General features: G+C 64.5%; 57 protein-coding genes and 1 pseudogene (1 of these 58 running past the window's edge). 27 read left to right on the top strand and 31 right to left on the bottom strand.

The window, feature by feature from the left end:
- A partial coding sequence (locus tag Q7U29_RS26715; RefSeq protein ID WP_304746472.1) for an ABC transporter substrate-binding protein occupies positions 1 to 1,430 on the bottom strand: 1,430 nt, incomplete at its 3' end.
- A 308-nt stretch (positions 1,431 to 1,738) separates the two neighbouring features.
- Here Q7U29_RS26715 and Q7U29_RS26720 point away from each other — a divergent pair.
- The 8 genes from Q7U29_RS26720 to Q7U29_RS26755 all read left to right on the top strand — a co-directional run bounded on the left by Q7U29_RS26720 (position 1,739) and on the right by Q7U29_RS26755 (position 12,194).
- Complete coding sequence (locus tag Q7U29_RS26720) at positions 1,739 to 2,869, top strand: M20/M25/M40 family metallo-hydrolase (protein ID WP_304746474.1); 1,131 nt, start codon at positions 1,739 to 1,741, stop codon at positions 2,867 to 2,869.
- 270 nt (positions 2,870 to 3,139) lie between these two features.
- Positions 3,140 to 4,081, top strand: coding sequence for an ABC transporter permease (locus tag Q7U29_RS26725; RefSeq protein ID WP_304746476.1), 942 nt, complete (start codon positions 3,140 to 3,142; stop codon positions 4,079 to 4,081).
- Positions 4,081 to 4,971: an ABC transporter permease gene (locus tag Q7U29_RS26730; protein ID WP_304746478.1), complete on the top strand. Its 891-nt coding sequence runs from the start codon at positions 4,081 to 4,083 to the stop codon at positions 4,969 to 4,971. The genes Q7U29_RS26725 and Q7U29_RS26730 overlap by 1 nt, the downstream gene beginning before the upstream one ends.
- A gap of 166 nt (positions 4,972 to 5,137) precedes the next feature.
- Positions 5,138 to 6,787, top strand: coding sequence for an ABC transporter ATP-binding protein (locus Q7U29_RS26735; protein WP_304746480.1), 1,650 nt, complete (start codon positions 5,138 to 5,140; stop codon positions 6,785 to 6,787).
- Between the two features lie 237 nt (positions 6,788 to 7,024).
- A complete protein-coding gene (locus Q7U29_RS26740) occupies positions 7,025 to 8,530 on the top strand; it encodes a M81 family metallopeptidase (protein ID WP_304746482.1) in 1,506 nt (501 codons plus the stop codon).
- 32 nt (positions 8,531 to 8,562) lie between these two features.
- On the top strand, positions 8,563 to 9,738 hold the full coding sequence (locus Q7U29_RS26745) for a M20 aminoacylase family protein (protein WP_304746484.1): 1,176 nt from the start codon (positions 8,563 to 8,565) through the stop codon (positions 9,736 to 9,738).
- Positions 9,731 to 11,152: an amidase gene (locus tag Q7U29_RS26750; RefSeq protein ID WP_304746486.1), complete on the top strand. Its 1,422-nt coding sequence runs from the start codon at positions 9,731 to 9,733 to the stop codon at positions 11,150 to 11,152. The genes Q7U29_RS26745 and Q7U29_RS26750 overlap by 8 nt, the downstream gene beginning before the upstream one ends.
- A gap of 151 nt (positions 11,153 to 11,303) precedes the next feature.
- Entirely contained in the window at positions 11,304 to 12,194 is an 891-nt protein-coding gene (locus Q7U29_RS26755) for a crotonase/enoyl-CoA hydratase family protein (RefSeq protein ID WP_304746488.1), read from the top strand.
- 126 nt (positions 12,195 to 12,320) lie between these two features.
- Here the strand turns inward: Q7U29_RS26755 and Q7U29_RS26760 are convergent, their stop codons facing one another.
- The 3 genes from Q7U29_RS26760 to Q7U29_RS26770 all read right to left on the bottom strand — a co-directional run bounded on the left by Q7U29_RS26760 (position 12,321) and on the right by Q7U29_RS26770 (position 14,761).
- Positions 12,321 to 13,295: an NADPH:quinone oxidoreductase family protein gene (locus Q7U29_RS26760; RefSeq protein WP_304746489.1), complete on the bottom strand. Its 975-nt coding sequence runs from the start codon at positions 13,293 to 13,295 to the stop codon at positions 12,321 to 12,323.
- Complete coding sequence (locus Q7U29_RS26765; RefSeq protein ID WP_304746492.1) at positions 13,295 to 13,903, bottom strand: 2-hydroxychromene-2-carboxylate isomerase; 609 nt, start codon at positions 13,901 to 13,903, stop codon at positions 13,295 to 13,297. The genes Q7U29_RS26760 and Q7U29_RS26765 overlap by 1 nt, the downstream gene beginning before the upstream one ends.
- 153 nt (positions 13,904 to 14,056) lie before the next feature.
- Positions 14,057 to 14,761, bottom strand: coding sequence for a glutathione binding-like protein (locus Q7U29_RS26770; RefSeq protein ID WP_304746494.1), 705 nt, complete (start codon positions 14,759 to 14,761; stop codon positions 14,057 to 14,059).
- Positions 14,762 to 14,894: 133 nt separating this feature from the next.
- On the opposite strand from Q7U29_RS26770, the gene Q7U29_RS26775 reads away from it, so the two are divergent.
- Entirely contained in the window at positions 14,895 to 15,917 is a 1,023-nt protein-coding gene (locus Q7U29_RS26775; RefSeq protein WP_304746496.1) for a methionine synthase, read from the top strand.
- A gap of 135 nt (positions 15,918 to 16,052) precedes the next feature.
- On the opposite strand, the gene Q7U29_RS26780 is transcribed toward Q7U29_RS26775, so the two are convergent.
- The 3 genes from Q7U29_RS26780 to Q7U29_RS26790 all read right to left on the bottom strand — a co-directional run bounded on the left by Q7U29_RS26780 (position 16,053) and on the right by Q7U29_RS26790 (position 18,078).
- Complete coding sequence (locus Q7U29_RS26780; protein WP_304746498.1) at positions 16,053 to 16,676, bottom strand: hypothetical protein; 624 nt, start codon at positions 16,674 to 16,676, stop codon at positions 16,053 to 16,055.
- A 105-nt stretch (positions 16,677 to 16,781) separates the two neighbouring features.
- A complete protein-coding gene (gene gpt, locus Q7U29_RS26785) occupies positions 16,782 to 17,309 on the bottom strand; it encodes a xanthine phosphoribosyltransferase (RefSeq protein WP_304746500.1) in 528 nt (175 codons plus the stop codon).
- A 28-nt stretch (positions 17,310 to 17,337) separates the two neighbouring features.
- Positions 17,338 to 18,078 carry a molybdopterin-binding protein gene (locus Q7U29_RS26790; protein ID WP_304746502.1) on the bottom strand — a complete coding sequence of 247 codons (741 nt, stop codon included), beginning with the start codon at positions 18,076 to 18,078 and terminating at the stop codon, positions 17,338 to 17,340.
- A 256-nt stretch (positions 18,079 to 18,334) separates the two neighbouring features.
- Between Q7U29_RS26790 and Q7U29_RS26795 the strand changes: the two genes are divergently transcribed.
- The 8 genes from Q7U29_RS26795 to Q7U29_RS26830 all read left to right on the top strand — a co-directional run bounded on the left by Q7U29_RS26795 (position 18,335) and on the right by Q7U29_RS26830 (position 26,627).
- Positions 18,335 to 19,753, top strand: a complete 1,419-nt coding sequence (locus Q7U29_RS26795) for a circularly permuted type 2 ATP-grasp protein (RefSeq protein WP_304746504.1) — start codon at positions 18,335 to 18,337, stop codon at positions 19,751 to 19,753.
- 42 nt (positions 19,754 to 19,795) lie between these two features.
- On the top strand, positions 19,796 to 20,740 hold the full coding sequence (locus tag Q7U29_RS26800) for an alpha-E domain-containing protein (protein ID WP_304746506.1): 945 nt from the start codon (positions 19,796 to 19,798) through the stop codon (positions 20,738 to 20,740).
- 171 nt (positions 20,741 to 20,911) lie between these two features.
- Positions 20,912 to 21,751 (top strand): transglutaminase family protein, encoded by an 840-nt coding sequence (locus Q7U29_RS26805; protein ID WP_304746508.1) that lies wholly within the window; start codon positions 20,912 to 20,914, stop codon positions 21,749 to 21,751.
- A 188-nt stretch (positions 21,752 to 21,939) separates the two neighbouring features.
- Entirely contained in the window at positions 21,940 to 23,247 is a 1,308-nt protein-coding gene (locus tag Q7U29_RS26810; RefSeq protein ID WP_304746510.1) for an ABC transporter substrate-binding protein, read from the top strand.
- A gap of 63 nt (positions 23,248 to 23,310) precedes the next feature.
- Positions 23,311 to 24,066 (top strand): ABC transporter ATP-binding protein, encoded by a 756-nt coding sequence (locus Q7U29_RS26815; protein WP_304746512.1) that lies wholly within the window; start codon positions 23,311 to 23,313, stop codon positions 24,064 to 24,066.
- 12 nt (positions 24,067 to 24,078) lie between these two features.
- The gene (locus Q7U29_RS26820; protein ID WP_304746514.1) at positions 24,079 to 24,783 is read left to right on the top strand and encodes an ABC transporter ATP-binding protein; all 705 of its coding nucleotides are present in this window, start codon (positions 24,079 to 24,081) and stop codon (positions 24,781 to 24,783) included.
- A gap of 9 nt (positions 24,784 to 24,792) precedes the next feature.
- A complete protein-coding gene (locus tag Q7U29_RS26825) occupies positions 24,793 to 25,665 on the top strand; it encodes a branched-chain amino acid ABC transporter permease (RefSeq protein WP_304746516.1) in 873 nt (290 codons plus the stop codon).
- Positions 25,662 to 26,627, top strand: a complete 966-nt coding sequence (locus Q7U29_RS26830) for a branched-chain amino acid ABC transporter permease (RefSeq protein ID WP_304746518.1) — start codon at positions 25,662 to 25,664, stop codon at positions 26,625 to 26,627. Before Q7U29_RS26825 ends, Q7U29_RS26830 begins: the two co-directional genes overlap by 4 nt.
- A gap of 181 nt (positions 26,628 to 26,808) precedes the next feature.
- Here Q7U29_RS26830 and Q7U29_RS26835 read toward each other — a convergent pair whose 3' ends face one another.
- Entirely contained in the window at positions 26,809 to 27,663 is an 855-nt protein-coding gene (locus Q7U29_RS26835) for a VOC family protein (RefSeq protein ID WP_304746519.1), read from the bottom strand.
- 69 nt (positions 27,664 to 27,732) lie between these two features.
- Here Q7U29_RS26835 and Q7U29_RS26840 point away from each other — a divergent pair, with 69 nt between their 5' ends.
- A complete protein-coding gene (locus Q7U29_RS26840; protein WP_304746521.1) occupies positions 27,733 to 29,037 on the top strand; it encodes an FAD-binding oxidoreductase in 1,305 nt (434 codons plus the stop codon).
- 232 nt (positions 29,038 to 29,269) lie between these two features.
- On the opposite strand, the gene Q7U29_RS26845 is transcribed toward Q7U29_RS26840, so the two are convergent.
- Positions 29,270 to 29,662: a hypothetical protein gene (locus Q7U29_RS26845; RefSeq protein ID WP_304746523.1), complete on the bottom strand. Its 393-nt coding sequence runs from the start codon at positions 29,660 to 29,662 to the stop codon at positions 29,270 to 29,272.
- Positions 29,663 to 29,805: 143 nt separating this feature from the next.
- Between Q7U29_RS26845 and Q7U29_RS26850 the strand changes: the two genes are divergently transcribed.
- The 3 genes from Q7U29_RS26850 (at position 29,806) to Q7U29_RS26860 (ending at position 32,867) form a co-directional block, all read left to right on the top strand.
- Positions 29,806 to 30,564 carry a proteasome-type protease gene (locus Q7U29_RS26850; RefSeq protein ID WP_304746524.1) on the top strand — a complete coding sequence of 253 codons (759 nt, stop codon included), beginning with the start codon at positions 29,806 to 29,808 and terminating at the stop codon, positions 30,562 to 30,564.
- 16 nt (positions 30,565 to 30,580) lie between these two features.
- Positions 30,581 to 31,345: an SDR family oxidoreductase gene (locus tag Q7U29_RS26855; protein ID WP_304746525.1), complete on the top strand. Its 765-nt coding sequence runs from the start codon at positions 30,581 to 30,583 to the stop codon at positions 31,343 to 31,345.
- A 217-nt stretch (positions 31,346 to 31,562) separates the two neighbouring features.
- Positions 31,563 to 32,867, top strand: coding sequence for a NupC/NupG family nucleoside CNT transporter (locus Q7U29_RS26860; protein WP_304746526.1), 1,305 nt, complete (start codon positions 31,563 to 31,565; stop codon positions 32,865 to 32,867).
- 114 nt (positions 32,868 to 32,981) lie between these two features.
- On the opposite strand, the gene Q7U29_RS26865 is transcribed toward Q7U29_RS26860, so the two are convergent.
- On the bottom strand, positions 32,982 to 33,524 hold the full coding sequence (locus tag Q7U29_RS26865) for a cupin domain-containing protein (RefSeq protein ID WP_304746528.1): 543 nt from the start codon (positions 33,522 to 33,524) through the stop codon (positions 32,982 to 32,984).
- A 177-nt stretch (positions 33,525 to 33,701) separates the two neighbouring features.
- On the bottom strand, positions 33,702 to 33,986 hold the full coding sequence (locus tag Q7U29_RS26870) for an usg protein (protein WP_291860270.1): 285 nt from the start codon (positions 33,984 to 33,986) through the stop codon (positions 33,702 to 33,704).
- 379 nt (positions 33,987 to 34,365) lie between these two features.
- On the opposite strand from Q7U29_RS26870, the gene Q7U29_RS26875 reads away from it, so the two are divergent.
- The 4 genes from Q7U29_RS26875 to Q7U29_RS26890 are packed head-to-tail and all read left to right on the top strand — an operon-like array spanning position 34,366 to position 36,945.
- Positions 34,366 to 34,683 (top strand): co-chaperone GroES, encoded by a 318-nt coding sequence (locus tag Q7U29_RS26875; protein ID WP_291860267.1) that lies wholly within the window; start codon positions 34,366 to 34,368, stop codon positions 34,681 to 34,683.
- Between the two features lie 40 nt (positions 34,684 to 34,723).
- Positions 34,724 to 36,367: a chaperonin GroEL gene (groL, locus tag Q7U29_RS26880; protein WP_304746530.1), complete on the top strand. Its 1,644-nt coding sequence runs from the start codon at positions 34,724 to 34,726 to the stop codon at positions 36,365 to 36,367.
- A gap of 28 nt (positions 36,368 to 36,395) precedes the next feature.
- Complete coding sequence (locus Q7U29_RS26885) at positions 36,396 to 36,650, top strand: type II toxin-antitoxin system RelE/ParE family toxin (protein ID WP_304746532.1); 255 nt, start codon at positions 36,396 to 36,398, stop codon at positions 36,648 to 36,650.
- Between the two features lie 10 nt (positions 36,651 to 36,660).
- Positions 36,661 to 36,945 (top strand): HigA family addiction module antitoxin, encoded by a 285-nt coding sequence (locus Q7U29_RS26890; protein WP_304746534.1) that lies wholly within the window; start codon positions 36,661 to 36,663, stop codon positions 36,943 to 36,945.
- Between the two features lie 15 nt (positions 36,946 to 36,960).
- On the opposite strand, the gene Q7U29_RS26895 is transcribed toward Q7U29_RS26890, so the two are convergent.
- From Q7U29_RS26895 to Q7U29_RS26920, 7 genes and pseudogenes are all read right to left on the bottom strand, one after another.
- A complete protein-coding gene (locus Q7U29_RS26895; protein WP_304746536.1) occupies positions 36,961 to 38,100 on the bottom strand; it encodes a tlde1 domain-containing protein in 1,140 nt (379 codons plus the stop codon).
- A 211-nt stretch (positions 38,101 to 38,311) separates the two neighbouring features.
- Positions 38,312 to 38,512: pseudogene (locus tag Q7U29_RS27750) on the bottom strand (DUF899 family protein); the annotation flags it as partial.
- A complete protein-coding gene (locus Q7U29_RS27755; RefSeq protein WP_370691839.1) occupies positions 38,437 to 38,664 on the bottom strand; it encodes a hypothetical protein in 228 nt (75 codons plus the stop codon). The gene Q7U29_RS27755 and the pseudogene Q7U29_RS27750, both read right to left, overlap by 76 nt.
- 240 nt (positions 38,665 to 38,904) lie before the next feature.
- The gene (locus tag Q7U29_RS26905) at positions 38,905 to 40,410 is read right to left on the bottom strand and encodes a glycosyltransferase family 39 protein (protein ID WP_304746538.1); all 1,506 of its coding nucleotides are present in this window, start codon (positions 40,408 to 40,410) and stop codon (positions 38,905 to 38,907) included.
- Between the two features lie 7 nt (positions 40,411 to 40,417).
- Entirely contained in the window at positions 40,418 to 41,551 is a 1,134-nt protein-coding gene (locus Q7U29_RS26910; protein WP_304746540.1) for a glycosyltransferase family 2 protein, read from the bottom strand.
- Between the two features lie 265 nt (positions 41,552 to 41,816).
- Positions 41,817 to 42,011, bottom strand: a complete 195-nt coding sequence (locus Q7U29_RS26915; protein WP_304746542.1) for a hypothetical protein — start codon at positions 42,009 to 42,011, stop codon at positions 41,817 to 41,819.
- A 73-nt stretch (positions 42,012 to 42,084) separates the two neighbouring features.
- Positions 42,085 to 42,252 (bottom strand): hypothetical protein, encoded by a 168-nt coding sequence (locus tag Q7U29_RS26920; protein WP_304746544.1) that lies wholly within the window; start codon positions 42,250 to 42,252, stop codon positions 42,085 to 42,087.
- Between the two features lie 120 nt (positions 42,253 to 42,372).
- On the opposite strand from Q7U29_RS26920, the gene Q7U29_RS26925 reads away from it, so the two are divergent.
- Positions 42,373 to 43,197, top strand: coding sequence for a DUF72 domain-containing protein (locus Q7U29_RS26925; RefSeq protein WP_304746546.1), 825 nt, complete (start codon positions 42,373 to 42,375; stop codon positions 43,195 to 43,197).
- Positions 43,198 to 43,210: 13 nt separating this feature from the next.
- Positions 43,211 to 43,672 (top strand): DUF488 family protein, encoded by a 462-nt coding sequence (locus Q7U29_RS26930; RefSeq protein WP_304746548.1) that lies wholly within the window; start codon positions 43,211 to 43,213, stop codon positions 43,670 to 43,672.
- Positions 43,673 to 43,870: 198 nt separating this feature from the next.
- Here the strand turns inward: Q7U29_RS26930 and Q7U29_RS26935 are convergent, their stop codons facing one another.
- From Q7U29_RS26935 to Q7U29_RS26995, 13 genes are all read right to left on the bottom strand, one after another.
- On the bottom strand, positions 43,871 to 45,190 hold the full coding sequence (locus Q7U29_RS26935) for an adenylate/guanylate cyclase domain-containing protein (RefSeq protein ID WP_304746550.1): 1,320 nt from the start codon (positions 45,188 to 45,190) through the stop codon (positions 43,871 to 43,873).
- A 63-nt stretch (positions 45,191 to 45,253) separates the two neighbouring features.
- Complete coding sequence (locus Q7U29_RS26940) at positions 45,254 to 46,342, bottom strand: ABC transporter permease (RefSeq protein WP_370691841.1); 1,089 nt, start codon at positions 46,340 to 46,342, stop codon at positions 45,254 to 45,256.
- A gap of 68 nt (positions 46,343 to 46,410) precedes the next feature.
- Entirely contained in the window at positions 46,411 to 47,367 is a 957-nt protein-coding gene (locus Q7U29_RS26945; protein WP_304746554.1) for an ABC transporter ATP-binding protein, read from the bottom strand.
- Entirely contained in the window at positions 47,364 to 48,152 is a 789-nt protein-coding gene (locus tag Q7U29_RS26950; RefSeq protein ID WP_304746556.1) for an HlyD family secretion protein, read from the bottom strand. Before Q7U29_RS26950 ends, Q7U29_RS26945 begins: the two co-directional genes overlap by 4 nt.
- A complete protein-coding gene (locus Q7U29_RS26955; RefSeq protein ID WP_304746558.1) occupies positions 48,149 to 48,859 on the bottom strand; it encodes a TetR/AcrR family transcriptional regulator in 711 nt (236 codons plus the stop codon). Before Q7U29_RS26955 ends, Q7U29_RS26950 begins: the two co-directional genes overlap by 4 nt.
- 117 nt (positions 48,860 to 48,976) lie before the next feature.
- Entirely contained in the window at positions 48,977 to 50,257 is a 1,281-nt protein-coding gene (locus Q7U29_RS26960; RefSeq protein WP_304746560.1) for an alpha-glucosidase/alpha-galactosidase, read from the bottom strand.
- 90 nt (positions 50,258 to 50,347) lie between these two features.
- On the bottom strand, positions 50,348 to 50,758 hold the full coding sequence (locus tag Q7U29_RS26965; RefSeq protein WP_304746561.1) for a DUF2000 domain-containing protein: 411 nt from the start codon (positions 50,756 to 50,758) through the stop codon (positions 50,348 to 50,350).
- Positions 50,759 to 50,886: 128 nt separating this feature from the next.
- Positions 50,887 to 51,276, bottom strand: coding sequence for a DUF4189 domain-containing protein (locus tag Q7U29_RS26970; RefSeq protein ID WP_304746671.1), 390 nt, complete (start codon positions 51,274 to 51,276; stop codon positions 50,887 to 50,889).
- Between the two features lie 208 nt (positions 51,277 to 51,484).
- Positions 51,485 to 53,089 (bottom strand): molybdopterin-binding/glycosyltransferase family 2 protein, encoded by a 1,605-nt coding sequence (locus Q7U29_RS26975; RefSeq protein ID WP_304746563.1) that lies wholly within the window; start codon positions 53,087 to 53,089, stop codon positions 51,485 to 51,487.
- Positions 53,086 to 53,787, bottom strand: coding sequence for an XdhC family protein (locus Q7U29_RS26980; protein ID WP_304746565.1), 702 nt, complete (start codon positions 53,785 to 53,787; stop codon positions 53,086 to 53,088). The genes Q7U29_RS26975 and Q7U29_RS26980 overlap by 4 nt, the downstream gene beginning before the upstream one ends.
- Positions 53,784 to 54,113, bottom strand: coding sequence for an XdhC family protein (locus Q7U29_RS26985; protein ID WP_079571460.1), 330 nt, complete (start codon positions 54,111 to 54,113; stop codon positions 53,784 to 53,786). Before Q7U29_RS26985 ends, Q7U29_RS26980 begins: the two co-directional genes overlap by 4 nt.
- 11 nt (positions 54,114 to 54,124) lie before the next feature.
- Entirely contained in the window at positions 54,125 to 55,324 is a 1,200-nt protein-coding gene (locus Q7U29_RS26990) for a VWA domain-containing protein (protein WP_304746567.1), read from the bottom strand.
- A 219-nt stretch (positions 55,325 to 55,543) separates the two neighbouring features.
- Positions 55,544 to 55,814, bottom strand: partial view of a MoxR family ATPase gene (locus tag Q7U29_RS26995; RefSeq protein WP_304746568.1) — the final stretch only. The gene runs 638 nt beyond the window's last position; 271 of the gene's 909 nt are visible here — the last part of the coding sequence; its start codon lies off the right edge, out of view — the gene reads right to left on this strand; it ends in the stop codon at positions 55,544 to 55,546.

Genomic DNA, 55,814 nt, shown 5'->3' on the forward strand with positions numbered 1-55,814 from the left:
CGCGCATAGGCATCGCGCAGCTGCTCGACCTTGGCGTCCTCGGCCCAGCCGAACCAGCCGCCCTTGGTGCCGCGACCGCCGATCGAGACGTTGACGACGGGATTGGCGACGTCGGCGGCGACCCAGTTGGTGAAGAACATGTTCCAGCCGCCCTCCTTCACGGGCTTCTGGCTGGCGCGGCGGGTCACCACGGTCTGCCAGTCGGTGGCCTGCACGTCGACCTTGAAGCCGGCTTCGCGCAGCAACTGCGCCGCCACGATCGGCTGCGCCTTCAGCGTCACCACGTCGCCGGGCGCCATGATCACGATCGGCGTGCCGTCATAGCCGGATTCGGCAAGCGCCTTCTTGGCTTCCGCCATGCCGTTACCCTTCATCAGCGTCTCCGCGCCGACGTCGGTGGCGAGCGGCGTGTCGCAGATGAACACGGCGCCGCAGATCTTGTAGTATTTCGGATTGCCGACCAGCGCGTCGAGCACCGGCTTCTGGCTCATGGCCAGGAACGCGGCGCGGCGCACCTTGGGATTGTCGAATGGCGGAAGAATGAAGTTCATCCGCCCGAGCGTCTGGAAGCCGAACTTGTTGAGCACTTCGACCTTGAAGTCCTTGTTGCCCTCCAGCAGCGGCAGCAAGTCGAACGCCAGGTTTTCCATGAAGTCGATGTCGCCGGATTGCAGCGCGTTCATCGCGGTCTGCGCGTCGGGCATCGTAAGCCATTCGACGCGGTCGACCTTCACCACCTTGCCGCCGGCGGTCCAACTCGCCGGCTCCTTGCGCGGCACGTAGTCCTTGTTCTTCTCGTAGGCCACTTTCACCCCGGGCTGGAATTCGGCCTGGATGAATTTGAACGGGCCGGAGCCGACCTGCTCGGCGATCGCCTTGCCCGGTTCGGTTTCGGCCAGCCGCTTCGGCATCATGAACGGCACCAGCGAAGACGGCTTGCCGAGCGACTCCAGCACCAGGCCGTAGGGCTCCTTCAATTTCAGCACGATGGTCTTGTCGTCGGCGGCGGTGAGGCTGGCGGTGAAGTCCATCAGCTTCTGGCCCATGCCGTCGTTCTTGCCCCAGCGCTTCAGCGAGGCGACGCAGTCTTCCGCGGTGACCGGCTTGCCGTCATGCCACTTCAGGCCGTCGCGCAACGTGAAAGTGTAGGTCAGCTTGTCATCGCTGATTTTCCAGTCCGCCATCTGCGGCTGGACCTTGAAACTGGAATCAGTGGCCACCAGCGTGTCGTAGACCATGTAGCCGTGATCGCGGGTGATGTAGGCGGTGGTCAGACCCGGGTCGATCACGCGCAAATCCGAATGCATCACCGCTGTGATGGTCTTGCCGGCTGCGAATGCCTGCGGCGTCACGGCGGACGAAAGGGCAAGGACCGACAGCGCGACACCGGACGCTATCGTGGGCCATTTCCAACGCGAGATGTGGAACATTCAAACTCTCCTGACGTGAAACTGATCAAAACCCGATGATAAGTTATGCATGCGGTACGTTATTTAGGCGCAACTAACACGCTGTAACTCCGAGGGTATTTGAGACTTGCACCAAGCGCGTTGCGCGTCAATCCGGTTTTGGATCATGGATGCGCGGCGAATGGGCCGGAGCAAACCGGCAAGTTTCACTTTACAAATTCGCCGCCGGTCACTTTCGTAAGGATCCTGTTCGTGAGGATCTTGCTCGCAAGCCTCTCGCCGGGATCAGCCCGTCAGCAAGACATCCGTTCCAGAACAAAGAGAAGCCGATGAACCCCGCCAACCTACCTTTCGATTCCGAGGCCATGCTGCAGGGACTGCGCGGCTGGGTGGAATGCGAAAGCCCGACCTTCGATGTATCAGCCGTCGAGCGCATGCTCGACCTCGCCGCCCGCGACATGGCGATCATGGGGGCCTCGATCGAACGCATCGCCGGCCGGCAGGGTTTTGCCGGCTGCGTCCGCGCCCGCTTCCCGCATCCGAAGGCCGGTGAGCCCGGCATCCTGATCGCGGGACATCTCGACACCGTGCATCCGGTCGGCACGCTGGAAAAGCTGCCGTGGCGCCGCGAGGGCAACAAGTGCTTCGGCCCCGGCATCTTCGACATGAAGGGCGGCAATTACCTCTCCCTGGAAGCGATCCGGCAACTGGCGCGCGCGTCTTTCACGACGCCGCTGCCGATCACCGTGCTGTTCACGCCGGACGAGGAAGTCGGCACGCCCTCGACCCGCGACATCATCGAGGCGGAAGCCGCGCGCAACAAATATGTGCTGGTGCCGGAGCCGGGCCGCCCGGACAATGGCGTCGTCACCGGGCGTTACGCCATCGCGCGCTTCAATCTCGAATCCATCGGCAAGCCGAGCCATGCCGGCGCTACTCTATCTTCGGGCCGCTCGGCGATCCGCGAGATGGCACGGCAGATTCTCGCGATCGACGCCATGACCACGGCGGACTGCACCTTCTCGGTCGGCATCGTGCATGGCGGGCAATGGGTCAATTGCGTCGCCACCACCTGCACCGGCGAGGCGTTGAGCATGGCGAAACGCCAGGCCGATCTCGACCACGGCGTCGAACGGATGCTGGCGCTGTCCGGCAGCGCCAATGACGTCACCTTTAAAGTGACGCGCGGCGTCACCCGGCCGGTATGGGAGCCCGACGCCGGCACCCTGGCGCTGTATGAAAAGGCGCGCGGCCTTGCGAAAGCGATGGGCAAGGAGCTGCCCCACGCCAGCGCCGGCGGCGGTTCCGACGGCAATTTTACCGGCGCGATGGGTATCCCCACCCTCGACGGCCTGGGCGTGCGCGGCGCCGACGCGCACACGCTGAACGAACATATCGAAGTCGACAGCCTCGCCGAGCGCGGCCGCCTGATGGCGGGGCTGCTGGCGACGCTGGAGTGAGCCAGGACGAACAACATCAATCCGTCATGGCCGAGCTTGACCCGGCCATCCACGCCTTCCTTCTTTGATCGACAACAAGGAAAGACGTGGATGCCCGGGTCAAGCCCGGGCATGACGAGGTGAGAGGTGCCGGCGCTTTCGCGGACTACCTGCGTCGGCAAAAACGACGTTCCCGATGGCACCGAATTTGCTTAACTGATACATACGGGCGGGAACCAAAAAAAATCCGCGGCAACCGGGTGGCGGTTGGCGCATAATTGATGGACAACGATGCTCGGATATCTGCTTCGCCGTGTTCTGGCCGCCATTCCCGTGATGGGCGTGGTGGCGCTGTTCGTGTTCCTGCTGCTGCGGCTGACGCCGGGCGATCCCGCCGCGATCCTGGCCGGCGACAACGCGTCGCCCGAACAGCTCGAGCGCATTCGCACCTCGCTCGGGCTGAACGAGCCGCTCTACACCCAGTTCTTCACCTGGATCGGCAGACTGCTGCAGGGCGATCTCGGCGTATCGCTGATCTCGAACGTGCCTGTCATGAAAATGATCAGCCAGCGCGTCGAGCCCTCGATCTCGATCGCGCTGTCGACCATCATTCTCGCCATCGTGGTCGCGGTGCCGCTCGGCGTCATCGCGGCCTGGAAACACGGCACCTGGATCGACCGCTTTGTCATGGGACTATCGGTGATCGGGTTCTCGGTCCCGGTATTCGTGATCGGATATGTGCTGATCCAGGTGTTCGCCATCGAGCTGCGCTGGCTGCCGGTGCAGGGTTTCAGAAGCATCACCCAGGGTTTCGGGCCGTTCTTCGAGCGCATTATCCTGCCGACCTGCACATTGTCCTTTATCTATGTGGCGCTGATCGCGCGGATGACGCGGGCGGCGATGCTCGACGTGCTCGGCGAGGATTATGTGCGCACCGCCCGCGCCAAGGGCATCAACGAGACCGCCGTGCTGATGCGCCACGCACTGCGCAACGCCGCGGTGCCCGTCATCACCGTGATCGGAACAGGCTTCGCCCTGCTGATTTCAGGCGTGGTCGTCACCGAGAGCGTGTTCAATCTGCCCGGCATCGGGCGCCTCACCGTCGATGCCGTGCTGGCGCGCGATTATCCCGTCATCCAGGCGATGATCCTTCTGACATCGCTCATCTATGTCACCGTCAATCTCCTGATCGACGTTGCCTATACAATGCTTGACCCAAGGATCCGGTACTGATGGCGATCGAAACCCTTCCCGAGCCGTCAATTCCGATCACCACGCCGTTCCGGTCGGGGCTCGGATTTCTGACGGCGACGCCGATCATCGCGGTGGCGAGCGTCTGCCTCGCGCTGGTGATCCTGTCGGCTATTTTCGCGCCACTGCTGTCGTCGCACGATCCGCAGCTGCTGGCGCCGGCACTGCGCCTGAGACCGGCGAGCGCCGAATTCTGGCTCGGCACCGACGCCTATGGCCGCGACGTGCTGGCGCGGATTCTCTATGGCGGACGGATTTCGCTGCTGATCGGGCTCGGCGCCGCCGTGTTCTCGATCGGCATCGGCCTCGTCATCGGGCTCGTCTCCGGCTTCTTCAAATGGGTCGATGCCGTGATGATGCGGGTGATGGACGGCCTGATGGCGATCCCGAGCATCCTGCTGGCGATCGCCGTGGTGTCGCTGTCGGGCGCCAGCCTGATGACGGTGCTGGTCGCCATCACCATTCCGGAGATCCCGCGGGTGGCGCGGCTGGTGCGCTCGGTGGTGCTGTCCGCGCGCGAGGAGCCCTATGTCGAGGCCGCGATCTCGGTCGGCTCCAGCCTGCCCAAGATCATGTGGCGGCACCTGATGCCCAACACGGTGGCGCCGCTGATCGTGCAAGGCACCTATGTGGCGGCTTCCGCGATCCTCACCGAAGCGATCCTGTCATTCCTCGGCGCCGGCATCAGCCCGGAGACGCCGACCTGGGGCAACATCATGGCCGAAGGCCGCGCCTATTTTCAGATCAAGCCGTCGCTGATCTTCTGGCCCGGTCTGATGCTGTCGGTCGCGATCCTCAGCGTCAATCTGATCGGCGACGCCGCGCGCGACGCGCTCGATCCCCGCATGAAGCAGCGCGAGGGCGGCAAGTGAAAAACATACACTCCGGCGTGCCCCGGACGCAGCGCAGCGCGCCGCCCTTCGCGGCGTGGTGCGCTGCAGAGCCGGGGCCCATGCGGGCACTGAGTTACATGGAGAGATGGGTCCCGGCTCTGCGGTGCACCGCAAGAGCGCTGCACCGCGTCCGGGACACGAGCACATGAAAAACATCGTCCTCGATATCGACAATCTCGTGGTCGGCCTCGGCGAGAATCCCGCCAACCAGCGCGTGATCGACGGCGTCTCGCTGCAGGTCCGCGCAGGCGAGACGCTGTGCCTGGTCGGCGAAAGCGGCTCGGGCAAATCCGTGACATCGCTGACGGTGATGGGCCTGCTGCAGAAGGGCTCGCTGGTCCCGTCGGGCGGAACCGTAAAGCTGGTCGGCGAGGACATCCTCACCGCCAGTGATCGCCGGCTGCGGCAGCTGCGCGCCACCACCATGGCGATGATCTTTCAGGAGCCGATGACGGCGCTCAGTCCGGTGGTGCCGGTCGGCCGCCAGATCGACGAGGTGCTGCGCGCCCACACCGATCTCGACGCCCGCGCGCGCAAGAAGCGCATCCTCGACATGATGGAGCAGGTCCGGCTGCCCGAGGTCGAGCGCATCTTCGCCTCCTACCCGCACCGGCTTTCCGGCGGCCAGCGCCAGCGCATCATGATCGCGATGGCGCTGGTGCTGGAACCGAAACTGCTGATCGCGGACGAACCCACCACCGCGCTCGACGTCACCACGCAAAAGCAGATCCTGACGCTGATCCGCGACCTGCAGCGCGACCACGGCACCGCGGTGCTGTTCATCACACACGACATGGGCGTGGTGGCCGAGATCGCCGACCGCGTCGCCGTCATGCGCTATGGCAAGCTGGTCGAGACCGGCTCGCTGCAGTCCATCCTGCGCACGCCCGCCATGGAATACACCCGCAACCTGCTTTCGGCGGTGCCGAGCCTGATCCCGCGGGCGCCCCGCGCGGATTCCACCGAACCGGTCGTGCTGGAGGCCAACGAACTCGGCAAGGTCTACCGCGAGCGCTCCTTCTTCGGCGCCGTGCGCGAAGTGGCGGCCGCGAAGGATGTCACCCTCACCTTGCGCAAGGGCCGCACGCTCGGCATCGTCGGCGAAAGCGGCTCCGGCAAGTCCACCGTGGCGCGCTGCATCGTGCGGCTGATCGATCCGACCTCCGGTGGCATTCGCCTGGTGGGCCGCGAAATCTCCGATCTATCGCGGCGGCTGCTGCAACCGCACAGGAAGCGCATCCAGATCATCTTCCAGGACCCCTATCGTTCGCTCAATCCGCGCATCACGGTCGGCGAGACCATCGCCGAGGGACCGATCAATTACGGCATGCCGCATGCGGAAGCGCTGGCCAAGGCGCGCGATCTGCTGGAACTGGTCGACCTGCCGGCTGATGCGATCTCGCGCTATCCGCACCAGTTCTCCGGCGGCCAGCGCCAGCGCATCGCGATTGCGCGCGCGCTGGCGCTCGACCCCGACGTGCTGGTGGCGGACGAGGCGGTCTCGGCGCTCGACGTCTCGGTGCAGGCGCAGGTGCTGGAACTGCTCGACGAAATCCAGACCAGGCTCGGCATCGCGCTGCTGTTCATCACCCACGATCTGCGCGTCGCGGCGCAGATCTGCGACGACGTCGCGGTGATGCAGCATGGCCGCATCGTCGAACAGGGCCCGGCCGCGCAGGTCCTGACCCATCCGCAACAGGCCTATACAAGGGCGCTGCTCGAGGCGGCTCCGGGGCGTGGCTGGGATTTCGCGAATTTCCGGCCGGTGGCCGAGGGCGCGGTGGCGGGGGCGTAATTCGGCTCTCTCCACGTCATTGCGAGCGCAGCGAAGCAATCCATTCTTTCTCGAAGCGGCAAGAAAGATGGATTGCTTCGTCGCAAGGGCTCCTCGCAATGACGTGGAGAAGGCGGCGCTCGTTCCGCTCCCCCGCATTGACGGGATGCGGCATGCAAAACGGGATTGCTTCGTCGCTTGCGCTGGTCGCAATGACGAGTCTAACGTCGCGCCACAAATCAGACCGAGACCCATTGAATGACCCGTATCGCCGTTGGCGGCTTCCTGCACGAGACCAACACCTTCGCGCCGACCAAGGCGACCTATGCCGATTTCGTCCATGGCGGCGGCTGGCCGGCGATGTCGCGGGGCGCCGGCGTGCTCGAGACCATGCGCGACATCAATGTCGGGCTGGCCGGGTTCATCCAGGCGGCAGAGGTCAATGGCTGGGAGCTGGTCCCTACCGTCGCGGCAGCCGCCACCCCCTGCGCCCATGTGACCAGGGATGCCTATGAGCGCATCGCCAAAGAGATGATCGACGGCATCGCGTCCGCGGGTCCGCTCGACGCGGTTTATCTCGATTTGCACGGCGCGATGGTGGCGGAGCATTTCGACGATGGCGAAGGCGAAATCCTGCGCCGCGTGCGCGAAGTGATCGGCAAGGATTTGCCGCTGGTGGTCAGCCTCGATCTGCACGCCAATGTGACGCCTGACATGGTTGAATATGCCGACGCGCTGATAGCCTACCGCACCTATCCGCATGTCGACATGGCCGACACCGGCCGCGCCGCCGCGGAACATCTGGCGCTGTTGCTGCAATCGGGACGAAAATTCGCAAAAGCGTTCCGGCAATTGCCGTTCCTGATTCCGATCAGCTGGCAGTGCACCAACGACCAGCCGACCAAGGGCATCTACCAGAAGCTGGCGGCGCTGCAGGACGATGCGGTGCCGACGCTGTCGTTTGCACCGGGCTTTCCGGCCGCCGATTTTGCCCATTGCGGGCCGAGCGTGTTCGCCTATGGCGTGACCCAGGCCGATGCCGACGCCGCGGCCGATACCATTGCGAAGGTCATTGTCGGTCACGAGGATGATTTCGACGGCCGCATCTTTACGCCCGATGAAGGCGTGCTGCATGCGATGCAGCTGGCGAAGACCGCGAGCAAGCCGATCGTGATCGCCGACACCCAGGACAATCCTGGCGCCGGCGGCGATTCCGACACCACGGGCATGCTGCGCGCGCTGGTGCGCAACAACGCCCAGCGCGCCGCCACCGGCGTGATCTACGATCCCGCCTCGGCGCAGGCCGCCCATGAAGCGGGTATTGGCGCGACCGTCACGCTGGCGCTCGGCGGCAAATCCGGCATTCCGGGCGACGCGCCCTACCAGGAAACGTTTGTCGTCGAACAATTGTCCGACGGCAAGTTCGTGGCGCCCGGTCCCTATTACGGCGGCCGCGACATGGAGATGGGTCCTTCGGCGTGCCTTCGCATCGGCGGCGTCCGGGTGGTGGTCTCCTCGCACAAGGCGCAACTCGCGGACCAGGCGATGTACCGCTATGTCGGCATCGAGCCGACCGAACAGGCGATCCTGGTCAACAAGAGCTCGGTGCATTTTCGCGCCGATTTCGAACCGATCGCCGAGAAGCTCCTGATCTGCGCCGCGCCCGGCGCGATGCCGGCCGACACCGCCACTTTGCCCTGGACCCGGCTGCGCGAGGGCATCCGCATCAAGCCGAACGGCACCGCCTTCGTCCCCGCCACCTAGCACTCATCGTCTTCTGCAACCGGATAACCACCATGCCCAACATCGAACGCATTGAAGACTTTGCCGACGAACTCACCGCGATCCGCCGGGATCTGCACGCGCATCCCGAGATCGGTTTCGAGGAAGTCCGCACCTCCGGCATCGTCGCCGACAAGCTGACGCAATGGGGCATCGAGGTGCATCGCGGCCTCGGCGGCACCGGCGTGGTCGGCGTCCTCAAGGGCAACAAGGGGACGAGCAGCAAGCGGATCGGGCTGCGCGCCGACATGGACGCGCTGCCGATGGAAGAGAACACCAATCTGCGCTGGCGCTCGACCATTCCCGGCCGCTTCCACGGCTGCGGCCACGACGCTCACACCACCATGCTGCTCGGCACCGCGCGCTACCTGGCGGAAACCCGGAATTTCGACGGCACCGTGCATTTCATCTTCCAGCCGGCCGAGGAAGGCCTCGGCGGCGCGCGCGCCATGATCAAGGACGGGCTGTTCGAGAAATTTCCCTGCGACGAGATCTACGGGCTGCACAATGCGCCGGACCTGAACCATGGCGAGATCGCGATCCTGCCGGGACCGGCGATGGCCGGCGCCGACTTCTTCGACATCGTCATCAACGGCTACGGCGCGCATGGCGCGATGCCGAATCTGTCGAAAGATCCCGTCATCGTCGCGATGACGCTCGGCCAGGCGCTGCAGAGCATCGTCAGCCGCAACGTCGATCCGCACGAGCCCGCGGTGCTGTCGATCACCCAGATCCACGCCGGCTCCGCCTACAACGTGATACCCGGCGAGGCGAAACTGTGCGGTACCGTGCGGGCCTTTTCCGACGAGGTCCGCGTGCTGATCCGCGAGCGGATGCGCGCGCTCTGCGCCGGCATCGCCGCCTCCTTCCAGGTCGAGATATCGGTCGACATCCGCGACGGCTTCAGCGTGCTGATCAACGAGGAAGAGCAGTCCGCCGTCGTCGCCGAAGTGGCGCGCACGGTGGTCGACGCCGACAAGGTGATCACCCGGTCGAAGCCCAAGATGGGCAGCGAGGATTTTGCCGACATGATGCAGGTGGTGCCCGGGGCGTATTTCTGGGTCGGACATGAAGGCTCGGTGCCGGTGCACAATCCCGGCTACGTCCTCGACGACAAGATCCTCCCCATTGGCGCCAGCATGTTCGCGCGCATCATCGAAACCCGTCTTCCGGCGGGTGCCCATGCATAAACCAGACCCCAGGGAAGCCGTCACGTCGCTGCACGACCTCAGCGCCGTCGATCTGATCGAGGGTTTCAAGGCCGGCCAGTTCTCGCCGTCGGAAGTGCTGGAGGACGTGCTGACGCATGTCGCGGCGTGGGAGCCGCACATCAAGGCGCTGTACGCCTTCGATCCGGACGGCGCGCGGGCGGTTGCCCGAACATCGACCGAACGCTGGCAGAAGGGCGAGCCGATGGGCCTGCTCGACGGCGTGCCTGTTACCATCAAGGAAAACATCGCCACCAAGGGCGTGCCGGTGCCGCTGGGTGCCGCCAGCGTCAAACTGGTCGCGGCGGAGCGGGATGCGCCGCCCGCGGCGCGCCTGCGCGAAGCCGGCGCGGTGATCTTTTCAAAAACCACCATGCCGGATTACGGCATGCTGTCGTCGGGGCTTTCGAGCTTCCATCCCCTCACCCGCAATCCCTGGGACCTCGGCAAGAACCCCGGCGGCTCCAGTTCCGGCGCAGGTGCCGCGGCTGCCGCGGGTTACGGCCCGTTGCATCTCGGCACCGATATCGGCGGCTCGGTGCGCTTGCCCGCCTGCTGGTGCGGCCTGGTCGCGTTGAAGCCCAGCCTGGGGCGAATTCCGGTCGACCCGCCCTATGTCGGCCGCGTCGCCGGACCGATGACGCGCATCGTCGATGACGCCGCGCTGATGATGAGCGTGCTGTCGAAGCCCGATCGCCGCGACGGCATGAGCCTGCCGCCCAACGACATCAACTGGAGGGCGCTGGAAAAATCGCCGCGCAAATTGCGCATCGGGCTGATGCTCGATGCCGGCACTGGCCAGGCGCTGGAGAAGGACGTGCGCGAAGTCGCCGTGAAGGCTGCGAAGGCGTTCGAATCCGCCGGCGCCGTTATCACCGAAGTCGATGGCGTGATGACGCGCGAGATCCTCGACGGGCTCGACAATTTCTGGCGCGCCCGGATGTGGGACGATCTGTCGAAACTGCCGCCGGCCGAGCGCGCCAAGGCGCTGCCCTATATCCTCAAATGGGCGGAGACCGGCGCCAAACTCTCGGGTGTCGACGTCATCAGGGGCTTCAACGCCACCATGGCGATCCGGGCGGCGGCCGCAAAGCTGTTCTGCGAGATCGACTATGTGATTTCGCCGGTGTCGCCGGTGGTGAATTTCGCCGCCGAGCTCGCCGCTCCGATCAACGATCCCGACAAGCCATTCGAGCACATCGCCTATACCGTGCCGTGGAACATGGCGGAAAACCCGGCCGTCTCGATCAATGGCGGCTTCGACAAGAAGGGTTTTCCGATCGGCGTCCAGATCGTCGGCCGCCGCTTCGACGACATCGGCGTGCTCGGCATGGCCAAGGCGTTCGAGGGCTTGCGCGGGCCGCAGAAGCCGTGGCCGAGCCCGCCGAAGAAGTGACCCAAAGTCGTCATGGCCGGGCTTGGCCCGGCCATCCACGTCTTCGCTTCATCCGCAAGAAAGGAAGACGTGAATGCCCGGGTCAAGCCCGGGCATGACGATGTTGAATGATCGCGGTCCAACAACACAGAATAAGCAGGAAGGAAAACCCATGGCCTACGAGACCATCAAATACGAGGTCGACGAGCAGATTCTCACCATCACGCTGAACCGGCCCGACAAGCTCAACGCCTTCAACGGCACCATGCAGGCGGAATTGATCGCGGCGTTCGATGCGGCCGACAAGGACGACAATGTCCGTGCCATCATCGTCACCGGCGCGGGGCGCGGGTTCTGCGCCGGCGCCGACCTCTCCTCCGGCGCCGACACCTTCGATCGCGACGCGCGGCGCGGGCCCGTCAAACGGCTGGCCGACGGCAAGGTCGATTACAGCGATCCCCAGGTGCGCGACGGCGGCGGCCAGGTCACCTTGCGGATCTTCAAATGCCTGAAACCCGTGATCGCGGCGATCAACGGCCCGGCGGTCGGCATCGGCGCCACCATGCTGCTGCCGATGGATATCCGCATTGCCTCGGAAAACGCCCGGATCGGATTCGTGTTCTCGCAGCGCGGCATCGTGCCGGAGGCGGCGTCGAGCTGGTTCCTGCCGCGCCTCGTCGGCATCTCCCAGGCGCTGGAGTGGTGCTACACCGGAAAAGTATTTCCGGCGCAGGAAGCACTCGCCGGCCGCCTCGTCAGCAAGGTCGTGCCACCCGATGACCTGCTGCCAACCGCGCGCGCCATGGCCAGGGAGTTCGCCGCGAAGACCGCGCCGGTGTCGGTGGCACTGATCCGCCAGATGATGTGGCGCATGCTCGGCGCCGACGATCCGATGGAAGCCCACAAGGTCGACAGCCGCGGCATTTACGCGCGCGGCCGTTCCGAGGATGTGAAGGAAGGCGTTGTGTCGTTCCTGGAAAAGCGTCCGGCAGTGTTCAAGAACAAGGTGTCGACGGACATGCCCGACTATTTCCCGTGGTGGGACGAGCGGGAGTATAGGTAGAAGTCGTCATTGCGAGGAGCGAAGCGACGAAGCAATCCATTCTTCCTATCCTTGGCGAGATGGATTGCTTCGCGGAGCCTGTCATCGGGCGGCATTCGCGCGACCCGTTGGCTCGCAATGACGGCCCTACCGCATCATCAACGCCACGCGTCCGATCGCCTTGCGTTCGATCAGCAGCCGCATCGCCTGCGCATAATCCTGCAGCGGCAGCCGGTGCGAGACGTTGGGTCGGATTTTTCCGGCCTCCGCCCATTGCAGGAGCGCCTGAAGACGCACCTCCCCCAACGCCGGACTTCGCCGCACCGCTTCGCCGGCGCGGACGCCGAGCACGCTGGCGCCCTTGATCAGCAACAAGTTGGTGCGGGCAAGACCGATGCCGCCCGTAAAACCGATTACCAGCAGCCGGGCGCCCCAGGCGATGCAGCGCACGCTGTTTTCAAAAGTCTCGCCGCCGACGGGATCGAACACCACGTCGACGCCGCGGCCGTCGGTGATGCGCTTGACGGCATCGCGGAACGGCTCGCGGCCGTAGAGCACCAGATGATCGGCGCCGCGCGCCTGCGCCACTGCGAGTTTTTCCTCGCTCGAAGCCGCCGCTATCACGGTGGCGCCCAGCATCTTGCCCATCTCGACCGCGGCCAGCCCAACGCCGCCGCCAGCGCCATGCACCAGCAGCACTTCGCCCGGCTGAATCCGGCCGCGATCGATCAGCGCGTGATAGGCGGTGCCGTGGCCGGCCAGAAAGGTCGCGCCCTCGGCGTAGTCGAAGGTCGATGGCAGCGGCGTCAATTGTGACGGCGTGACGACAGCCTCGTCGGCCCAGGCGCCGTGCCGCATCTTGACGATTACGCGGTCGCCGACCGCGACGCCAGCGGCGCCGTTGACCTCGATCACCTCGCCGGCGGCTTCCACCCCCGGCGTGAACGGCAGCGGCGGCTTGAGCTGGTACTCGCCGGCCGCCATCAGCACGTCGGGAAAATTGATCCCGGCGGCATGCACCGCGACGCGAACCTCGCCGGGCGCCAGCGGCACCGAGGCGAAGCTTTCCAGACGCATTCTCTCGGGCGGGCCGAGTTCGCGGCAGACCACTTTCCGCGGCATCAGGCCGCCCGCGCCTTCAGGCGCGCCAGCGCCTCGCGGATCAGCGGCATGCGGTCGTTGCCGAAATACATGTCGGTCTTGTCGAGAAAGATGGTCGGCGACCCGAACCCGCCGCGCGCCATCACCTCGTCGGTATTGGTCTTGAGCTGGTCCTTGATCGCCTGGTCGCCGATGCCGGCAAAGAATTTGGCGGGATCGACGCCGACGCTGCTGCAGATTTCGGCCAGCACCTCGTCCTTCGAAATGTCCTTGTCGGCGCCCCAATAGGCCTCGAATACCGCGCGGGCGAACGGCACCATGTCGTTACCGAGGAAGATGCAGCCGCGCATCGCCTTGACGCTGTTCACCGGAAATACCGTCGGCGGCATCTTGATCGCGAGGCCGGCGGAGCGCGCCCAGTCGGCGAGATCCTTCTTCTGGTAACGCGCCTTCAGCGGCACCGGCGCCTCGCGCGAGGCATAGACGCTGGGATTGATGGAATTGAAGATGCCGCCGACCAGGATCGGCCGCCACGAAATCCCGGCGCCGAACTCCTTTGCGACGGGCTGGATGTTGTGGAAGGCGAGATAGGTCCAGGGGCTGGAGCAGTCGAAGAAGAATTCGATCATGGTGGCGTTTCCTTTTTGTTTCGATTTCTCGATCCTCATCCTGAGGAGCGCGCTCTTCGCGCGCGTCTCGAAGGATGAGTGGCACCGTCTGTGGCCTCATGGTTCGAGACGGCTCAAGGGCGCCTCCTCACCATGAGGAATTGGCACCCGTGATTACGTCTTTCCCGCCATCTCCTTCGCCTTCTGGCCGAACATGTTCCTGCGCGCCTCCTCGTCGAACGGTTCCTTGACGAACTTGCCGATCGCCAGCCCGGCCTGCACCTGCGGCCTGGCGCGGACCGCGGCATACCAGCGTTTGACGTTCGGATAGTCGTCGAGGGAAAAGCCCTGCGCCTTGTGGGTCATGGTCCAGGGAAAACAGGCGATGTCGGCGATCGAATAGTCGTCGCCTGCGACATAAGCTGCGGTCTTGTCGAGTTGCCGGTCGAGCACGCCATACAATCTCGCCGCCTCGTCGCGGTAGCGCTCGATGGCGTAGGGAATCTTTTCCGCGGCATAGAGCGCAAAGTGGCCGTGCTGGCCGAGCATCGGTCCGAGCCCGCTCATCTGCCACATCACCCACTGCACCACTTTGGAACGGCCGCGCGCGTCGCCGGGGAGAAAGCGGCCGGTCTTTTCCGCCAGATAAATCAGGATGGCGCCGGTCTCGAACACCGAAAACGGCTCGCCGCCATCTGATGGCGCGTGGTCGACAACAGCGGGTATCCGGTTGTTCGGGCTGATGGCGAGAAATTCCGGCCGGAACTGTTCGCCCGAGCGGATGTTGACGGGAATCACGGTGTAGGGAAGCCCGAGCTCCTCCAGCATGATCGAGATTTTCCAGCCGTTCGGCGTCGGCGCGTAGTGCAGGTCGATCATGGATTCACCCTGAGGGAAGCTGCCCACATCCTAGCCCGCGGGCTCACGCCCTTCCAGTCATCAAGGCGGTCTTGTGGGGCGACTGCCGAACATGGCACACAGGCGCAAACGATAACCCTCCGGGAGGCCCACCATGCTGTTTCCAACCACGATCGCAGGCTCCTTGCCGAAGCCGGAATGGCTGGCCGAGCCCAACACGCTGTGGGCGCCGTGGAAGTCGAAAGGCGAGGAACTGGCGCGGGCCAAGCGCGACGCCACCATGCTGGCCATCAAACTGCAGGAAGATGCCGGCATCGACATCGTCACCGAGGGCGAGCAGGCGCGGCAGCATTTCGTCCATGGCTTCATGGAGAAGATCGAGGGCATCGATTTCGCCCACAAGGTCGAGATGGGAATCCGGAAAGACCGCTACAAGGCGATGGTGCCGCAGGTGGTGGCGCCGCTCAGGCTGAAGGGCCGCGTCCATGCCGACGAGGCCCGGGTAGCCCGCACCCACACCACGCGAAAACTGAAATTCACCCTGCCCGGCCCGATGACCATCATCGATACCGTCGCCGACGGCTATTATGGCGATCGCGTCAAGATGGCGTTCGCCTTTGCCGAACTGCTCAACGAGGAAGCCAGGGCCTTGCAGGCCGACGGCGTCGACATGATCCAGTTCGACGAACCCGCCTTCAACGTCTTCATGGACGAGGTTTCGGACTGGGGCATCAAGGCGCTGGAGCGCGCCGCCGAGGGCCTGACCTGCGCCACCGCCGTGCACATCTGCTACGGCTACGGCATCAAGGCCAATACCGACTGGAAGGAAACGCTGGGCGCCGAATGGCGGCAGTACGAGGATATCTTTCCGGCAATCGCCAAGAGCCCGATCCAGCAGGTCGCGATCGAGTGCCGCAATTCGAAGGTGCCGCTCGACCTGCTGGCGCTGCTCACCGGCAAGATCGTGCAGGCCGGCGTGATCGATGTCGCCAGCGACACCGTCGAGACCGCGGAGGACGTGGTCAAGGTGATCGAGGCCGTCTCAAAGTTCGTGCCGAAGAGCAACATCATCGCGACCACCAATTGCGGCATGGCGCCGATGCGCCGCGATATCGCGGAAGCGAAGCTGATGGCGCTGGGCGCGGGCGCGAAGCTGGCAAGGCAGAGGTTGGGGTGAGGTTTTCCGTCATTGCGAGCCAACGGGTCGCGCGAATGCGCGCCCGATGACAGGCTCCGCGAAGCAATCCAGCTTGCTGCGCAAAGAAAGAAGCTGGATTGCTTCGTCGCTTCGCTCCTCGCAATGACGGGATAATTACGCCATCATCCCCACCGCGCTCGGATGCAGCACGGGAACATATCCAGCGCCCAGCGCGCGCAGCGTCGAGGGTGGGGTCAGCAACATGGGTCCCCAGATCGCATCAGCCGCGGCGCCATAACCGGCCGGCGACCATTTCAGCGGCCGGCCCTGCACGACCAGGTAGCTCTCCGCGCCTTCCTGCAGCATCGCGCCGTCGGGCAATTCGCGCAGCGGCAACGCCAGCGGATAGGCCCGTTTCTTGCCGCGATCGAGCCGCTCGCGGTGAAGCACGGCATCGATGTCGCGCGCGAGGACCCGGCTGACGCCATTGCCCTGTTCCCAGCAGCTGCGAAACCGGTCGGCATCGTCGCGGCGGCAATAGAAGCAGGGGCGATGCCCGGCCGCGAGCGCGGTGGCTTCATCGAGAAAGAACAGCTCGGTCCAGCTGCGGCCGCCCATCACCTCACGCCGGCGCCCGCGGAATTCGCACACGCAGGTCAACCACGCCTGGCTCGCCCAGCGCCGCGTCAGGGTTTTGGTGGCGGGATCGTGGATGATGCCGCGATTGCCGGTGAACAACCCGCGATGCGGCGTGGCGACGATGTCGCCGGTGGGCGTGACGCGGTTTTGCAGCGGCATTTGTAGCTCGATCGGTGAGTCATAACCGTCATTGCGAGCGCAGCGAAGCAATCCATTCTTTCTTTTCGCTGTGAGATGGATTGCTTCGCTGCGCTCGCAATGACGTTACACCCCGCCATCCCGGATCGGCGGCTGGAATGACAGCGCGGTGTCCCAGGGAAAGTGGATCCACGTGTCCTGTGACACTTCGGTAATGAACGTGTCGACCAGCGGCCGGCCCTGCGGCTTGGCGTAAACAGCCGCGAAATGCGCATCCGGCATCATCGCGCGCACCAGCCGGCCGGTCTTGCCGGTGTCGACGAGGTCGTCGACGATCAGAAGGCCCTTGCCGCTGCCGCCGCCGAGTTTTGCCACTTCGGCCGAAACGTCCTTGAGAACCTGCAACTCGCCCTGCTTGGTGTGGTCGTAGCTGGCGATGCAGACGGTATCGATCACGCGAATACCGAGCTCGCGGGCGACGATGGCCGCCGGCACCAGCCCGCCTCGGGTGATCGCGACCATGGCATGAAACGGCCCGACGTCATTGAGCCGCCAGCTCAGCGCCCGGCAATCCCGGTGAAACTGGTCCCACGACACCGGAAAGGCCTTGCCGGCCTTCTCCTGCGCGCTCAATTCCGGATGTTCCGCCATCATCGCTCCCCGTTCGCCTTCGAATGATCCGCTAGCGGGTGGTGATGTTCAGTCCCGCCAGCATCTCCTTGACCGCGTTCATCGCGGCGGCGAGTTTTTCCGGATCGCGCGAGCGGACGACGAGATTGGTGTTCGGCTTCTTTTCCTCGTCGGTGAAGGGGTAGCTGCCGATCACGGTGTCGGGATGCGCGTTGGCGATTTCGCGCAAGGGACCGCCGACGTCGCCTTCCCGCGCATTGGCGCGAACCGATTCCGACAGCATGCGGACGCCGGATTTCAGCTTCGGCGCCACGATATCCATCATCGCCTGCATGATCGTGGGCACCCCGGCCATCACGACGACATTGCCGATCTTGAAGCCGGGCGCCAGGATGGTGGCGCTCTGGATCAGTTCGGCGCCGTCGGGAATCCGCGCCATGCGCAGCCGCGCCTCGTACAGATCCTGGGCTCCCCATCGTTCCTTGAACCTGGCCACGACCTCTGGATGGTGGTCGATGCCGACGCCGAACGCCTTGGCGATGGCGTCAGCGGTGATGTCGTCATGGGTCGGCCCGATGCCGCCGGTGGTAAAGACATAATCGTAGCGATGCCGCAGCGCATCGAGGGCCGCGATGATATCGGCCTCCTCGTCGGCGACGACGCGGACCTCCTTGAGGTCGATCCCGATATTGGTCAGGTATTCGGCGATAAAGCCGATGTTCTTGTCCTTGGTCCGGCCGGACAGGATCTCGTCGCCGATCACCAGAATGCCCGCGGTGACGATCTCGCTCATGGTCTTTCCTCGCCCTCTGTAGTGACTTTGCGCAAGCAACGCCTTGAAGTCACGGGGTTTTGCTGTCGAAATAAGCACCGGCCAGCCGTTTTTTGAGGCAGCGGCTGGAACCCTTGCTACCAAATGCCCTCGGTCAATGCATATCGCGCTGGCCCGGCCCTTGCTACCATCCCTTTCAGTCATGCACTGTCTCGCATGGTCTTGGAATGGCCAAGGAAAATGGCCGGGCAAAGCGTCGGGAAAAGCGTCGGGATATATGGCAGTTGCGTTCGATGAAATGAATGGGCCCGGCGGCGAGATCCGGCCGGCCTACCAGGAACTGTCCCGCTGGCTGAAGGAGACGCCGCCGGAGGCGCTGGAGTATCGCCGCCAGGAGGCGGAGCTGCTGTTCCGCCGGATCGGCATCACTTTCGCCGTCTATGGCGACGCCGAGGCCCAGGAACGGCTGATCCCGTTCGACGTGATCCCGCGGATCATGGCGGCGAGGGAATGGGCGCTCCTGGAGAAGGGCCTGAAGCAGCGGGTGCGCGCGCTCAACATGTTCCTGCGCGACATCTATCACGGCCGCGACATCCTGCGCGCCAACATCATTCCCGACGACCTGATCTTCCAGAACCCGGTATTCCGGCCGGAGATGAACGGCCAGCACGTGCCGCACGACGTCTATGTCCACATCGCCGGCATCGACATCGTCCGCATCAATCCGGAAGAGTTTTACGTGCTGGAGGACAATGCGCGGACGCCCTCCGGCGTGTCCTACATGCTGGAAAACCGCGAAATCATGATGCGGCTGTTTCCGGACCTGTTCGCCCGCCACCGCGTCGCGCCGGTGGAAAAGTATCCGGACGAATTGCTGTCGGCGCTGCGCTCGGTGGCGCCGCTCAACGCCTCGTCGGAGCCGACGGTGGCGCTGATGACGCCCGGTGTCTACAATTCCGCCTATTACGAGCATTCGTTCCTGGCCGACAAGCTCGGCATCGAACTGGTCGAGGGCCGCGACCTCATCGTCAAGAACGACGAGGTGTTCATGCGCACCACCGAGGGCCTGAAGCGGGTCGACGTGATCTACCGCCGGGTCGACGACGACTTCCTCGACCCCCTCACCTTCCGCCCGGATTCGGCGCTCGGCGTGCCCGGGCTGATGTCGGCCTATGCGGCCGGCAACGTCACTCTGGCCAACGCCGTCGGCACCGGCATCGCCGACGACAAGGCGGTCTATTCCTACATGCCGGATGTGGTGAAATTCTACCTCGGCGAAGAGCCGATCCTGAAGAACGTGCCGACCTGGCGCTGCCGCGAGCCGAAGGATCTGGCCTACGTGCTCGATAATCTCGGGGAATTGGTGGTGAAGGAAGTGCACGGCTCCGGCGGCTACGGCATGCTGATCGGGCCCGCGGCCACCAAGGCCACGATCGAGGCGTTCCGCGACAAGCTCAAGCGCGAACCCGAGGGTTTTATCGCCCAGCCGACGCTGGCGCTGTCGACCTGCCCGACCTGCGTCGAATCCGGCCTTGCGCCGCGCCATGTGGATCTCAGGCCGTTCGTGCTGACCGGCAGCAACCACGTCACCATCGTGCCGGGCGGGCTGACCCGGGTGGCGCTGAAGGAGGGATCGCTGGTGGTCAATTCCAGCCAGGGTGGCGGCACCAAGGACACGTGGATTCTGGACGAATAAAATTCGGATACTGGACGAGTAGAGAGAGAGCAAGATTCCTGCATGCTGTCACGCACCGCCGAAAACCTGTACTGGCTGGCCCGTTACGTCGAACGCGCCGAGTATCTCGCGCGCACCATCGAGGCGACGCTGCGGGTCACAGCACTTCCGAACACCTATATCGGCAAGACCAACGAATGGGATTCGGCGCTGCTGACCGCCGGCGTCAGCGCCAGTTTCTACGAAATCTACGAGGAAGCCGACGAACACAACGTCGTCGAGTATCTGTCGTTCTCGCCGGCCAATCCCTCCTCGATCAAGAACTGCATCGAAAACGCCAGGCTCAATTCGCGCTCGGTACGCACCGCGCTGACCTCCGAGATGTGGGACAACATCAACTCGGCCTGGATCGACCTGCAGGAAGTCTGGGGCAAGGGCACCAAAACCCGCGAGGAGCTGGCCAAGTTCCTGCGCTTCGTGCAGGAAACCTCGCTGCGGTTCGACGGTTCCGCCTACCGGACCATGCTGCGCAACGACGCCTACTGGTTCTCGCGGCTCGGTCTGCATCTGGAGCGCGCCGACAACACCGCCCGCATCCTCGATGTCAAGTATCACGTGCTGCTGCCCGAGGAGGAGCATGTCGGCGGCCCGCTCGATTACTATCAGTGGACCTCGATCCTGCGCTCGGTCTCGGCGCTGACGGCCTACCACTGGGTCTATCGCGAGACCCTGAAGCCGTGGCTGATCGCCGACCTGCTGATCCTCAACGATTCGCTGCCGCGCTCGCTGGCGAGCTGCTACGGCAATCTGGTGCGCAATCTCGACCAGATCGGCGTCGCCTATGGCCGCCAGGGCGCCGCCCAGCGCCATGCCCGCGGCGTCCGCAACCGGCTGGAACACAGCAACATGGACGACATCTTCCAGCACGGGGTGCATGAATTCATCCAGGAGTTCATTCTGGATAACGCCCGGCTCGGCGAAATCATCACCAAGCAGTATTTGATCTGATGGATTCGAACCGGGAACCACACAAAAATCGTCATGGCCGGGCTCGACCCGGCCATCCACGTCTTGCTTTGCGATGAGAGTGGCGAAGAAAGACGTGGATGCCCGGAACAAGTCCGGGCATGACGAGCTTTCTGGCTTAACATCCATCCAAACTCCTACATCCGGTCCACCATGCGCCTGCGAATTGCCCATTCCACCAGCTACCGCTATGAGCCGCCGGCCACCGGCGTGATTCAGATTCTGCGCATGACGCCGGGCAGCCATGACGGCCAATACGTTGCCGAATGGCAGATCGACGTCACCACCGACTCCCGGTTGCAGGTGCACCAGGACGCGTTCGGCAATGTCACGCATGTCCTGACCGAGGGCGCGATCGCCGACCTCACCATCACGGTCGAGGGCCTGATCGAAACCCACGATACCGGCGGCGTGCTGCGCGGCACCGACGAGCGCTTTCCGCCGAGCCTGTTCCTGCGTTCGACCGATCTGACGCTGGTCAATCCGGCGATGGCGAACTTCGCGCGCGAGCTGCGCTCGGAATCGGAAAGCGACGTGCTCGGCTTCCTGCATGCGCTGATGATGCAGATCAACGAGCACATGACGTTCGACGAAGACCCCACCAACAGCGGTACCTCGGCGGCCGAAGCCTTCGCCGGCAAGCGCGGCGTGTGCCAGGACTACGCGCATATCTTCATCGCCTGCGCGCGCACCGGCGGCGTGCCGGCGCGTTTCGTCGCCGGTCATTTCCTGCGCTCCGACGGCATGGTCCAGCAGCAGGCCGGCCATGCCTGGGCGGAAGCGTACGTTCCGGATCTCGGCTGGGTCGGGTTCGATCCCGCCAACGCCATCTGCACCACCGACGCCCATGCCCGCGTCGCCATCGGCCTCGATTACCTCGGCGCAGCACCGGTACGCGGCACCCGCTACGGCGGCGGCATGGAAACCCTGTCGGTGGCGGTCAGGGTCGAACAGGTCGGCGGACGGCAGGGCCAGTCGCAAACCCAGTCGTAACGCCGCTCATTCCGCGCCGCGCAATTGCACGCCGGCGGAAATGCATCTTCCCGTCGTGTGACATGATGTTCGGCGTCCTTGTGCCGGCTGGACGTCGCTTGCCGCTTGACATCGGTCGGCACTCCCCGTGTGATGGGCCACTACAAAAAATAATAAGCGCAATGCACAATTTTCCAGGGGAGGTTTTGATGCCGGTGCGTAAGGCTGCCCGCGTGATTGGTGGGCTCGTGGCCGCGATCGCGGCGCTGGGTATGGCGGCTTCCGCCCAGGCCCAGGAAAAGAAGATCAAGATCGGCGTGATTTACGACCTGACCGGCCCGCTCGCCGGCGGCGGCTCGGAGCTGCAATACACCGGCGCCAAGATCATGCTCGACTCCTACGCCAAGAAACTGGTCGAGGGTTACAAGGTCGAGGCTGTCTACGCCGACGCCCAGAGCAAGCCCGACGTCGCCATCAACGAGGCGATCCGGCTGATCGAGCAGGAAAAGGTCGACATGCTGCTCGGCTTCTTCTCGTCGGCGCAGTGCGTGCCGGTGGCCGCCCGCGTCGAACAGCTCAAGAAGTTCATGTGGATCACCACCTGCATCTCCTCGGCCGTGCTGGACGGCAAGAACTTCAAGTACATCTTCCGCCCGCAGGCGAGCGGCGACCAGTTCGGCCTGATCGCGATGGACTTCATCGCCAACAACGCCAAGGCCAAGTTCGGCAAGGAGCCGAAGGACCTGCGCGTCGCCATCATCCACGAAGACGGCGCCTACGGCGTCGACGTCGCCAAGGGCAATGTGGCCGGCGCCAAGAAGGCCGGCTTCGAAGTGGTGTTGAAGGAAGGCTATGCGGCCACCGCGCCCGACCTGTCGGCGCTGGTGACAAAACTGAAGCGCGCCCGGCCGGATGTGATCTTCCACACCGGCTATAATCCCGATATCACGCTGCTGCTGCGCCAGGCGCGCGAACAGGGCCTGAAATTCGGCGCGCTGATCGGCCATGGCGCCGGCTACGGCGTCTACGAGAAGCTGAAGGAAGGCCTCGGCGGCGACGTCAACCACTTCTTCAACGTCGACCCGATCTCGATCTGGCTTGCCAACCAGAAGACCATGGATCCCAAGCTGCCGCCGGTCATCAAGACGGTCGGCGAGGAATTCGACAAGGCCAAGCCGGGCATCGCCATCCGCTCGGCGCATGTCGGCATGGCCGCCTCCAACACCTACGTCTTCCTGACCGAAGTGCTGCCGCGCGCCATCAAGAAATATGGCGGCGTCGATCCGGAAGCCCTGCGCAAGGCGGCGCTGGAACTCGACCTGCCCGAGGGCGGCACCATGCTCGGTTTCGGCGTCAAATTCCACGCCGACGGCCCGATGGCCGGTCAGAACGAGCGCTCGTTCCCGGTGGTGATCCAGTACATCGACGACAAGTCGTCGGTGGTGTGGCCGAAGAGCCAGGCGCAACGCGAGGCCGTGCTGCCGCTGCCCGCAGGCTCGACCTACAGCAACAAGTAGACGTCCCGAGAAGAACAAGTCCCAGGGACAAACAAGTCCCAAGACAAAACATAAGGGACCGTCGTGCTGGTAGTCGAGGGGTTGGTAAAGCGGTTTGGCGGCTTCACGGCCGTCAACCAGGTGTCGTTTCGGGTCGAACAGGGCGAGATTCTCGGCCTGATCGGCCCGAACGGTTCGGGCAAGAGCACGATCTTCAACATGCTGTCCGGCACCTTTGCACCGTCGGCAGGCTCGATGCAGTTCGACGGCACCGAAATCTCGGGCCTCGCGCCGCATCGCATCATCAATCGCGGCATCGGCCGCACCTTCCAGATTCCGCGGCCGTTCCACCGGCTGACGATGTTCGAGAACGTGGCGCTGGCCGGATATTTCGGCCAGGGCAAGCACAGCCGCATCAAGGCCGAGGAAGCCGCCGAGCGCGCGCTCGGCATGGTCGGCCTGACCACCGACCGCCACGCGCTGGTCGACGGCCTCGGCGCCGCCGGCCTGAAGAAGCTGGAACTCGCGAAAGCGCTGGCGACCGGCCCCAAACTGCTGCTGGCCGACGAAAGCCTCGGCGGGCTCGACGAGAACGAGATGGACCAGGCCGCCGACATGCTGCGCAAGATCCGCGACGAGCTCGGCATCACCATCATCTGGGTCGAGCACATCATGGGCGTGCTGATGCGGGTGGTCGATCGCGTGATGGTGCTGGATCACGGCGAGAAGATTTCCGAGGGGTTGCCGAGCCAGGTGTCGAGCGATCCGCGGGTGGTCGAGGTCTATCTCGGCACCGACGCCGTTGCGACGCAAGCCGCAGCCGCCGAAGCGCGTCGGTAAGGGAGCGCGCGCATGCTGGAACTGAAATCGATCGACGCGGGCTACGGCACCTTCCAGGCGCTGTTCGGCGTCAGTCTCGACGTCAAGGCCGGCGAAGCGGTCGGCGTGATCGGCCCCAACGGCGCCGGCAAGACCACCTTGATGCGGGTGATCTCCGGCCTGATCCGGCCGCGCACAGGCTCCATCTCGATGGAGGGCACCGACATCCTGAAGACGCCGGAGCACCGCATCGTCAGCCTCGGAATCGCGCATGTGCCGGAAAACCGCCGGCTGTTTCCCCGCCTGACGGTGGAAGACAATCTCAAGATGGGCGCCTTCATGCCGGAGGCGCGGGGACGCTTCGCCGAGCGGCTGGAGTTCGTGTTCGACCTGTTCCCGCGCATGAAGGAACGCCGTCACCAGATGGCCGGCACCATGTCGGGCGGCGAGCAGCAGATGTGCGCGATCGGCCGCGCGTTGATGTCCGATCCGAAATTGCTGCTGCTCGACGAGCCCTCGGCGGGCCTGGCGCCCGTCGTGGTGCAGCAGGTGTTCGAACTGGTGAAGCGCATTCGCGCCGGCGGCCTCACCGTGCTGATCGTCGAGCAGAACGTACAGCAGGTGCTGAAGGTGGTGGACCGCGCCTATCTGCTGGAGGCAGGCTCGATCCGCGCTTCCGGCAGCTCCAGCGAGATGCTGGCGAACGACTCGATCCGGCAAGCTTATCTCGGAGTGTAGGTACCAACGATGACGGAAATTTTCGACATCTACCTGCTCGAAGCCATGGTGAACGGCATCCTGCTCGGCGGCGTGCTGGCGCTGCTGGCGCTGGGGTTGAACCTGATCTTCGGCGTCATCGACGTCACCTGGATCTGCTACGCCGAGCTGGTCATGATCGGCATGTACGGCATGTACTATCTGGTCCAGGTGTTCGGGCTGCCCTATTACGTGGCCGCTCCCTTCACCATCCTGCTGGTCGCGGGGCTCGGCGCGCTGCTGCATCTGCTGGTGATCGCCCCCCTGCTCTCGGCGCCGCCGATCAACCAGCTGCTCGCCACCGGCGGCGTGCTGTTCGTGCTGCAGAGTTTTGCCACCGTCGCCTTCGGCATCGACTTCCGCAACCTCGGCATAAGAATGCCGGTGCTGAAATTCGCCGAGATGCATTTCAGCTATTCCCGCCTGCTGGCGTTCGCCGCGGCCCTGATCGGCATGCTGCTGGTGTATTTCTTCATGAAGAAGACCTTCGTCGGCACCGCGATCCGCGCCATCTCGCAGGACCGCCAGATCATGGCGCTGATGGGCGTCGACACCCGCCGGATCTATCTGATCACCTCGGCGCTGGGCGGCGCGCTCGCCGGCCTCGCCGCCTGCCTGCTGGTGTTGCAATACGACATCCATCCCTTCGTCGGGCTGTCTTTCGGCCCGATCACCTTCCTGATCTGCGTGCTCGGCGGACTCGGCAATTTCGTCGGAGGCTTCGTGGCGGCGTTCGTGTTCGCCGAGATCATCTCGCTCGGCGGGCTGTTCTCCGATCTCGAATGGGGCTACGTGTTGGCCTTCGCGTTCTTCATCGTCATGATGTTCATCCGGCCCGCCGGGCTGCTGGCGAGGCGCTCGTGACCGCAAAACAGCTGTTTCCCTGGATTGCCGGCGCGGCGCTGATCGCGCTGCCCTTCGTCTATCGCGAGCCCTACCACCTGCACATCCTGATCCTGATCCTGATCTGGTCGTTCGCCTATACTTCATGGTCGATGATGGGCCGCTTCGGCCTGGTGTCGCTCGGACATGGCGGGTTCATGGGCGTCGGCGCCTATGTGACGGCGCTGTTGTGGAATCATCTGGGGTTGTCGCCGTGGATCGGCATTCCCATCGCGATGGCCGCCGCCGCCTTGCTCGCGGTGATCGTGGCCTATCCGTGCTTCCGCTTCCGCATCACCGGCCACTATTTCGTGCTGGTCACACTGGCGCTGTCCGGCATCGTGCTGCAGGTGATTACCGCGACGCGCGACTATACCGGCGGCTCGCTCGGCTACACGCCGGATCGTACCAAGGGCAGCCAGCTCTGGGCGCTGCAATTCGACGACAAGGTCACCTGGTACCTGATTGCGCTCGGCGTCTGGGCGGTGGGCCTCGTGATCTGGAAATGGGTCGACCGCAGCATGGACCGCTATGCGCTGGAGGCAATCTCCGAGGACGAGGACGCCGCCGCCGCCGCCGGCGTCAACGTCACCTGGGAAAAGCTCAAGATCACGCTGATCTCGGCGCTGATGACGGCGCTGGCCGGTGCGCTCTACTGCCAGTACCAGATGTTCATCTCGCCTGATACCGTGAGCGGCATCTCGGTGTCGCTGCAGATGGTATTCGCCGTCATCGTCGGCGGCCTCTACGTCTCGCTCGGACCGACCATCGGCGCCGTCATCACCATCCTGCTGGCGGAAGGACTGCGCATCGGTTTCGGAACCAAGGCGGTCGGCTGGGACAACCTCGTCTACGGCGTCCTGCTGGTGGTGTTCATCATTTTCCTGCCGAAGGGGATTCTGGGAAGTATCCTCGACAGGCTGAAGACGGCGCGGAAGGTTTAGGGCTTCGCGCGACACACCACTCCCTCATGGTGAGGAGCGCATTCGGCAGCGCCCTTGCGCTGCCGAATGCGCGTCTCGAACCATCTGGCACGTTCCTGTTTCCATCCTTCGAGACGCCGCGCGAAGGCGCGCGGCTCCGCAGGATGAGGACTCAGACTCTCATCGACTATGGGAGCCCGCGCTATGCCCCCAGGAACACCAGCAGCGTGCCATTCGCCGCCGCAGGCGCCACACAAACCGCCCCCGCGCTGCGGACCCCCGCGCTCCCGACCGCCTTCTCCGCAGCAGCGAGATCGGACGTCGCGATCACCATGCCGGCGCTGCCCCGTTCCGGTAATCCGGCGAACGAGACTTCCGGATAGCGCCTGGCCAGTTGCTCCTTCGTGAGAAAGACAAAATCGGCGCGGTCCGAGCCTGAGGGCACCGCGATGGCGCCGTCGGGCTCCGCCCTGGTGCTGCCGTCGATCAGCCGGACGAGGTGGGCGGCGTCCGTGGCCGGCTCCGGCGAGGCGATCAGCACCTGTTTCAAGCGCTGCGCGCCGTTGGCGTGTTTCATCAGTTCGGGAATCCAGACGGTTTCACGCGTCTTGTGCTGGCAGGCGAAGATGCGCAATCCGCCCGGCGCCTCGGCCACCGGCCATTGAAAGGTGGTGAATTTGGCCGCCGACAGGCTGCCATCCGGCATCGTCACCGGGCGCTCGAAGTCGGTCGGCCCGATCGGCTCAAAGCCGCGTGCGCGAATCTCCTCGGCGCCAGCGGCCGAATCCACCGCCGTGAAGGCGAGGCGTTCGATGCCTTCGCGGTGGGCGAGAAAGGCCCGCGCCGGCGCATTGTGTCCGGTGTCGGTCAGGACGCCGAGCAGCTCGATGTAGTCAGGATCGAGCATGATGGTGTAGTTGCCCGTGCCCATATGCGCGCTGTGGGTGCCGCGCGGCGAGATGGTGAAGCCGAGCCGCTTCCAGTTGGCGGCGGCGGCGTCGAGATCACGCGCCATGACGACGGCATGATCGATTCCGATGACATTCCTGAGCGGCACTATGCTGTTTCCCCGGCATGAATTGGGCTCTAAGCTAACCAGATCACCGACGGCAAGGAAAGCATGGCGATGCATACCGCAAATGTCCGCTGGCCCGACTCGCTATGGGCCGCGGCGACGCCTCCAGGTCCGGAACTGCCGGAACTCGTCGGCACTATGCAAGCCGACGTCATCGTGGTCGGCGGCGGCTTTACCGGCCTGTCGACGGCGCTGCATCTGCGCGAGGCCGGCGTCGATGTCGCCATCGTCGAGGCCATGGAGCCGGGCTGGGGCGCTTCCGGGCGCAACAACGGCCAGGTGATCCCGACCCTGTCGCGGCCCGACCCGGAGGATATCATCGCGAAACACGGCGCGGTGGGAGAACGCTTTGTCGCGCTGCTGCGTGACTGTGCTTCCACGCTGTTCGACGTCGCGAGGCGCTATCAGATCCAGGCCGAGCAGGAACAGGCCGGCTGGGTGCAGCCGGTGCATTCGCCCGGACGCATCAAGATCGCCGAGCGGCGGGTGCGGCAATGGTCGAAATTCGGCGCCGACGTCGAGATGCTCACGCGCGACCAGACGCGAAAAATGCTCGGCTCGGATGCGTGGTTCGGCGGCTTCTGGAACAAGACCGGCGGCCACATCAACCCGCTGGCGCTGTCGCTGGGCCTCGCCCGAATCGTGCTGGAGCAAGGCGGCCGGATTTACGCACGCTCGCCCGCGATTTCGTTCGAACGGCGGGGCGACCGCTGGGTGGTCAAGACCGAAAAGGGCGAGATCAGCGGCCGCGCTTTGATCGTGGCGACCAACGCCTATACCGGCGAATTCTCCAAGACCTTGATGCCCGAGATCGCGCACGAAGTGATGCCGGTATTGTCCTGGCAGATGGCGACGCAGCCGCTGCCGGAGGCAGCGCGCAAAACCATCATCCCCGGCCGGCAAGCGATGTCGGATACCCACGGCGAACTTTACTTTGCGCGCTACGACGCGCGGAACCGGTTGGTGACCGGCGGTGCCGTGATCGGCCCCGGCAACAAGGTGGAACGAATAAAGCAGCGGGTCGGCGAACGGCTGCAGCGGCTGTGGCCGCAAATCGGGCCGGTCGCATTCGACTATGTCTGGAACGGCTATGTCGGCATGACCACGGATTTCCTGCCGCGCATTCACCGGCTTGGTCCCGACGCCTATGGCTGGACCGGCTGCAACGGCCGCGCGGTGGCGCTGTCGATCGCGCTCGGCGATGAACTGTCGAAGGCGGTGCGCGGTACGGCTGAGGCTGATCTGGCGCTGCCGTTCACCGAGCCGGTCCCGATTCCCGCGCATGGACTGATGCGCAAGCTCGCGCCGTTGATGCTGATGGTCTACCGGCGGCGCGACGCGCGCGAGATTGCGTGAGGCGGCGCGGCGGCGATTCTTCTCCCTCTCCCGCTCGCGGAGGAGGGCATAGGCGGCCTATGGCCGCCGGTCTTGGTAGAAGAACGCCGATGCGAAGCATCGGCTATGGTGGGGGTGTCTCCGCGAGACACACTGCTTGCGGCTTTGCGGATGAGAGAGCCCCCACCCCAACCCTCCCCCGCAAGAGCGGGAGAGGGAGCGCACCGTGCATGCCGCGCATGCGGTCGCCGCGTCAAAAATACTCGCAAGCCCGGTAGTTCGAGGCTTCGCAGGCCTGCGCCATCTGGTTCGCCGTCGAGATTTCCTGCGGCGTCATGGCGTGCGACACCTCGCGCATTTCCGCTCTTGCCCTGGCGTCCCCGCGCCTGGCTGCAAGGCTGAACCACATGAAGGCCTGGGCCGGATTGCGCACGACCCCCTGCCCTTTGCGGTACATCTTCCCGAGCACGCTCTGCGCCTTCGGATTGCCCTGCTCGGCCAACGGGCGAAACAGCCGGATCGCCGGCACATAGTCGCCGCGGTTATAGGCCGCCATGCCGTCTTCCCAGGGTCCCGCAAGGGCGCTTGAGGCGCCCATGAATAGCGCGCTTGCGATCAGGCCGCCGATCACCATTGGGTTTCGCATCGGTGCTCCCCGTCTCGGATTGCTCGGGTGATTTTCTACCCGTTCGGGGATGGCTGCACCACGGGGAATTGGGGTTGGATGGCCCCCTGAAATTGGCTACTAGTTGCCCGCCGATCGTCTCGATTGGTGTTTGGGGACCGGGAATGACCTATTGTTGCGGAGTGCTGGTGCGGGACGGTCTGGTCATGATCGCCGACACCAGGACCAATGCCGGGCTCGACAATGTCTCGACCTTTCGCAAGCTTCATATTTTCAGCAAGCCGGGCGACCGCATCATGGCGATCGCCAGCGCAGGCAATCTGGCGATCAGCCAGTCGGTGCTGTCGACGCTCACCGAGGGACTCGAGGATCCGCACACCGGCGAGCTCGAGACGCTGATGAACGCGCCGACCATGTTCCAGGCGGCGCAACGCATCGGCCGCGCCATCCGCGCGGTCAACGCCACAGAAGGCGAGGCGCTGAAATCCGAGGACATCAATTTCGACGTCTCGTTCCTGTTCGGCGGCCAGATCAAGGGCTCGCGGATGCGCCTGTTCATGGTGTATCCGGCCGGAAATTTCATCGAATGCACCACCGACACGCCCTATTTGCAGATCGGCGAGCACAAATACGGCAAGCCGGTGCTCGACCGCGCCATGCATTACGACGTCGAACTCTACGAGGCGCTGAAGACCAGCCTGATCTCGATGGATTCGACCATGCGCTCCAATCTCGGCGTCGGCCTGCCGATCGACGTGCTGGTGGTGCGCTCGGATGTCTGCGACGCCGATCTCAACCACCGCATCGAGGCGGGCGAGCCGTATTTCCACGATCTGCGCTCGCGCTGGTCGGCGGCGCTGCGCGCGGCGCACCAGAACATTCCAAGACCGCCCTACAAGACCGAAACAGAACCAAAAACATAAAAGGTAAGGAAACGAAATGGCCGAGGCAGCAAACAAGATCGCAGTGGTGACCGGCGCGGGCACCGGGGTGGGACGCGCGGCGTCGCTGGCGCTGATGAACGCGGGCTTTACCGTGGTGCTGGCGGGACGGCGGATGGAAATGCTGCAGGAGACGCAGAAGCTCGGCGACAATGTCGGCAAGAGCCTCCCCGTGTCCGCCGACATGACCGATCCAGGATCGATCGCCGCGCTGTTCGCCAAGGTGATGGAAGTCTACGGCCGGCTCGACGTGCTGTTCAACAATGCCGGCATGGGCGCGCCGCCGGTGAATTTCGAGGATCTCAGCCTGGAGCAATGGCAGGCGGTGGTGAACACCAATTTGACCGGGCCGTTCCTGTGCACCCAGCACGCGTTCCGCATCATGAAGGACCAGACCCCGCGCGGCGGCCGCATCATCAACAACGGCTCGATCTCGGCGCACGCGCCGCGGCCGTTCTCGTCGGCCTATACTTCGACGAAACATGCCATCACTGGCCTCACCAAAGCCACCAACCTCGACGGCCGCATGTACGACATCGCGGTCGGCCAGGTCGACATCGGCAATGCCGCGACGCCGATGACCGACCGCATGGTCGCCGGCCCCGGCGTGATGCAGCCCGATGGCACCATGAAGCAGGAACCGCGGATGGACGCCAAGGCGGTCGGCGACGCCGTCGCCTACATGGCGAGCCTGCCGCTCGATGCCAACGTGCTGTTCATGACGGTGATGGCGACCAAGATGCCGTTCGTGGGGCGGGGGTAGGGTTCACTCTCTCGTCGTCCCCGCGAACGCGGGGACCCATACGCCGCGGCACCAATTGTTATTCAAGGTATCTAACGCCGTGTCCTCATTGACAGGGCACGGCGTATGGGTCCCTGCGTTCGCAGGGACGACGTGTTGAGACGTCGCTGCCCAGTACGCGTTGCCTTCCCACACATTCTCAACACTGCCATAATCCCCCGCGGGACTCGGGGGAATCATGCTTCAGCTGCAATCGGCGTTCGGCGTGTTCGCGTTGCTGGCGATCGCGTGGGTCCTCAGCGAGAACCGCCGCGCGGTCTCGCTCGGGCAGGCCGCGATCGGCCTCGCCGTCACCTTTCTCACCGCGGTGGCCCTGACAAAACTGCCGTTGGTCGCGCACGCGTTCGGCGCCATCAACGACGCGGTCGGAACCGTTTCCGCCGCCTCGCGCGCCGGCAGTTCGTTCGTGTTCGGCTATCTCGGCGGCGGCACGCCGCCGTTCGACCTGAAGACGCCGGGCGCAGATTTCATCCTGGCGTTTCAGGCGCTGCCGGTGGTGCTGGTCATGAGCGTGCTGACCACGCTGCTGTTCTACTGGAAGATCCTGCCGCCTGTCGTGCGCGGCATGTCGTGGCTGCTGGAACGCACGCTCGGCGTCGGCGGCGCGGTCGGGTTGTCGACCGCGGCCAATATCTTTCTCGGCATGGTGGAAGCGCCGCTGTTCATCCGGCCCTATCTGGCGCGGCTGACGCGCAGCGAACTGTTTCTGGTGATGACCGGCGGCATGGCCGGGATCGCCGGCACCGTGCTGGTGCTCTACGCCACCCTGCTGTCACAGCTGATCCCGGATTCGGCGGCGCATTTCGTCATCGCCTCGGTGCTGGCGGCGCCCGCGGCGATCCTGGTCAGCCTGATCATGGTGCCGGAGACGTCGGAGACGCGCACCGCCGCCGTGCTGACCAATCCCCGCGGCGATTCTCGCGTCGCGTTCATCGATTCAAAAGTGGCCGAGGCCGATCCCGACATCCAGGCGTCCTCGACCATGGATGCGATCGTCAAGGGCACCACTGCCGGGCTCGAACTGCTGCTCAACATCGTCGCGATGCTGCTGGTGCTGGTGGCGCTGGTCTATCTCGCCAACGCGGTGCTCGGGCTGCTGCCGCATCTCGGGGGTGCTGATATCTCGATGCAGCGGATGCTCGGCTACCTCATGGCGCCGGTGTGCTGGCTGATGGGCCTGCCGTGGCCGCAGGCAGTCACCGCGGGCAGCCTGATGGGGGTGAAAACCGTGCTCAACGAGCTGATCGCCTATGTCGATCTGACGAAGCTCGGGACCGATGCGCTGGATCCGCGCTCGCGGCTGATCATGCTCTATGCGATGTGCGGCTTCGCCAATTTCGGCAGCCTCGGCATCATGATCGGCGGCCTCGGCACCATGGCGCCGCAGCGCCGCGACGAGATCAACGCGCTGGGACTGAAGTCGATCGTGTCGGGCACGCTGACGACGTGTTTGATGGGCGCGATCGTGGGGGTGTTGAATTGATTTTTGACTCGTCATGGCCGGGCTTGACCCGGCCATCCACGTCTTTGCATCAAAGAAGATAGTCGTGGATGCCCGGGTCAAGCCCGGGCATGACGAACATTGGTGACGGCTGCCCTAAGACGCCAGTTCGACCGTCTTGAACTCCGCCGGCAAGATCACTTCCAGCAATTCGACGTCGTCGGAATAGTCCAGGATCAAATGCCTGATGCGGGGCGGCTGGGTCCAGGCGCTGCCTTCCTTCATCAAGGTCTCGCCCTGGCCTTCCATGTAGGTTTTGACCCAGCCCTTCAGGACATAGACCATCTGGAATTCGACATCGTGGAAGTGCAGCTTTGAGACTTCGGCCGGATTGCAGGGGCCGATCAGCCGGATCACATGGGCCTGCGCCAGGCCGTGGCTCGCGGCCGCGATGCCGAGATCGCGATACTGCGCGTAGGTGCGCAGGCCATCGGCCTTGAAATCCTCTTCGCGGTGATGGCTGATGGCGATGCGCTGTTTCGGGCGTTTGGCGGCGGGCTTTGGCGGCGCCTTGGAAGTGGCGGCCTTGGCTTTAATGATCTTGCGCGCGGCGGACTTGGCGGCGGCTTTTGGCGACGGCGATTTTTTCAACGCGGCGCTGCGGCTCGCGGCGCGTGATGTCGGCTTCTGCTTGGCCATTGACGTGCTCCCTTCCCGTTTATCGGGAAAGGCTAGCACAAACTGTATTCGTAGGGTGGGCAAAGCTTCTGCCGCAGCTCGAAGAGCGAAGGCGGAAGCGTGCCCACCATGGCGCGCGTTGATAGATGGTGGGCACGGCGCGAAGCGCGCGCCTTTGCCCACCCTGCGAAATCAGCTTCAATGCAGCCGGAACACGCCGTCGACGGCGCGCAGTTCGGCCGGCTTGATCAGCTTGGAATGCGCCACGGTGACGGAGAACAGCGGCCCCTCGAGCTTTTCTTCCCAGAACGCGAGAAAGTCCTTCAGCGCCGGAAATTTCGGGAAAAGATCGTAGTTCTGCCAGACGTAGGTTTGCAGCAACGACGGGTGATCCGGCATCCGATAGAGAATTTGCGCCGTCGTCAGCCCGTAACCCAGCACCTGCTTCCGAAAATCGTCGGAAACGCCAACCCGCGAGACCATGCCAACCTCCATTGCTGGAGCGCATTCATCTGGTGGCTGCCGACCGGGAGCCACCCGGTGGAGATGCGCTCACATGTGAGAAATGTGACGCACGATACCCATCCATCACAAGCCTAAATGTTTAACGGACTGTTGAAAAAGGGTGCGTTAGCAGCAGCTTACCGCACGTGCTAATACGGGGTTTCCCGCTCCGTTCCGCGGAATTAATCATGATTAATGATTTTGGCAGCCGTCATATTTGAGTGCCAATTTTTCTGCTAGAAGCCCTTGTTCCCCGGACAACTCTGGCCTATGTCCACACCAGTCGCGCTGGCACTCGCTGGTGGAGACTGCCAAAATTCAAAACCCTGCAATAGATTCAGAAACTTAGGAGGACTGCATGAAATTCCGTCCGCTTCACGACCGCGTTGTAGTCAAGCGCATCGACGCCGAAGAGAAGACCGCTGGCGGCATCATCATTCCCGACAGTGCCAAGGAAAAGCCCTCGCAGGGCGAAATCACCGCCGTCGGCCCGGGTGGCCGCGACGAAGCCGGCAAGCTGATCCCGATCGACCTCAAGGTCGGCGACCGTGTGCTGTTCGGCAAGTGGTCCGGCACCGAGGTCAAGCTCGACGGCCAGGAACTGCTGATCATGAAGGAAAGCGACATCATGGGCGTCCTCACCGACGTTCCCGCCGCCAAGAAGAAGGCCGCTTAAGCGCCTTTTCCCCTGCCCCTGATTCTCAAGGAAACAACATATGTCAGCTAAAGAAGTAAAATTCGGCGTCGATGCCCGCGATCGCATGCTGCGCGGCGTCGAGATCCTCGCCAACGCGGTGAAGGTCACCCTCGGCCCCAAGGGCCGCAACGTCGTGCTCGACAAGTCGTTCGGCGCACCCCGCATCACCAAGGACGGCGTCACCGTCGCCAAGGAAATCGAGCTTGAAGACAAGTTCGAGAACATGGGCGCCCAGATGGTGCGCGAAGTGGCCTCCAAGTCGGCCGACGCTGCCGGCGACGGCACCACCACCGCGACCGTGCTGGCCGCCGCCATCGTTCGTGAAGGCGCCAAGGCCGTTGCCGCCGGCATGAACCCGATGGACCTGAAGCGCGGTATCGACCTGGCTGTGGAAGCCGTGGTCGCCGACCTCGTCAAGAACTCCAAGAAGGTCACCTCGAACGAGGAAATCGCCCAGGTCGGCACCATCTCCGCCAACGGCGACAGCGAAATCGGCAAGTTCCTCGCCGACGCCATGAAGAAGGTCGGCAACGAGGGCGTCATCACGGTTGAAGAGGCGAAGTCCCTCGAGACCGAACTCGACGTCGTCGAAGGCATGCAGTTCGACCGCGGCTACATCTCGCCCTACTTCGTCACCAACGCCGACAAGATGCGCGTCGAATTCGACGATGCCTACATCCTGATCAACGAGAAGAAGCTCTCCAACCTGAACGAACTGCTTCCGCTCTTGGAAGCCGTGGTCCAGACCGGCAAGCCGCTCGTCATCGTCGCGGAAGACGTCGAAGGCGAAGCTCTCGCCACCCTCGTCGTCAACCGTCTGCGTGGCGGCCTCAAGGTTGCCGCCGTCAAGGCTCCGGGCTTCGGCGATCGCCGCAAGGCCATGCTGCAGGACATCGCCGTTCTGACCGGTGGTCAGGCGATCTCGGAAGACCTCGGCATCAAGATGGAGAACGTCACGCTCGCCATGCTCGGTCGCGCCAAGAAGGTGATGATCGACAAGGAGAACACCACCATCGTCAACGGCGCCGGCAAGAAGGCCGACATCGAGGCCCGCGTTGCCCAGATCAAGGCGCAGATCGAGGAAACCACCTCGGACTACGACCGTGAGAAGCTGCAGGAGCGTCTGGCCAAGCTCGCCGGCGGCGTCGCGGTGATCCGCGTCGGCGGCGCGACCGAAATCGAAGTCAAGGAGCGCAAGGACCGCGTTGACGACGCGATGCATGCGACCCGTGCGGCGGTTGAAGAAGGCATCGTACCGGGCGGCGGCGTCGCTTTGCTGCGCGCCTCCGAGCAGCTCAAGCGCATCAAGACCGCGAACGACGACCAGAAGACCGGCGTCGAAATCGTCCGCAAGGCGCTGTCCTGGCCCGCTCGCCAGATCGCGATCAACGCAGGCGAAGACGGCTCCGTCATCGTCGGTAAGATCCTCGAGAAGGACCAGTATTCGTACGGCTTCGACTCGCAGTCGGGCGAATACGTCAACCTGATCTCGAAGGGCATCATCGATCCCACCAAGGTGGTTCGCGCGGCGATCCAGAACGCAGCTTCGGTTGCGGCGCTGCTGATCACCACCGAAGCCATGGTGGCCGAACTGCCCAAGAAGGGCGGCGCCGGCGCCGGCGGCATGCCCCCGGGCGGCGGCATGGGCGGCATGGATTTCTGATCCACGCTTCCTTACGCAAGTATCGAGAATGCAAAACCCCGGCAGCGATGCCGGGGTTTTTGTTTGGGAGGCTCACTACGAGGCCGTCGCGTTACGCAAACTCGACATGGTGGATGCCGCGACACGTCTGGAAGATTTGCTCTCCGCGCCGGGTAACCAGCTGGAAGCATTGAAGGGTGATCGCCGCGGGCAGCATTCGATACGTATCAACAGGCAATGGCGTATCCGTTTCCGCTGGACGCCGGACGAACCCGAGGCGATAGAGATCGTGGATTATCATTGAGGAGCCGGCGATGGCACGGTTGCGAACACATCCGGGAGAAGTGTTGCGGGAGAAGTTTCTGGTGCCGCTGGGCTTGTCGGCACGGGCTCTGGCGAAGGAACTGGATGTTTCGGCCAACCGGCTGACGGAGATCATGCGTGGCGCGCGCGACGTTACCGCGGACACCGCGATCCGGTTGGGGCGTTATTTCGGCACCGATCCGCGCTTCTGGCTGAACCTGCAAGCCGCACACGATCTCTCCAAGGCGGAGAAGACCCAAAGCTACAAGAAGATCGTGCCGCGTAAGGTGGCGTGAAGATTGCCCGCCCGCTCACTCCACCCGCGCGACCACCGCGATCTTCTTGATGCCGCCTTTGCGGTAGGCGTCGAGGAACGCGTAGTAATCCCTAAACGAGATGCAGCCGTTGGAATCGCCGCCCGAGCCCAGCATGTAGGTGTGCGCGAGCAGGCCGTCGCGGTTGAAGATCTTGTCCTGGCCGCCGATCGGCGTCAGCCGCAGCGCCGGCACGCCGTGAAACAGCGCCTCGCGCGGCGTCAGGTCGTAGATGTGCGGCGGGGTGACGCCCTGCATCCGCACATGCGCATAGCGCACGTCGTCCTTCTTGGCGCCGAGTCCCGAATGCGCTTCCAGCACGGTACCGTCCGGCAGGTAGACCTTGCGCGCCGCGATGTCATAGACGGCGGTCGAGCGATCATAGGGCGCCGATCCCCCGAGCATCGGGTTCTGCAGCTTCGGCAGGCTGCCGGTCGCGCTGACATCGGCGGAGGCGTAGGACAGCAACGATCGCGATGCCGGTTCCTTGCCCCACAGTTTTTCGACCATGCTGGGCTTGTCGCCGGAACCGATCGACATCACCGCGGCCTTGGCGCGCTGCGCCATGTCCTTGACGGTAACACCCGTTGGCTTCGCCGGTTTGATTTCGGCGGATGCCGGCGCAAGGGCGGCAACCTGCAAAGGCCCTGGTGAAGCTTGCTTCGGTTTGGCGGCGTCGAGCAATTTCGGCGCATCAGCCGGCTTCGCCACTTCGATCGATGGCGACGCCGAAGCCAGCTGCATCGTCGCGGCTTGCGGCTTCGGATCGACGCCCTGCGGCGCGGCGGCTCCGAAGCGGTCGTTGAACGCCAGTGACGTCGCGGATGCCATGGTCGCGGGCGCGGCGATGACGGGCGCCGGTTCGGGCAACGCTGCGAACACCGTGTTGACGATGGCTTGCGGGGTCCGCGCCGCCACCGACTGCTTGTGCCGGATCACCGGCGCATCGAAATTCCCGCTGGCCAGGGTCGGATAGATGCTGGCGCCGAATACGTTGGTGTAGACCGTCCAGGCGCAGCCCAGCACCAGGCCGGCGACCGCGACGCTGCCGAAAATATGGTTAGCATTGGCTTTACGGGGGGAACGCCGATGGTTCTTTGCCGCGACTTGCCTGGACGCACTCGTACTGTAACTCATTCGCCTCGTATCCAGACAACTTCCACTGAGTTCCTCTTCGCAGCAGCGCATCAGACGTTTCGATGCAGCATCTTGCAGAGGTGCGGAGCGTCATTAAGGCGACTTTTAGTTAAATGCCGATTAAGTGCGTTGCGCATGCGCAGTATGCAGGAATACAGGCCGATTCAGCGAAACGGCCGTATTTTCGCGGGATTTTTACGAGTTCCCGATTTCAATAATTCAGCTTCGGATACCAGTCGGTGCCGCGTCCTTCCGGCGTGACGTCGAGGATGGTCCATAGCGGCATCAGGTCCGGCGCGCCGCGCGGATCCTGTCCGGGATCGGACGATGCACCGTTCATCTCGCCGCCCCAGAAATGCCTGATTGTGCCGTCGCGCCGCGTGAACACACAAAACGCAGCGTCGTCGCCGCCGGCGCTACTCGGCGACGCGCTCGATGTGATGGCGAAGCCTCCTCGGCCAGCAGCACCTCGCGGGCGCGGCGGTATTCGGCGCTCTCGTTGGGAAAGCGCATGCCGCTGGCACGCGCGAGCTCAGTGGCGGGTTTCAGGGCGGAACTGCTCATGGCATGACCTCGCATAAGTAGGCATGATCACAAGACGTTTGGGCAGCGGCCAATCCGACAAGTGGCGGGATTATTTTCATGCGGCAACGAATATGCCGTGTCCCGGACGCGGTGCAGCGTCCTTCACGCTGCACCGCAGAGCCGGGACCCATTCACGCGCAAAAAAGGCATGGGCCCCGGATCTGCAGCGCACCGCTTTCGCGCTGCGCAGCGTCCGGGGCACGAGACCCACCCTGCCCCCTACTGCACTTCCGGCGGCGGCGAACGGTCGAGCACGCTGCCCCTGGCGCCCTCGAGCAGATCGATCCCATAGGTTTCGACGACGAGCGGCCCGCGCATGCGCTTGAGTTCGGCGACCCTCGCGACCCCGGCGAAATTTTCGGTCTGCCAGGACCGCGCGCCGGGCCGCGCCTCGTCGACGAACAACAGTTTTCCGGACAGTTGCGCGGCAGACGGTTCGGGCATGTTGACCCAGCGAATGCGCTGGGTCGGCTGCACCACGCAAGTCCCCTTCGGCAGATAGAAGGCGAGCCAGCCGGTGGTGCCGTAGTCCGGCGTCAGTATGCACGTCGCACCGGTGCGCAGGCGCACCGCCTCGATCTCGCCGGCCAGTTCGCGCCAGCCGACGCCGACGCTGCGCACGGTGGCGTCGCGGCGATAGCCCGTGAACACGCCGGTGTTGGCCTGCACGATCAGAAACGCAAACATTGCAACGCCCACCGGCGCGGCCCAGCGCAGGCAGAAATCGGCGAGGCGCTGACGCCACCCGTCCCACCGCGTGAGGTGAGCGGCCACCGCGGCTGATATCACCATCGCCGGATAGACCGGCGCGAACCAGTTGGCCTCGACGCGCGCGTGCAGCGAATGCCAGATGAAATACGCCACGATGGTCCAGAACATGGTGTTGATCAGCATGCGCGCGGCGAACGCGCCGGCGGGGCGCCAGATCAGGGCATGAAGCCCCATCGCGCCGAGAATGAACACCAGCGGCGTTGCGAAGGCGACCTGGGTCGGTACCAGTTCGGCGATGAAAGCCGGACGGAAATTCTCTATTCGGGCACGGCCGAACATCTGCTTGAGGAAGGAGACCCAGTGGTGATCGGCGTTCCAGAGGATCACGGGCGCAAACACCGCCAGCGCCACCAGGCCGCCGAGATAGGGCCAGGGCGAGATCAGCCAGCGCCGCAGTTTTGGCACCGTCGCCAGCCAGATCAGGATCGCCAGGCCGAAAAACAGCGCGGTGTATTTCGACAGCAGCGCGACACCGACCGCGGCGCCGACCGCGAGCCACCACGCGCCGCGGCCGGTCTCCAGCACCTTGGCGAGAAAAAACAACACGAAACTGGAGGCCACCAGCAGCGGCGCATCCGGCGTCACGATCAGGGTGCCGACCGCGGCCATCATGGTGACGTTGAGCAGGATGGTGGCGGTGGCCGCCACCCGGACGCCGCCGAGCAGGATGGCCGCGGTGCGATACACCGCAAAGCTCATCGGCAGCGCCAGCAGGATCGAGACGAGCCGGACGCCTAATTCGGTATCGCCTGCGATCATGGTGCCGGCGCGGATCACGAAAGCGACGGCGGGCGGATGATCGTAGTAGCCGCCGGCCAGATTCTTCGACCACATCCAGTAATAGGCTTCGTCGAAGGTCAGCGGCGTCCAGGCGGCGGCAATCAGTCGCAATGCCACCAGCGCCAGCACCGTGAGAACCGTGTTGCGGGCGAGGCGCGCGTCGTTCGCACTCATTTTACGTTCATCGCTTGCGCCAGACGAACAGTCCGGACATCGCGTAATTCCACACCACGCCCATCAGCGCACCCGCCGCACCGGCCACCCACCAGTTCCACTCCTGATCGTAGACCGAAAACGCGACGCCGACATTGGCGACGAGGCCGACGCCGCAGACCAGATAGAACAGCAACAGGCCGCGCAAAATGGCAAGGCCCTTCAGCCGCTGGTCGCGATAGGTGAGAAAGTTGTTGAGGACGAAATTGGAGGTCATGGCGACCAGCGCGCCGGCCGCCTGCGCCTCGGCGAACGGCACGTTGAGAACCTCATGCGCCACGAACAGCGTCGTCAAGTGCACGACCAACCCGATGGTGCCGACCATCGCGAACAGCAGAAAGCGCAGCGACACCACGTCGTGGGTCAGCTTCGCCAGCACCAGCCCGAGGAAATCCAACGCCACCATGGAATCGAGCTTGCTCTCGCCATGCAGCCTTGTGCCGAAGGTGAAGGGAATTTCCTTCACCCGCAATTGGCCGCGCGCGGTGGCGACAATATCGAGCAGGATCTTGAAGCCTTGCGTGGAGAGCTGCGGCGCCAGCGCCTCGAAGCGGTCGCGGCGGATCATGAAGAAGCCGCTCATGGGATCGGCGATTTTGACCTGCAGCACGCGCTTTGCCACCTCGGTGGCCAACTGGCTGGCGCCGGCCCGCTGCTTGTTGAAACTGTCGGCGCTGCCGCCCTCGATGTAGCGGCTGCCGACCACGAGATCGAACTCGCCGCCTTGCAGCAGCGCCAGCATCTTCGGCAGCTGGGTCTCGTCATGCTGCAGGTCGGCGTCGATCACGGCGGCGTAGGGCGCGCTCGCCGCCAGGATGCCCTCGATGCAGGCGCCGGACAGGCCGCGCCGCCCGATCCGCCGGATGCAGCGGACACGGGTATCCATCCGCGCCAGGCTCCGCACCACGTCCCAGGTGCCATCGGGCGAATTGTCGTCCACGAAGACGACTTCCCAGGCGATGCCGGCGAACGTCGCCTCCAGCCGCCGGTACAGCGTGGTGACGTTGTCGCGTTCGTTGAAAGTGGGGACAATGACCGAAATCTGAGGTGCCACAGCGGATTGCGGCGGGTTTTCGGTGACCCCTTGGACGGCTTCATTCATGCCGCCAGCGTATATCCGCAGCGTCGGGGGAAGCCAAGGGAACCCGGCGCGGGTGGCCAAAAATGGGCAGTCGGAGGGGTAAAACGGCCAAAACAGGCCCCAAATGCCAACGACCACCAACAGAGGGCGCGCGTACATCCGGCGCAGCCTGACTATTGAGTGGTCGTCCCAGCGCCGGAGCTATGAAGCGTCAACGTCGCCGTTAGAAACAAAATAGGGACGATGAGGCCATTCCGCAAGGGCGCAGATGCCGCACCCGCGAAGCTTACTGCGGCACCTCCCGCACCACCGGCCCCCGGACGGCAGGCGCGGCCGGAACCGCGGCCTTCGGCGCCTCGATCTTTTGCACAGTCGGGGCCGGCTTGCCCCCCTGCCCGATCGGTCCAAACACCACCGCCGCCACCAGAACGACGGCCACAATGATGCCGCCCAGTATTTTCGCGATCGCTTCCGTATCCATCCCGCTTCTTCCCTGGTCGCCCGTTGCGGCCGGCTGATCCGCGCGAGCCGATCGAGCTGTCCCCGCCACCACCTTAAGCCTGTTTCTTTCGCTTCAGAAAGCGCCTCAGCCGCTGGTTGATTTCACCGGCGGCGGCCTCCCCCGCGGCCGCCCTGTTGTCGCGAAGCCTTTGCACCGCCAGGGCGATCTCCGCGACCGAATGTTCGATGCGCTCAAGCTGCTGTTCGAGCCCGTCGGCCATCGCCCATCCTAGCCCGGCGGCGTGGGCGCACAAGACGGCCGGGTTCACTAACTGGCCAAGCCCGGACGATTTGATTAGACTCAATACGACAAGTCCCTCCTCATATGCGGCGAGCTCTCAGTGACCAAGCCCCCGAAGATCGCCTCGAAAAACGCCGGCCATATCTACATCGGCATCGGCGGCTGGACTTTTGCGCCGTGGCGCGGGGTGTTTTATCCGGAGAAGCTGACGCAGGCGAAGGAGCTGGAATATGCGGCGTCGAAGCTGACCTCGATCGAGATCAACGGCACCTATTACGGCTCGCAGAAGCCGGAGAGCTTTCGCAAATGGGCGCGCGAGGTGCCGGACGGGTTCGTTTTCTCGCTGAAGGGGCCGCGCTTCGCCACCAACCGCCGGGTGCTGGCGGAAGCCGGCGATTCCGTCAAACGGTTTTATGATTCCGGCGTGCTGGAGCTGGGCGACCGGCTCGGTCCGGTGCTGTGGCAATTCGCGCCGACCAAGAAGTTCGACGAAGCGGATTTCGGCAAATTCCTCGAGCTGCTGCCGCGAAAACTCGAGGGCCGCGCACTGCGCCATGTGGTGGAGGTGCGGCACGACAGTTTCGTCGCGCCCGACTTCATCGCGCTGCTGCGGCAATTCGAAACGCCCGTGGTGTACGCCGAGCACGGCAAGTATCCGGCGATCGCTGACATCACCGGCGATTTCGTCTATGCGCGGCTGCAGAAGGGCAATGACGAGCTGAAAACCTGCTATCCGCCGAAGCAACTCGACGCCTGGGCGAAGCGGTTGCAGGTCTGGGCCGCCGGCGGCGAGCCGGACGATTTGCCGCGCGCCGATGCTACAAGCGCGAAGAAAGTGCCGCGCGACGTGTTCGCCTATGTGATCCACGAGGGCAAGGTGCGCGCACCATCAGGCGCGATGGAGTTGATCGAACGGGTGAAGTAGGCGGGCTCGTCGAATGGGAAAGACCAGAAAACTCTTCACCATCGGCTACGAGCAGGCGGCATCCAAAGCCGTGCTCGACGAACTCGAGCAGGCCGGCGTCAAATTGCTGGTGGACGTGCGCGCGGTAGCGGCGTCCCGCCGCCCCGGCTTTTCCAAGAACCAGCTGGCAGCCGGGCTCGACGCGCGCGGCATCTCCTACCTGCATTTGCGCGGGCTCGGCACCCCGAAGGACGGCCGCGAGGCCGCGCGCAGCGGCCAGTTCGGCGCGCTGCACAAGATCTACGCCAAACACCTGAAGACGCCGCAGGCGCGGGAAGAACTCGACGAGTTGTCCGCGCTGGTCAGGCAGGCCGGCCCGGTCTGCATCCTCTGCTACGAGCGCGATCACCGCGAATGCCACCGACAGTGGATCGCGGAGATCATCGAGCAGCGTGACGGGATGAAGGTGGAGAATCTGGCGGCGAAGCAGGTGTAGAGGATCGTCCAATTCTCGTCGTCCCGGCCAAGCGAGCGCTGAGCCGGGACCCATACACCGTGTACTGTCGGCGAGAATGCAGGCGTTTGAGACCTTTTGAAAGCATCACCGCCACGGCGTATGGTTCCCCGCTTTCGCGGGGACGACACCTAATTCTTCCTCACCACTGGATCCGATAGTGCGCCGCTACGTTCGACCTCACCCCAATTGCCACACCGTCATCGGCCGGTCGTAGCCGCGGATCGCGACCTCGCCGAGCGATATCGCATCGCCGCGGTCCTGATCCAGCGCCTCGTGAACGGCAGCCGAGATCAGGAACTGGGAATTGAATTCCTTGTTGAGCGCTTCCAGCCGGGCCGCGAAATTCACGGTGTCGCCGATCACGGTGTATTCCTTGCGCCGCGCCGAGCCGATATTGCCGGCGACGACGTCGCCGACGTGAATGCCGATGCCGATGCGCAGCGGCCAGCTGGCTTCCCGGTTGGCGCGTTCGTTGGCCTCCAGCATTTCGCGGGCCGCCGCGACCGCGTGGCGCGCCGGGTGAGGCGCATCGAGCGGCGCGCCGAACAGCGCCAGAAAGCCGTCTCCGAGAAACTTGTTCACGATGCCGCCATGGCGGTCGAGGATCTCGACCAGCGTCGCGAACGCGCCGTCGAGCCGGTCCACCACCTCCCGCGGCGTGCGGGTGCTGGCGCCGGCGGTGAAACTGCGGAAGTCGACGAACATGACCGCGACCCGGCGAATTTCGCTGTCGGTGCTCTTGCCTTCCGCCATCAGCCGCTCGACCACCTGGGGCGAGACGTGCTGGCCGAACAGATTGGTGATGCGGTCGCGCGCGGTCGCGGCCATGATGCTGGCCTCGAACTGGCGGCGCAATTGCATGCCGACCGCGCCGGCCAGCATGCCGCAGACCAGCAGGATCAGGCTGCGCGCGGCGTGATAATACAAACTGGGCTCGGGATCGACGGGGCCGGCGCCGGCGGGATGATAGAACACCGCCATGCAAAACAGCTGCACCGCGGCAACGACGCCGGTGAAAGTCGAGAGCCAGAAATCCAGCCGCAACGTCGACAGGATGATGAAGATGAAATAGGTCATCGGCATCACGAAGCCAAGCGCCTCGACCGCCCCCATGCTGTTGATGTGCAGCGCCAGCCCGATCGTCGGGATCGACGTTTCGATCAGTGCGCCGATATACGGCCTGACCACGGGGACGTCGTGATCCAGCCTGAGATCCCGACTGACGACCGCATGCACCGTCAATTCGAACAGGATGAACGGAATGATGATCGCATAGAGATAGGCCGGTCTGAGATTGCCGTGCCAGACGCGACTCACCGCCTCGGGCGCGAGCAGGTTGACGGCCCCGAGCACGATGCCGAGCAGCACCGTCGTCGCGATGAGCGCCTTGACGCGGATCAGCTCGGTCCGCATCATCTCCCGCGTCAGCTCGCGGTGGAAGTCAGCCGATACCGCCGCGTCCTGCCCGACCTTCTTCTTGCCCCAGAACTCAGCCATTACTTTCCTTGCGCGCCCGGGTCCGTCGCTGACGCACCCCCGGATTGACGCCGCCTATATGCCTCAATCCAGCGTGCGACGGAAGCGCATCACCGCGATCGTCATCGCCAGCAGCATCAGGGCCAGCAGGGCGATCGCATCATATTGCAGGTTCGGCAGCGTCGCGCCCTTCAGCATGATGGCGCGGACGATCCTCAGGTAATGCGTCAGCGGCAGGCCTTCGCCGATATATTGCGCCCAGACCGGCATGCCGGCGAATGGAAACATGAAGCCCGACAACAGGATGCTCGGCAGGAAGAACATGATCGACATCTGCATCGCCTGAAGCTGGTTCTGCGCGATGGTCGAGAAGGTGTAGCCGATCGCGAGATTGGTGGTGATGAACAGCGTCGAGAGCAGCGCCAAAAGGGTCAGGCTGCCGTTGACGGGGACGCCGAACAACAGCACGCCGATGCCGATGATCAGGATGGCCTGGATGAAGCCGACCAGCACGTAAGGCAGGATCTTGCCGAGCATCACTTCGACCGGCGTGATCGGCATCGACAGCAGGCTCTCCATGGTGCCGCGCTCGATCTCGCGCGTCACCGAAAGCGCCGTAAAGATCAGCATGGTCATGGTCAGGATGGTGCCGACCAGCCCGGGCACGATGTTCAGCCGCGACGACGCCGCCGGGTTGTAACGGGCATGGGTGCGGATCTCGAACGGCAACGCCACGGGATCGCCGATGTGGAGGTCGTGCTGCAGCGCCGTCTGCACCACCATGCCGAGCGCCGACATCGCCGAGCCGGCCGCGACCGGATCGGTGGCGTCGGCAGCGACCAATAGCGCCGGACGGTCGCCGCGCCGCACCGCGCGCTCGAAGCCGCGCGGGATTTCCACGCCGAACAGCACCTTGCCCGACAGCAGGAGATCGTCGAATTCCTGCACCGTGTGCACCTCGCGGGTGAAGCGGAAATAGGCGGTGTTCTCCATCGCCTTCAGGATCGAACGCGCGAGATCGCTGTCCTCCTGCAGCAGCACCGCGGTCGGCAGATGGCGCGGCGTGGTGTTGATGGCAAAGCCGAACAGCAGCAGCTGCATCACCGGAATCATCACGATCATCGCGAACGAGACGCGGTCGCGCCGGAGCTGGATGAATTCCTTGACCACCATGGCATAGCTGCGCCGCCAGAATCCGAACGGCGGGTCCCTGGCGTCACGGCTGTGGTCTGACGGGACGCTCACTGGAAATTATCCGTAGCCCGGGTCATCAGTTCGATGAAGACGTCTTCCAGCGACGGCTCGCCGTGCTGCCAGCGAACCCCCTCGCGGTCGCGGTACGGCGCGATGGCGGCTTCCATCGCCGCTCTGTCGCGGCCGGAGACATGCAGGGAGGTGCCGAACGGCGCCACCATGTCGATGCCGGGCTTGCCCGTGAGTTCGGCCGCCAGCGCGTTGAGGCCGTCGCCCGACACGGTCCAGGTCGACAGATCCGATGTGGCGATGACCTCGTCGACGGTGCCGTGCGCCAGCAGATGGCCATAGGCGATATAGGCGATCTCGTGGCAGCGCTCCGCCTCGTCCATGTAATGGGTGGAGACCAGCACGGTCAGCCCGTCCGCCGCCAGCGCATGGATCTCGTTCCAGAAGTCGCGCCGTGCTTTCGGGTCGACGCCGGCGGTCGGCTCGTCCAGCAGCAACAGTTGCGGATTGGGCAGCGTGCAGGCGCCGAGCGCGAGGCGCTGCTTCCAGCCGCCGGAGAGATTGCCGGCGAGCTGTTCCTCGCGGCCATTGAGGCCGAGCCGCTTGATCATGTCGCGCGCCGTGCCCCGCGCATCGCGCACGCCGTAGAGCCTCGCGACGAATTCCAGGTTCTCGCGCACCGACAGATCCTGGTACAGCGAAAAGCGCTGCGTCATGTAGCCGACCTGGCGCTTGATCCTGTCGGCATCGCGGCGGATGTCGTAGCCGAGGCAGGTGCCCTCGCCGCTGTCGGGCGTCAGCAGGCCGCAGAGCATGCGGATGGTGGTGGTCTTGCCGCTGCCGTTGGGACCGAGGAAGCCGTAGATGGTGCCGCGTTTGACCTGCATCGAGAGGTCATGCACCACCTCGCGGCCGCCAAAGGATTTCGACAGGCCGTGAACGTCGATCGCGATATCGGCGGCCAAGGCTCGTGCTGATGATGCTGCTGCTGTCATCGCTTGTCCGCTACCGGGGTCTTGACGCCTGGAAACACCGAGATCGGCTGGCCGACCCGCAGGGAGTCGGGTCGGTTCGGCCGCGCCTGGATCAGATAGACGAGCTTGCTGCGCTCCTCCAGGCTGTAGATCACAGGCGGGGTGTATTCGGCCGCGGTGGCGATGAAGTAGATTTTCGCCGTGAGACCGGCGGCGCAATTGTCGCAGGTGACGCGGACCTCGTCGCCGACAGCGAGTTTCGGCAGATCCGTCTCCGGCACGAAGAACCGCAGCTTCATGTTGCCGGGCGGCATGATCGACAGCACCGGCCGCTGCGCCGGCACCATCTCGCCCTCGCGGAAATAGATCTGCTGAATGATGCCGCCGACCGGGGCAAAACCGCTGCGTCGCGCCAGCCGCGTCTGCGAGGTATTGACCCGCGCCTCCGCCACCCGCAGCGCCGACACCGCGGCATCGAAATTCGCCTGCGTGCCGGAACCGGTCCGGCTCAGGGAGGCGGCGCGGTCGTAGGTCTGCTGCGCGTTGGCGAGCGTGGCGTTCTGCTGGTTGAGGTCGGCCTTCTGCAGATCGTCATCGACCTCGTACAGCGGAGCGCCCTTCTTGACCTCGTCACCCTCGCGCACATTCAGCTTGATCACGCGGCCGGATTCGTCGGGGCTGACGAAGATCATGTCGGCTTCGACCCAGCCCTGATAGCCGGGATTTTTCGCTTCCTTGCAGCCGGACAACGCGACGGCAAGCGCCAGCATTGCGACAACAGGCAAATTCATTCGCGACGAGGTCATGTTGTCCTCCGTTCGCCGAAAATCAGATCGAGATGGACGCGAAACATCTCGGTCGCATCCAGCGGCGCGTGCCTCGCAAACAGGCTCTGCCAGATCACCGCGATCAGCGCCGGCGCCACCATGATCTGCGGAAAGCGCGCGAGGCTCTTGTGCCGGATCTCGCCACGCGCGATGCCGAGTTCGATCAGCGCGCGCATGCCGGCAAGGCCGCGCGACACCACTTCGCGGTAGTAGAAATCGGCGATCGCGGGAAAGCGGGGGCCTTCGGCGACGATCAGCCGCACGATGTCGCCGCGCCGCGTGCTGGCCACTTCCCGGATGAAATTCTCGGCAAAGCCTTCGACCATGTCGCGCACCGAGCCGCCTGATGGCGGCGGCGCGTGGAGCCGGTTGATCATCGGCACCAATGCGGTGCGGATCAGCTCCTCGAACATCGACTCCTTGTCCTTGAAATGCAGGTAGATGGTGCCCTTGGCGACGCCGGCCCTTTTGGCGACGTCGTCGAGCCGGGTGGCGGTAAATCCGCGCGCGATGAACTCGTCGAGCGCCGCCTCGACAATGGCCGCGCGCCGCTCCGCCGCGCGTTCCGCGCGGTTGGCCGGCGTTGTTGCGGCGACCGTCTTCGGCGTCGCAGCCGCCCCACCCGCAACCCGACGGCTTCCAGTCGGTTTTGCCGGGATTTTGGTGCTGGAAGGTATCTTGCTCATAGTCAAACTATGACTGACCAGTCAGTCATTGTCAATTTCGATTGAAGAGCTTAAATTCACGAGCGCGTGAGTAGAACAGCACCTTAGATCGGGGCTCGACCTACCAGCGCGGCGCCGCTAGAGGCATTTGCGGATATAGGGCCGGTTGATTTCCCAGAGTTCGTCGAGCAGATGACGCGCCGCATCCGCGGAATTGACCACGGGATCGATCAGCAGCGCCTGCAGCGCCATCTCCTTCGAGGCATGTACCGCCGCCTCGACCGCGAGCTGCTGCACGTTGACCTGAACCGCCATGAGCTTTGCGACCGCGTCGGGCAACGGGCCCAGCGAAACCGGATGAATGCCCGCAACGTCAGCCATCACAGGAACTTCCACCGCGGCGCTGGCGGCAAGGTTTGGAATGGTCTTTTGATTGTAGACCACGCCGGATTCGATCAGTTGCTTGCGGTCATGCAGCACCGCCGCAATCACGGCGACGGCGCGCTCGCCCGATGGCGTCAGCCACCACCACGGGATCTCCGCTTTTCCCGCCAGCACGTCGTCGATGGTTTTTTCCGTTTTCGCCCGCTCGCCTTCGTCCCATTCGAAATTGTAGCCGCCCTCGCCGGCTTCCCAGCCATACGCCATGTATTCGCCGACATGGCCGTCGCCGCAGCCGAGCCAGTAGCCGAAGGCGCGGAACAGGTTGCGCGACAGCGGCGAGACCTTCGGGTCGTAGTCTCTCTCCTTTTCACGCAAGCGCGGATAGAGGTCGGCGCCGGTCGCGCGATCGCGGATCTGGGTCAGGCACTGGAAGTGATTGAGGCCGGCGCCCCACACCTCCACCTGTTCCCCGGGCAGCCCGAGAATGGTGGCGACCGCATCGCGCGCCATGAAAATTCCGTGGCACAGGCCGATGGTGCGGATCCTGCTGTATTGCCCGAGCGCCAGCACGATGCGGCTTTCCGGATTGGAAAAATTGATGAACAGCGCCTGCGGGCAGCGCCGCTCCATCTCGCGCACGAAATCGAAAACCATCGGCAGGGTGCGCAGGGTGAAGAACAGCCCGCCCGGGCCGCCATTCTCGCCCAGGGTATGGCGGATGCCATATTTGCGCGGCACCTCCCAGTCGAGCTTCCAGAGCCGGTTGCGGTCGATGACGGTCGAGTGGATGACGAACGCCGCGCCATCGAGAGCAGTCCGCCAGTCGGTGGTGGACTCGATCTTCAACCCCGCGCCCGATTTGTCGTTGAGCAGTCTCGCCAGCCGCTCGGCCCGCGCCAGCCGGTCGGCATTCCTGCCGACCAGCACCAGGGTGCTGCCGGCCAGATCATGGCTGGAGAACAGGTCCCGGAACATGCTGATGCCGAACGAGGCGCTGCTGGCGCCGAGAAAGACGATTTTGGTCACCGCAGTCATGTTCGTTCCCCCAACCCCGAACTGCCAGCCGTTCAGACCGGTCCAGTCCATCCAGTACGGCACAGGACGGCGGCGTCGGCTTGATCTGGATCAGCTGTGAAACTTCAACCCGTCGAGGATCTTGTCGATTACCTTGCGCTCGGCACGCATGGCCAGCCCGACCAGGTTGAGATCGGCGCGGATCACCGCCCTCACCGCTTCGCGGTTGGCAGCGTCATGCGTGGTCCTGAACATGTCCTCGGTATAGACCGCCGGCTTGACGTTGCGCGCCAGCGCGCGTTCGAGCGCGCGGGAAAGCTGCGGCCGGTCGGCGCCGTAGATCAGGATCGGCTGGCCGATCAGCGCCAGATAGGGCGTGCCCGAACCGTCGGCATAGGGCTCGCCGATGCATTCGGGAAAGGCGGCGGCAATGCCCGAGGTCAGAAATGCCGCGACGTTCAGCTTCTGCCACGCCTCGAGATCGGTCCGGATCACGACCGCGATCTTGGTGTCGAATTGCATGGAGTATCCTCAGCGTCATTCCGGGGCGATGCGAAAGCATCGAACCCGGAATCTCGAGGTTCCCCGGTGCGCAATTGCGCACCTTAGGTCTGGTCCTTCGGACCATCCCGGAACGACGGTGGTTGATTTCAGCCCCTGGCGTCGCAGGCCCAGGCGCGGATCACGCATTCCTTGCCGCCGAATTCGTAGCATTTTTTGGTCGCGGCGTTGAGCGAACTCGAAATCTTCGGCTTGACCGCGTAGCCATGGGCGCCGCAGGGGTTGGCCATGTCGACCGCGAACGCCGCGCAGGCGCGCTTCATGGTCACCGCGGTGCAGTCGCCTTTGCACTGCTTCAGCGCCGCGGCGCGGGCGGCGGCTTCCGCCGGGTAGTCGTAGGCCTGGCCATAGGCGCCGCATTTGCCGACCGCGAAGGCGCCGGCCGCCCGGCTTTCGGTAGCGAAGCGCGATGCGCCGACCACCAAAGTCAGCGCCAGAATGAACAGCGCACGGCGTTGCGCGACGACAGTCGAAACGATCAAGGTCCCCTCCCCCGAGGCAATCCGGGGCAAATCTATCCGGGGGGAGTTTCAACTTGGTGAACGAGAGGTTGAATTCGGGGGCCGTAGGGTGGGCAAAGCTTCCGGGTCGCGCGAACGCGCGTCCCGGCGGCGTGCACACCAACATATGCGCGGCGGACGGATGGTGGGCACGGCGCGAAGGGTGCGCCTTTGCCCACCCTACGTTTTACCCCCGTTGCGCGTCTTCCAGCGCCTGCGGGGTGTCGATGTCGAGGAACGCGCCGCGGCCGTCGACCGGGACTTCGGCCACCGCCTCGCCATGCCTGGCGATCAAATGGCGAGCGCCGATATCGCCGTCCAGCGTCATCAATTCGTTGAAGAAGCGGCGCGACCACAAGACCGGATTGCCGCGCCTGCCGTCGCTGACGGGCACCGCGATCAGGCTGCCGCGATCGGGCGCGAAGGTCTCGATCAGCCGGTCGATCAGGTCGGCCGAGATCAGCGGCATGTCGCCGAGACAGATCACCGCGCCGTCGGCATCCGCCGGCACCGCGGCGATGCCTGATTTCACCGAGCTGGCGAGACCCCCGGCGAAATCCGGATTGCGCGCGAATGTCACGTTCAGGCCGCTCAATGCCTGCTCGACCTGCTCGGCCTGATGGCCGGTCACGACCACGACGCTGGAGGCCTTCGAGGCCAGCGCCCGTTCGGTCACGGTCCGCACCAGCGTCTTGCCGCCGAGTTCGGCCAGCAGCTTGTTGGGGCCGCCCATTCGGGTGGAACGCCCGGCGGCGAGGATGACGGCTGTTACGTTGCGGTTGCCATCCGGGCCGACAGGTGCGCGCGGCTGCGGCCGGGTCACGATCTCCATCAGAAGACCGCCGACGCCCATGCCTGTGAGTTCGGCGCGGGTGACCTTGAGCCCGGCCAAGAGCCGCATCAGCACCCAATCAAAACCGTTTTCCACCGGCGAGCGCGCGCAGCCCGGCGCGCCCAGCACCGGCACCCCGCCGGCATTGCCGATCAGCAGCAGATTGCCCGGATCGACCGGCATGCCGAAATGCTCAATAGCGCCCCCGATGTCGGTGATGGCAGCCGGAATCACGTCGCGCCGGTCGGCAATGGCGGACGCGCCGAACACGATGACGAGCTCGGCGCCGAGCCCGAGCAATTCCCTGATCGACGCCGACAGCGCCGCCTCGTCATGCGGCACGCGGCGCTCGGCCATGATGGCAGCACCCGCCGGCGCCAGCCGCTCCGCCGTGACCCGCAGCGTCTTCTCGATCACCTTCGGCGCCAGCCCCGGCAAGAGCGTCGAAACGATGCCGACCCGCTTGATCAGATAAGGCGCAACCCGCAGTCCGCCGCCGCTGGCGGCCGCTACTGCCGCGTCGCGCAGCGTCCCTTCGACGCCGAACGGAATGATCTTGACGGTGGCGATCATCTCGCCTTCCACCACCGGCTTGAAGGCGGCGAGCGTGGCGAAGGTGATGGCTTCGTCGACGGCGTTGATACGGTCGACTTTGGCGCGGTCCACCACCAGCACGCCGGCTTTGGCCGCGAACAGATTGGCACGGCCGGTGAAGGCGCGTTCGACGTTGACGCCGTCGCCCGCGACTGCCTGCGCAATGCTGGCGGCGGCGACGTCTTCGGAGACGTCACCGGGCTCCAGCCGCACCACGACGATTTCCTTCACGCCGGCCTTGTCGAGTGCGGCGACCTCGGCGGGGCCGATCGTGGTGCCCTTCTTCAGAACCAGCGATCCCTGACGCAGGGTGTGGACGGTGACGCCGCCGACCGCGTCGGCCGGACTGGCGGGGCCGAACTTCATGCCGCCTGTTCTTTTTCTGGTGCAGGCAGCCGCAGTTTCGCGGTGATCTCGGCCATGATGGAGACCGCGATTTCGGACGGCGACACCGCGCCGATCGCAAGCCCGATCGGCGCGTGAATGCGGGCGATGTCGCTATCCCTGGCGCCCCGCGCCTTCAGCCGCTCGCCGCGTTTGGCATGGGTCTTTCGCGAACCCAGCGCGCCGATATAGAAGCAGTCGCGCGCGAAGGCGTGCAGCAGCGCCGGATCGTCGATCTTCGGATCATGGGTCAGCGCCACGAACGCCGTGTAGTGGTCGATGTTGAGCGGCGGCAGCGCCACGTCGGGCCATTCCGCAATCAAGGGCACATCCGGAAACCGCTCCGGGCTGGCAAAGGCGGTGCGCGGATCCACCACCGTCACGTCGTAGTCCAGCGAGCGCGCCAGCGGCGCCAGCGCCTGGCTGATATGAACAGCGCCGACGATCACGAGTTTTGCGGTGGGCGCATAGACATTGAGAAACAGTTTCTTGCCGCCGACCTCGATGGTGCCGCTCTTGCCCATGCGCAGCTGTTTTGCCAATTCGGCGCGCAGCGGATCGGTGGCGATGTCGGCGGCCTTGACCAGCCGTTGCTCGCCATTGTCGGTATCGGTGACGACGATGACCGGCCGGCGCGCGGCGCGCTCGACATTGACCGTCTCGAGGGTTTCGAGTTTCACGACTGGCCCACTTTCTCGACGAACACCCGGATGGTGCCGCCGCAGGACAGCCCGACATTCCAGGCGGTCTCGTCGGCGACGCCGAACTCCAGCATCTTCGGCTTGCCGCTGGCGATCACGTCGAGCGCCTCGGTGACGACGGCGCCTTCGACGCAGCCGCCGGAGACCGATCCCAGAAACGTGCCGTCATCGTTGATGACCAGGCTGGAGCCCGCGGGTCGCGGCGCCGAGCCCCAGGTCTCGACCACGGTCGCCAGTGCCACCCCGTGGCCGGCCTTCTGCCAGTCCTCAGCCGCTTTCAGAATATCTTCGTCGCGATTGAGCATGAGAGCCTCTTTCAAGCTGCGGATCTGATCAGGCTGCGGTGGTGCGGCGGGGGCGCCGAGGACAGCGCCGATATCAGTCCCTCGATCGAACTCAAATTATGTACCGGGCGGAATTCGTCAACATGCGGCAGCATCATTTTGATGCCCTGGGCCTTGGCCTCGAAGCCGCCGAAACGCAGCAGGGGATTGAGCCAGATCAGCCGGCGGCAGGACCGGTGCAGCCGGTCCATCTCGAACGCCAGCTTGGCGTCGGCCTCGCGCTCCAGCCCGTCCGAGATCAACAGCACGATGGCGCCCTGCCCGAGCACGCGGCGGCCCCACAATTTGTTGAAGGAATGCAGCGAGGTGCCGATCCTTGTGCCGCCAGCCCAGTCCTCGACCGTCGACGAGCAGCTCGCCAGCGCCTCGTCGGGATCGCGCGCCCGCAAGCTCCGCGTCACATTGGTCAGCCGAGTGCCGAACAGGAATACCGAGACGCGCTTGCGCGCGTCGGTGATGGCATGGAGGAAATGCAGGAACAGCCGGGTGTACTCGCTCATCGAGCCGGATATATCGAGCAGCGCCACGATCGGCGCCGGCTTGTCGATCCGCCCGAGCCGGTGGATGTCGATGATGTCGCCGCCGGTGCGCAACGACCCGCGCAGGGTGCGGCGCATGTCGAGCCGCAGGCCTCGCGCGTCGGGCTGGTAGCGCCGGGTGCGCAATTCGGCCTGCGGCAACCGCATCTGCGCGATGGCGCGGGTGACCTGCGCGATTTCGGCAGCACTCATCTGCGCGAAATCCTTTTTCTGCAGGATTTCCTTGTCGGATACGGAGAGCCGCAGTTCCTGCTCCTGGGCCTGCGGCATCTCGGTGGTCTGCGGCTGCGACAGCGCCTCCTGGACCCGGCGCGACGCCGGCGGCGGCTTCTTCCTGGCGTGATCAGGCAGCGGCACCGAATCCAGCATGTGCTTCCATTCCTCCGCGGCGCGGAAGAACAGGTCGAAGGCCTGCGCGAAGATCAGCGCGTGTTCGTGACGCTTGACGAAGATGGCTTCCAGCGTGGTGAAGACGTCGGCGCGGTGGCCGATCTCGATCACCTGCAGCGCGTTCAGCGCATCGATCACCGCACCCGGCCCGACCGGAATCCCGGCGGCGCGCAACGCGCGGGCAAAGCCGACGACGTTGTCCGCCATCTGGCCGGTCGGGGGATTGAGATGATCGATGGCCATGGGAGTCACAACTCTCTCACGCTGACGGTGCGCCCCCTCTCCCGCTTGCGGGGGAGGGTCGGGGTGGGGGCTGCCTCAACAATCGTACTGTTCGATGCAGTCGTCCTGCTCCAGCCAGCAAAAACTTCAACGCCTGAGCAAGGCGAGAGAGCCTCCACCCCGGCCCTCCCCCGCAAGGGCGGGAGAGGGAGCGCACTGCCGTTGCTGCGCAAGCCAGACCTAGTTCTCGCTCGTCGCTTCCCTCAAGACCTTTTGCAAGCCGTCGCCCTGCATCCGCGCGATGTCGTCCTGGTATTTCAGCAGCGCGCCGAGGGTGTCGCCGACCACTTGCGGGGTCAGCGATCGCGCATCGAGTTCGGTGAGCGCGGTGGCCCAGTCGATGGTTTCGGCGACGCCGGGCGACTTGTAGAAATCCTGGTCGCGCAACGCTTGCACGAAGCGGACGACCTGCTGCGACAGTTTTGCCGAGATGCCGGGCACCCGCGACTTG

The organism is Bradyrhizobium sp. (assembly GCF_030654605.1).
Lineage (GTDB): Bacteria > Pseudomonadota > Alphaproteobacteria > Rhizobiales > Xanthobacteraceae > Bradyrhizobium.

Bases quoted from the DNA above. Each gene is read 5' to 3' on its own strand.
- Q7U29_RS26950 (WP_304746556.1), bottom strand. From the start codon at position 48,152: ATGACCTCGTCGCGAATGAATTTGCCTGTTGTCGCAATGCTGGCGCTT.
- Q7U29_RS26755 (WP_304746488.1), top strand. From the start codon at position 11,304: ATGGCCTACGAGACCATCAAATACGAGGTCGACGAGCAGATTCTCACC.
- Q7U29_RS26730 (WP_304746478.1), top strand. From the start codon at position 4,081: ATGGCGATCGAAACCCTTCCCGAGCCGTCAATTCCGATCACCACGCCG.
- Q7U29_RS26775 (WP_304746496.1), top strand. From the start codon at position 14,895: ATGCTGTTTCCAACCACGATCGCAGGCTCCTTGCCGAAGCCGGAATGG.
- Q7U29_RS26765 (WP_304746492.1), bottom strand. From the start codon at position 13,903: ATGATCGAATTCTTCTTCGACTGCTCCAGCCCCTGGACCTATCTCGCC.
- Q7U29_RS26810 (WP_304746510.1), top strand. From the start codon at position 21,940: ATGCCGGTGCGTAAGGCTGCCCGCGTGATTGGTGGGCTCGTGGCCGCG.
- Q7U29_RS26850 (WP_304746524.1), top strand. From the start codon at position 29,806: ATGACCTATTGTTGCGGAGTGCTGGTGCGGGACGGTCTGGTCATGATC.
- Q7U29_RS26795 (WP_304746504.1), top strand. From the start codon at position 18,335: ATGGCAGTTGCGTTCGATGAAATGAATGGGCCCGGCGGCGAGATCCGG.
- Q7U29_RS26865 (WP_304746528.1), bottom strand. From the start codon at position 33,524: ATGGCCAAGCAGAAGCCGACATCACGCGCCGCGAGCCGCAGCGCCGCG.
- Q7U29_RS26875 (WP_291860267.1), top strand. From the start codon at position 34,366: ATGAAATTCCGTCCGCTTCACGACCGCGTTGTAGTCAAGCGCATCGAC.
- Q7U29_RS26800 (WP_304746506.1), top strand. From the start codon at position 19,796: ATGCTGTCACGCACCGCCGAAAACCTGTACTGGCTGGCCCGTTACGTC.
- Q7U29_RS26975 (WP_304746563.1), bottom strand. From the start codon at position 53,089: ATGAAGTTCGGCCCCGCCAGTCCGGCCGACGCGGTCGGCGGCGTCACC.
- Q7U29_RS26985 (WP_079571460.1), bottom strand. From the start codon at position 54,113: ATGCTCAATCGCGACGAAGATATTCTGAAAGCGGCTGAGGACTGGCAG.
- Q7U29_RS26790 (WP_304746502.1), bottom strand. From the start codon at position 18,078: ATGAGCGAGATCGTCACCGCGGGCATTCTGGTGATCGGCGACGAGATC.
- Q7U29_RS26910 (WP_304746540.1), bottom strand. From the start codon at position 41,551: ATGAATGAAGCCGTCCAAGGGGTCACCGAAAACCCGCCGCAATCCGCT.
- Q7U29_RS26805 (WP_304746508.1), top strand. From the start codon at position 20,912: ATGCGCCTGCGAATTGCCCATTCCACCAGCTACCGCTATGAGCCGCCG.
- Q7U29_RS26955 (WP_304746558.1), bottom strand. From the start codon at position 48,859: ATGAGCAAGATACCTTCCAGCACCAAAATCCCGGCAAAACCGACTGGA.
- Q7U29_RS26930 (WP_304746548.1), top strand. From the start codon at position 43,211: ATGGGAAAGACCAGAAAACTCTTCACCATCGGCTACGAGCAGGCGGCA.
- Q7U29_RS27755 (WP_370691839.1), bottom strand. From the start codon at position 38,664: ATGAGCAGTTCCGCCCTGAAACCCGCCACTGAGCTCGCGCGTGCCAGC.
- Q7U29_RS26860 (WP_304746526.1), top strand. From the start codon at position 31,563: ATGCTTCAGCTGCAATCGGCGTTCGGCGTGTTCGCGTTGCTGGCGATC.
- Q7U29_RS26740 (WP_304746482.1), top strand. From the start codon at position 7,025: ATGACCCGTATCGCCGTTGGCGGCTTCCTGCACGAGACCAACACCTTC.
- Q7U29_RS26840 (WP_304746521.1), top strand. From the start codon at position 27,733: ATGCATACCGCAAATGTCCGCTGGCCCGACTCGCTATGGGCCGCGGCG.
- gpt (WP_304746500.1), bottom strand. From the start codon at position 17,309: ATGATGGCGGAACATCCGGAATTGAGCGCGCAGGAGAAGGCCGGCAAG.
- Q7U29_RS26920 (WP_304746544.1), bottom strand. From the start codon at position 42,252: ATGGCCGACGGGCTCGAACAGCAGCTTGAGCGCATCGAACATTCGGTC.
- Q7U29_RS26735 (WP_304746480.1), top strand. From the start codon at position 5,138: ATGAAAAACATCGTCCTCGATATCGACAATCTCGTGGTCGGCCTCGGC.
- Q7U29_RS26720 (WP_304746474.1), top strand. From the start codon at position 1,739: ATGAACCCCGCCAACCTACCTTTCGATTCCGAGGCCATGCTGCAGGGA.
- Q7U29_RS26890 (WP_304746534.1), top strand. From the start codon at position 36,661: ATGGCACGGTTGCGAACACATCCGGGAGAAGTGTTGCGGGAGAAGTTT.
- Q7U29_RS26915 (WP_304746542.1), bottom strand. From the start codon at position 42,011: ATGGATACGGAAGCGATCGCGAAAATACTGGGCGGCATCATTGTGGCC.
- Q7U29_RS26780 (WP_304746498.1), bottom strand. From the start codon at position 16,676: ATGCCGCTGCAAAACCGCGTCACGCCCACCGGCGACATCGTCGCCACG.
- Q7U29_RS26745 (WP_304746484.1), top strand. From the start codon at position 8,563: ATGCCCAACATCGAACGCATTGAAGACTTTGCCGACGAACTCACCGCG.
- Q7U29_RS26855 (WP_304746525.1), top strand. From the start codon at position 30,581: ATGGCCGAGGCAGCAAACAAGATCGCAGTGGTGACCGGCGCGGGCACC.
- Q7U29_RS26770 (WP_304746494.1), bottom strand. From the start codon at position 14,761: ATGATCGACCTGCACTACGCGCCGACGCCGAACGGCTGGAAAATCTCG.
- Q7U29_RS26945 (WP_304746554.1), bottom strand. From the start codon at position 47,367: ATGACAGCAGCAGCATCATCAGCACGAGCCTTGGCCGCCGATATCGCG.
- Q7U29_RS26990 (WP_304746567.1), bottom strand. From the start codon at position 55,324: ATGGCCATCGATCATCTCAATCCCCCGACCGGCCAGATGGCGGACAAC.
- Q7U29_RS26895 (WP_304746536.1), bottom strand. From the start codon at position 38,100: ATGAGTTACAGTACGAGTGCGTCCAGGCAAGTCGCGGCAAAGAACCAT.
- Q7U29_RS26885 (WP_304746532.1), top strand. From the start codon at position 36,396: ATGCAAAACCCCGGCAGCGATGCCGGGGTTTTTGTTTGGGAGGCTCAC.
- Q7U29_RS26905 (WP_304746538.1), bottom strand. From the start codon at position 40,410: ATGAGTGCGAACGACGCGCGCCTCGCCCGCAACACGGTTCTCACGGTG.
- Q7U29_RS26940 (WP_370691841.1), bottom strand. From the start codon at position 46,342: ATGGTGGTCAAGGAATTCATCCAGCTCCGGCGCGACCGCGTCTCGTTC.
- Q7U29_RS26845 (WP_304746523.1), bottom strand. From the start codon at position 29,662: ATGCGAAACCCAATGGTGATCGGCGGCCTGATCGCAAGCGCGCTATTC.
- Q7U29_RS26820 (WP_304746514.1), top strand. From the start codon at position 24,079: ATGCTGGAACTGAAATCGATCGACGCGGGCTACGGCACCTTCCAGGCG.
- Q7U29_RS26725 (WP_304746476.1), top strand. From the start codon at position 3,140: ATGCTCGGATATCTGCTTCGCCGTGTTCTGGCCGCCATTCCCGTGATG.
- Q7U29_RS26825 (WP_304746516.1), top strand. From the start codon at position 24,793: ATGACGGAAATTTTCGACATCTACCTGCTCGAAGCCATGGTGAACGGC.
- Q7U29_RS26935 (WP_304746550.1), bottom strand. From the start codon at position 45,190: ATGGCTGAGTTCTGGGGCAAGAAGAAGGTCGGGCAGGACGCGGCGGTA.
- Q7U29_RS26965 (WP_304746561.1), bottom strand. From the start codon at position 50,758: ATGCAATTCGACACCAAGATCGCGGTCGTGATCCGGACCGATCTCGAG.
- Q7U29_RS26760 (WP_304746489.1), bottom strand. From the start codon at position 13,295: ATGCCGCGGAAAGTGGTCTGCCGCGAACTCGGCCCGCCCGAGAGAATG.
- groL (WP_304746530.1), top strand. From the start codon at position 34,724: ATGTCAGCTAAAGAAGTAAAATTCGGCGTCGATGCCCGCGATCGCATG.
- Q7U29_RS26750 (WP_304746486.1), top strand. From the start codon at position 9,731: ATGCATAAACCAGACCCCAGGGAAGCCGTCACGTCGCTGCACGACCTC.
- Q7U29_RS26870 (WP_291860270.1), bottom strand. From the start codon at position 33,986: ATGGTCTCGCGGGTTGGCGTTTCCGACGATTTTCGGAAGCAGGTGCTG.
- Q7U29_RS26960 (WP_304746560.1), bottom strand. From the start codon at position 50,257: ATGACTGCGGTGACCAAAATCGTCTTTCTCGGCGCCAGCAGCGCCTCG.